This is a genomic window from Desulfobacteraceae bacterium (assembly GCA_022340425.1).
Classification (GTDB): domain Bacteria; phylum Desulfobacterota; class Desulfobacteria; order Desulfobacterales; family JAABRJ01; genus JAABRJ01.
The window spans coordinates 1-48419 of sequence record JAJDNY010000199.1; the positions used below are offsets into that span (position 1 = coordinate 1).

Consider the following 48419-nt stretch of genomic DNA (forward strand, 5'->3'; position numbering starts at 1 on the left):
TATCGGCAGCTTGGCCTGCCGGACCCGGAGACCATCGGCTACCGCTATCCCCACCAGGTCTCCGGGGGGCAGTTGCAGCGCGCCATGGTGGCCATGGCCATGGCCACCGACCCGGATATCATCATCTTCGACGAGCCCACCACGGCTCTGGACGTGACCACCCAGATCGAGGTCCTGGCCGCCATCAAGAACGTCATCCAGCAGCTCAACACGGCCGCCATCTATATCACCCACGATCTGGCGGTGGTGGCTCAGCTGGCCGACCGCATCATGGTCCTGCGCCACGGCAACCTGGTGGAAGAGGGCGCGGCCCGAGAGATGCTGGAAAACCCGCAGAAGGAATACACCCGCCGGCTGCTGTCGGTGCGAGGTCTGCGCGAGGACAAGGCTCAGGCCGCCGCAGACCGCGACGTGATCCTGGACGTTCAGAACGTCTCCGCCAGCTACGTCAAGGGCGTCAACATCGTGGAAGACATCAACCTCAGGATACGACGGCGCAAAACCGTGGCCGTCGTGGGGGAATCCGGCAGCGGCAAGACCACCGTGGCCCGGGTGATCACCGGCCTGCTGCCAGCGCACCAGGGTAAAATCGTTTTTGACGGTCAGGAGCTCTCGCCGGATCTGCAGTCGCGAAAGCGCGAAAGCCTCCAGCGCCTGCAGATGATCTACCAGATGCCGGACGTGGCGCTCAACCCGCGCCAGAAGATCCGCAAGATCATCGGGCGGCCGCTGGCCTTCTACTTCGGCATCGGCGGCCGAAAAGCCCTGGAGCGGATCCAGGAGCTGCTGCGTCTGGTGGAGCTGCCCGAAAACTATGCCGATCGCTACCCCTCGGAGCTTTCCGGGGGCGAAAAGCAGCGTATCTGCATCGCCCGGGCGCTGGCCGCCAACCCCGACCTGGTGATTTGCGACGAGATCACCTCGGCGCTGGACCAGCTGGTGGCCGAGGGCATTCTGAAACTGCTGCAGAACCTTCAGAACGATCTGGGGGTTTCCTATCTTTTCATCACCCACGACCTGGCGACGGTCAAGGCCATCGCCGACGAGATCGTGGTTATGCTAAACGGCCGTATCGTGGAGCAGGGCGCCAAGGGTGAGATCCTCAGGCCGCCTCACCACGAGTACACCGAACTGCTGCTCTCCTCGGTGCCGGAAATGGATCCCGACTGGCTGGACAACCTTCTGGAGGAACGCACCACCAACTGACCCGGCCCATCGCCCGCTGGGAAAAATTACGTCCGCTGGATGACCGGCGCGGCATCCAAATAGAAAGGAGCGGCACCCGCGGGTGCCGCTCCTTTTTCACGCTGGGCGAAGGCACGGCCGCAGACCGCGCAATAACGGTCGCCGCAGTGGACTTCGTCTGGGGCCCGAATCAGCGCAGGGCTGAGCGGGGGGCTTTGCCGGCGAGGGGGTTGTAGAGCTTCATGATCGCGAATTTCATCACATCCAGGGTTTTCATGTCCGATACAATGCCGACCAGCTTCTCCTCGGCATCCGGCGGCAGCACGCAGGCCTTGGTGGCGTCAAAGGTCAGGTCCGGAAAGCCTTTGACCAGCTTTTTCTGGTCTTTGGCGGTCATCGGCACCTGGATCGCCTGCTTGCCTCCGATCTCTACGGCCTTGTCCGCCAAACCGGCGGCCTCGATCTTCTTGAGTTTGGCATCATCCAAAAAGACATTGATAAAGAAATCCGACATGTTTTTTCCTCCCGTTGTGATTGGCTGAAATTAAAGGTAAAGGCCCCAAACCGTCCAATTCCCTATTCGAGACGGCGGGGGGTGTCAAGCCAAGAATTCCCCCGATGGCGGGAGAAATTAAAATCGTGTGCCATTGTAAACGATAGGTGTGCGCCCGCGGCCGACCGGTTGCGCCGGTTTGATGGAGGCCTGCGGGATCGTACCGGCTCCTTTCTCCAGAGCGCAGTGAAGCTTTTCCATCTTGCAATGAACGGAAAAATATTTCAAGAATAAATGACTCGTTGGCCCCGCCGCTTCAGGCCGCCGCGCCGGGGATGGGCCCGTTTGGCGGTCCTGCGAGCCTGCAGCCAGCGCTTTGGCGCCTGACCCAAAGCGCGCCAAGGGAGCGCAAAAATCGAAACGGATATCAAGATAACGGGGCCCGTGCCCGGCGCCTGTGCGCGCATCGCCGCCTTGCATGCGGACTATTACGGCCGCAACTGGGGTTTCGGCGCGGTTTTCAAAGAGACCATCACCGACGGCGTGACCGCTTTCCTGGAGCGCTTCGACCCGCGGCGGGACGGTTTTTGGACGGTCTGCGTGAAGGGGGAGGTGGTGGGGGCCATCGCCATCGATGCTATTCACGCCGAAAGCGAAGGGGCGCACCTGCGCTGGTTTATTCTCAGCGAAGACCTGCGGGGCCGCGGCCTGGGCAACCGCCTGCTCTCCCTGGCGATCGCCTTTTGCCGCGAGCGGGGCTACGGGCGCGTCTACCTGTGGACCTTCGAAGGCCTGCTGGCGGCCCGGCACCTCTATCAAAAATATGGCTTCCGCCTCGTAGAGGCGCGACCGGGCAGCCAGTGGGGCCTGGAGGTGATGGAGCAGCGGTTCGTTCTGGATCTGACGGTCAGCCCGCCCAACCCCCCATAGGCCGCCGCGCACCTCGGGCTTGGGTCGGTTTTCGTGGCCGCGAGCGGCAGCAATGAAACTTCAAAAGCCGGGGTAAAACTGTGCAAATCATCGAAGATATCTGGCAGGTGGGCGGCGAGGGCCTGACGGCGCCGGGCGATGCGGCCGTCTATCTGGTCCGCTTCGGCCCTCAGGCGGCGCTGATCGACGCCGGCTGCGGGCCGGGCCATCAGCGGCTGGTGGAAAACGTGTTCGCCTGCCTGCCGCCCGGCACGGCTGTTACCCACCTGCTGCTGACCCACTGCCACTTCGACCACAGCGGCGGCGCTGCGGTCCTTCGCGAGCACTACGGCTGCCGCATCATTGCCCACGCCAAAGACGCCGCCTTCCTGGAGGCGGGCGACGACCGGGTCACCGCCGCCGCCTGGTACGGCGCCCGCATGCGGCCGTTGACCGTCGATCACCGGATCACGGCCAGTCGGGAAACCATCGCTGTCGGCGACGGCATGCTGACCGCCCACCACTGCCCCGGCCACTCCCCCGGATCGCTGGTCTTCACCACCCGCCGCCACGGGCGGACCGTGCTCTTTGCCCAGGACGTCCACGGCCCGCTGCACCCCTCCCTGCTTTCGGATGCCGCCCAATACCGCGATTCGCTCCGGTACCTGCTGGAACTGGAAGCCGACATCCTCTGCGAGGGCCACTTCGGCGTCCACCAGGGGCGCGTGGCCGTCAAGAATTTCATTCGCCGCTATCTCCATGCGACCGACCAGGGCCTTTGAGGTTTCAAGCCGTCACTGCGGGGGAAATGCGCACGGCCCGAAACGACCGACAGCCGCCCCCTGGGGGGGTGTCCATCGGGGGGCGCCGCTGGGTGGCATGTCGCTGGCCGGTTGGACGGGTTTTGGAATCTTTGAGGGGGTTTTCAACCCTTTCGTGTCGTCGCCGGCGCGCTTTGGAGAAGCATCGTGTTCCTGATGGATTATCCTTTGCCAGCGATCGCCATATCCGCGGCCTGTTTCACCGATGCCCATCTGTCTGGCCCAGATTCGGACCGCTTTTGTGGCCAGGCCCTGGGAAATGGCCCAGGCCTCGAAGAAGTTTTCCAAGGACTTTTTTTGAAGATCGATGAAAACCCTTGCCATTAACGCCGCATCCATGGCGCACTCCTTTCGGGCAGACCTTTTTAGGGGTCCAAATTGCTCAGTTTACCGGCTATCCACCGGGATAAGATTGTTTTCTTGAAAAAGGCCACCGTCCCAAGCCAGGGCGCGGGTCCTGCCGTTACACCACGTTACCCAACAAAAAACGCACGAGCGCCGCTTGAATGCATTCCGGAAGGGTTTCCATGTGGTGGCGGCAGTCCGGGCAAAAAAGCAGCCCGCTTCCGGGATGCCGAAACAGTTCGTCGGCGCCCCTTTGTTCACAAAAATCGCAGGCCCGGCCGGCAGCGGAAACAATCGGCCCACAGGCGAAGGCCCTCCTTGGGGTGAATTCCACACCAATGCCATAACGCGGGGCTTCATCGTTCGCCACCTGATCGCACCATTTAACCCTGGCCCTGAGACCATCATCGGGGTCGGTTTCAACCCCGCTAGGGTAATGCCCCATGACTTTTATGGACAGAACCGATTGGGGGGGCAGGGGAGCGTCCGCTTCAAAATACATTCCGTCCGGACAGCTGTTGAGCATGACGCCGCGGCGATAGCCTCTGGCACCGCCGCCAGATAGAACCGGCACCCGGTCGGACTTCCGGGTGAATTTTCTTCCCGTCGGGGTGGTCATTTCGCCAACTCGCCTCCAATCCCGTTTTGCGCTTGGATGTCAAAAGTCCGCCGGCGCCTGTCTTTGCACCGCGGAAGGTATTTGAGGGCTTTTGTCCCATAAAAAGATGAAATCAAAATTAGGTTTGGGTTGGTTTTTCGTTTTGGCTGGGCTCGCGACACACTTTTTTAAAGGGCAGGCCACGGGGAATTGTCCGCGATGGGGACTCTGAACCGACCTGGGGCGGTTCGAAATCGATTAGCGCTTCAGGCGGCCCGGGGGTCACCCGTCACCCGCGGCCGCGGGGGCTCGTCGCTGGCCCCGTCACGACGAGGGCTCATGATTTCGGACAACGGTTGCCCGATCCAGCTGTAATGCGGCTGGATCCCCAGCAGATGGGCGATGGTGGGCGCCGTATCCAGGATGCTGACCGGCGCCGCGATGCGGTGCCCGGGACGCACATCGGGCCCCCAGGCGATCCATGGGATGGTCAGGTTCTCGGGGGTGGCCTCCTGGTGGTGGGTTCCGGACCCGCCGTGGTCGCTTTGCAGGATGATGTGGGTTGCGCCGGTCATGCCCGCCTCGTCCAGCGCGGCTTTCAGGGTGCCGACGGCCCGGTCGGCTGCCGAGAGGGCATCGAAATAGGCCGGCGACATCCAGCCGGCCGCGTGACCGGCCTGGTCGACGCCCTCGAGGTAGACAAAGAGAAGCGCCGGCTTGAAACTGACCAGACAGGCCGCCGCGGCCCGGGCGAGGTGGAGATCGCCATCGGCGCGCTGCAGGGTGTTGAGGTAATAAACGAAATCCAGGGCTTCGGGGGGCGCGAGGTTTCTCAGGTGCTCCCAGCTGTAGACCGCCGCGGTGAACAGGCCGTTGTACTTGGCCACCTCGAAAAGGCCGGCGGTTGCTGGCGATGGATGGGGCCGGCCGGTGTTGGTCAGCACATTGTGGCCGATGGGCTTCTGAGAGGTGAAAAGTGAGTAATGGGCCGGCAGGGTGAGCGACGGCGACACGGTTTCAGCGCTCATGGAAGCCGCGCCGGCGGCCGCCAGGGCATCGATGTTAGGCGTGGCGCCGCGCTGCAGGGCGTCCGGACGGCAGCCGTCGATGAGGATCAGAATGACGTGGGGCATCTGTTTTTTTGCTCCGCATGAATTTCAGGCGACCTTCCCGGACCCGGCAGTACTCGTAGAGCACGGCTCCGGCAACGGTCAGGGTGATAAATATCACGGCCAGGGCGTTCATGGCCGGGCTGATGAAGACCCGCAGCTTGGTGCCGATGTAAATGGGCAAGGTCTGCTGGAAGCCGATCGCAAACAGCGTGGTGTTGTAGTTCTCAAAAGACTGCATGAAGGCCAGAACCGCCGAAGATACCAAGGCCGGCCTGAGGAATGGCAGGGTGATTTTTAGAAAGACCTGCAGATGGGTCCCCCCCAAATCAAAGGCGGCCTCCTCCTGGGTGCGGTCAAACCGCTGCAACCGGGCCATAATCAGCAGCATGCAGTAGGCGCTGATGAAAGTGGCCTGTCCCATGACGGCCGTCCAGAGGCCGCCGCTGACGTGGAACCATCGGTCCCAGAAAAGAAAGGTCGAGATGCCCAGAATGATGCCCGGCGTCAGGATGGGGGAGACCAGGAGGGCGTAGCAGACGTCCCGGGCCCGGAAATGCAGGCGGGTCAGAAACAGCGCGCCCGCCAGCCCGATGGGGACTGCGATGGCGACCACGGCGCCGCCGACGACAAAGCTGTTTTGCAGGGCCGGCCACAATTGGTCGTCGGCATACAGGTGCCGAAACCATTTCAGGGTGAATCCCTCCCAGGGGGTAACCTGGGGGATGCTGCTGCGGTTGAAGGCCACGATGCCCATGAACAGCAGCGGAAGGAAAAGGTAGGTGAAGAACAGGGTAATGTAGGCGGCGCTGGTGAAGCGACGGACCGTGCGGCTGGACATCATTGGGCGAGCTCTTCCAGCCTGAGCCGAAACACCTTCAGCATCAGAAAAACGAATGCCAGGCAGAGGCCGGCCAGCACGGTGGCATAGGCCGCGCCCTGGTTCCAGTTGGCGGTTTCGAAATTGGTATAGATGATTTCGGTGAACCAGAAACTGCTCGGGCTGCCCAGGAGCTGCGGGGCGGCGATGGAGCCGGCCGCCAGCATGAAGGTCATGATGCACCCGACGGCAATGCCGGGCTTGGCATGCGGGATGACGATATCCCGGTGGATCCTCGCCCGGGACGCTCCCAGGTCCCGGGCCGCCTCCAGCTGGTGGCGATCGAGGCTCTCCATGGCGTTGTAAAGTGGAAAGATCATGAAAAGCACATAGGCATATGCCATTCCGAGGATCACGGCGCCGTTTCCGGCGCGGAAGTTTACGGGCTCGGCGATCACACCGAGCTGCATCAGCAGGTGGTTGAAGAGCCCCCGGTCGGCCAAAATCAGCTGCCAGGCGAACAGGCGCAGCAGCTCGTTGATCCAGTAGGGGATGATCAGCCCGATCATCAGCCACCTGCGCGGGGCGGCCCGGGCGACCTTGGCAAGGTGAAACGATATCGGGTAGCAGATCACCAGGGCAGCCAGGGTGACGACGATGCTCGACCAGATGGTTTTGAGGAAAATGGTTCGGTGCAGCCCGTTGGCCAAAAGTTGGCCGTAGTTCTTCAGGGTCCAGACGTCTTTGGGCCCCCCGAGCTCCCGCAAAGGCAGCAGCGGCCGGAGGGAAAAGTCGATCATAATCAGCTGCGGGACGAGAATCATGAAGAGCAGCCACACCCCGAGGGCGACCACCACATAGGCCCACCCGATGGGCCCGAAGGCCCGTAGGCCCTCTCGCCAGAGCCTAACCATCGGCGCACTCTCCGGACGGGAAGAGCAGGGCGTTTTCCGGTTTGAAGCCGATGCGGATATTTCCGCCGGCGGTCGCGGCCCACCCCTGGCCGTCGTTGTTGCAGCGCATGGTCAGGGTCTCGCCGCCGCGGGTTTTCAGGCGAATGGTGGTATACGCACCTTCGAAGCTGCGGCCGATGACGGTGCACTCCAGGGTGTTGGCGCCGTCGGGCGTCTGGTCCGCGACGAAAATGGCCTCGGGGCGCACGAAGGCGGTGCTCTTCGCCCCGTGGCCGAGGCCGGCGGGGTTTTGCCCGATGATCCGGCCCGAAGGGGTGTCGATCGAGGCTGCGCCGTTTTCAACCCCCGCGACGGTGCCGCACAGCCGGTTGGCCTCACCGACAAACGACGCCACGAAGGCGCTGCGGGGGGCGTTGTAGATCTTTTCCGGCGCGTCCACCTGCTCCAGCCGCCCCACCGACATCACCCCCACGCGGTCCGACATGGTGAAAGCCTCGCCCTGGTCGTGGGTGATATAGACAAAGGTCACGGCGGTTCGCCGCTGAATCTCCCGCAGGGCCAGACGCATATGCTTGCGCAGCTTCAGGTCCAGGGCCGAGAGCGGTTCGTCCAGGAGAAGGACGGCCGGCGCCACGGCCAGCGCCCGTGCGATGGCGACCCGCTGCTTCTGCCCGCCGGAGAGAGCGCTCACCGGGCTGTCCCCCGCGCCGGGGAGGTCGACCAGCTCCAGCAGGGCCGCCACCTTCTTTTCTCTTTCGGCTCGCCCAACCCCCCGGACTTCGAGACCGAAGCCGATATTTTGGGCCACGCTCATGAGCGGGAAAAGCGCGAGGTTCTGAAAGATCATGGCGGTGGGACGCCTGTTGGGGCCGATGCCCCGCATGTTGCGGCCGTCGATCCGGATCTCGCCCGCAGACGGCTCCATGAAGCCCGAGATGAGGCGCAGGAGCGTGGTTTTGCCGCACCCCGAAGGCCCGAGGAAACTGAAGAACTCCCCGGCCTGGATGTGGACGCGGATGTCACGGACGGCATCCACATCGCCGAAGCGCATGCTCACGTTGGCAATCTCTACATCCTGCCCCATCAACCCACCCCTGCGGGAGCGCCTTGGGCCGGCGTTCGCCGGACGGGAATCAGCTTCCCGCCGGCCGCCACGACGCTTTGGGCGGTCCCCCCTATTTCAGGCTGGATTCCCCCTGAACCGTCGCGGCCCATCAGGCCGCTTGGAACCTGTCCCGGTACTCCGTGCGCGCCGGCACGAACCATGCGGGCTCGGACACGTACCACCACAGGTTATCCAGGGCGTCTTGGGGATAAGCCTCGGCGAAGTTCTTTTTGGTCGCCTCGTCCAGGAGGTCGCTGGCCCCTTTGACCACGCTGTTGTAGCCGGTGGATTTGGCCATGATCGCGCCGGCCTCGGGGGTGTAGGCCCAGTTGATGAAGGCATAGGCCTGCTCGAGATTCTCCGCGTTCTTGACGATGCCAATGGAGTCCACCCAGGTCAGGGCCCCTTCCTTGGGTGCCATGTAGGAGACCGGTTTGCCCTCCTTTTTGAGAGTCAGGATCGGGCCGTCCCAGGTCTGGCCGATGGCGCAGGCGTTCTGGAGAAACGCCAGCTGATGGTCCTGGGCGTTGTTCCAGAACATCTTGACGTTTTGCTTGTGGGCGACGAGGAACTTCAGGATTTCATCATAGACCCGGCGCATCTTCTCCTCGGACCGATAGGTGTCGTACATCCGGTCGGAGGGCAGCCGGCCGGTGGCATCCAGATGGAGCCCCGCACCGATGAAGACCGAGTGGGGGCGGCAGGTGACCTTACCGACAAATTCAGGCGCCCACATCGTGCCGTAGGACAACTCGCCGTATTTGGGGGTGAGCAGCTCCGTGTTCCAGGCGATGGCTTCCGTTCCCCAGTCGTAGGGCAGCCCGACCCGCTTGCCACCGATCACGCCGCCGAGCTTTTTAGATTTCTCATAGAAGGCGGGTTCCAGATTGTTCAGGTTCGGTATCCGGCTCTCGTCGATTTCCCGGTACAATTCGTATTCCATGTGCAGTTCATACTCGGTCAGAGACGGCTGGGCGATATCGAACCCGCTGGCGCGGGCCGCCCGAAGCTTGTTCATGCACTCCTGATTGGTGCTGTAGTTGGTGACCTGCACCTTGATGCCGGTGGCCTTTTCAAAGGCCGCGATCACTTCGGGCTTGCTGTAGTCCGGCCATGTGAAGAGCTTCAACTCCCCTGACGAGGACCGGGCGTTGCGGATGAACCAGGGGCCCACGCCGGCCGCGGCGAAGGCGGCCGTCCCGGCCGCTGCCTGGTGGAGGAAGGTCCTTCGGGTGATGCCGGACGCTTCGGGGTGTTTTTTTTGCCTGCCGTTCATATCGCGCTCTCCTTGTTGATGTGTAAAAAGTGAAGGGGGGACAGACCGCCCCGCGGCGGTTCTGAAGCCGCGTCGGCGGCTGCTGCACCCCGTCACTTGGCTAGGGCCGGTGTGTTAGGGGATGATGAGTGGAAGAATAGAATTTGGTTGGCTGTCCAGGGCCTCCAGCGGCTGCCTGAAGCCGGCGGGCTTGCGGGGTTGGCGGGGGCATGCCGCGCCGACGTCTCGCGGCCAAGCCCCGCGGCTACCCGCCGACATGCGCCCTAAGCAGGGCGATTCCCATTTCGCGTGCCTTGAGGACCGTTTTGAGTTTGACCCCGCGCAGCTCCTCGCGGGTGTTCAGCAGGTTTTCCATGGCCGTGCGATACCGCAGATATTCTTCCTTGGCTGAGATGTGGGGCGTGACGGCCTCGGTGTGCAAAAAAGCGTCGATGGTCCGGTTCTTTCCGTTGCGGTTGCCCGCGGTCAGATCGACGCGGTCGTCGCCGCAGACCAGAAAACAGTGGATCATGGGCACGTAGGGCAGCAGAAAGGTATCCAGCAGCGCCTGGGTCCCGGTGACGAGGGCTTCGGTCATGGCGAAGATGCCGATGTGCTTGGCCACGGGCAGGCCCAGCTCCGATGCTAAAGCTGCGATGACGGCATGTTTGGTGGTGCAGCTGCCCTTTTCCTCCTTGAACAGAACCATCGGATCGTCGCGATCGGAGTTGTACCCGTAGGGCAGCCCCTGGACATAGGCGCAGGCGGCGTGAAAGCTCTGAACGCCGCGCGCCAGAAGGGCGGCCGCCATGGGGCCGGTGCCGTTGATCGATTTTTCAGGAAAGGTGTCGAAAGGGTTCATGCGCTGCGCTCCTTGAACTTCATCCCCCCCTTGCCTGCCGGTCGGCATCCCGACCGGACCGTGATCGTGCAGATCCTACCCCGGGAGTGTTAGGTCTTGATGAAGGCGCGCCGAAAAAAATGACCTTCCAGCTCCCCATCGCCGTTTCCGAAGCCGCACACAAAAAACAAACCCAGCGCTAATGCGGTTCTCACAGGCGGACCCTATGTTCACCGCCATCGCTGTTTTTGAAACCGCTTAGCCGAGGATTGCGCCATGACCGATTCGTCCCCAGCCGCCATCGAGATCGAGGCCGTGACTAAAACCTTTGGCTCCCGTCAGGCCCTGCGCAGGGTCAGCCTGCGAATCGCGGCCGGCGAAATGGTCGCTCTGATCGGACCTTCCGGGTCCGGGAAATCCACCCTGCTGCGGCATGTGTCGGGACTGCTGGCCGGCGACCGGGACTCGGGCAGCATTCGTATCTTCGGCCGCCAGGTTCAAAAAAACGGTTCGATATCCCCCGACGTCCGGCGTATCCGCTCCGAAGTCGGTTTCATCTTTCAGCAGTTCAATCTCGTGGGGCGCCTGCCGCTGTTGACCAACGTCATGGTCGGGATGCTGCCGCGGGTCGGCACCTGGCGAAGCCTGCTGGGCTGGTTCAGCCGGGAGGAAAAACGGCGCGCCATGGAGGCCCTGGACTGTGTGGGCCTGGCGGAATATGCCGCCCAGCGGGCCAGCACCCTTTCCGGCGGGCAGCAGCAGCGGGCGGCCATCGCCAGAGCGGTGGAGCAGCGCGCGCGCATCATTCTGGCCGACGAGCCGATCGCTTCGCTGGACCCCGAATCGGCCCGCATGGTGATGGAGTGCCTCACGGCCCTCAACCGCAACAACGGCGTGAGCGTCCTGGTGAGTTTGCACCAGGTTCAGTTTGCGCTTCAATACTGTCCCCGCTCCATCGCCATGAAAGAGGGGCGGATCGTGTTCGACGGGCCCAGCGAAGCGCTGACGGCCGCCGCGCTGCGCAATATTTACGGGTTGAAGTCGGCTGACTGCAACCTCGACGGCACCACACCCATAAAACTTGGTCTAACCGGTCACCGGCCGGTCTTGGCCGCCCGGGCCTGATCCCACGGCCGCGGCGCAAACCGGCCGCCACCCCTTTCCGATCCTCGGGGTTTGCCCATCAATCGCAATTTTGAAAGGAGAATAAGGAAATGAAAAGCGTTCTGCAGGCGTTGATCTTCGCTCTGATTGCCGTGCTGGCCTTTTCGGTCGGCACGCCCGCGGCGGCGGACGATCTCAAGGAAATCACCCTCGGCATCATCCCCACCGAGTCCAGCGCTTCCGCCATGACGGGCTTTGAGCCCTTCCGGGCCGATATGGAAAAGGCCCTGGGCATTCCGGTCAAGCTCTTCATGGCGCCGGATTACGCCGGCGTGATCGAGGCCATGCGCTTCAACAAGGTCCAGATCGCCTGGTTTGGCAACAAATCCGCCATCGAGGCCGTCAACCGCGCCGACGGCGAGGTGTTCGTGCAGACCGTGGACGTCACCGGCAACCCGGGCTACTGGTCGCTCATCGTGGTCCACAAGGACAGCCCCTTCCAGACCATCGAAGACATCATCCGCGACGGAAAGAACCTGACCTTCGGCAATGGCGACCCCAACAGCACATCCGGCTATCTCATTCCCACTTACTATATCTGGGGCCAGCACGGCATCGATCCGGCCAAGCACTTCAAGCTGGTGCGCAACGCCAACCATGAAACCAACCTGATGGCGGTGGCCAACAAGCAGGTGGACTTCGCCACCAACAATACCGAAAATTGGGACAAGTTCGCCAAGGCCCACCCCGACATGATCAAGAACGTGCGCATCATCTGGAAAAGCCCGCTGATTCCCAGCGATCCCATGGTGTGGCGCAAGGACCTCTCCAAAGAGTGGAAGAGCCGGATCAAGGGCTTTTTCCTGGCTTACGGCCGCATCGGCGCCGAGAAAGACAAGCAGCTGGCGGTGCTCAAGGGGATGAGCTCCGGGTGGGCCCCCTTCCCGGACTCCTCCAACCATCAGCTGCTGCCGATCATGGAGATTAACTTTGCCAAGGACAAGATGAAAATCCAGAACAGCGACGCCATGGCCGCCGAGGCGAAGACCCAGAAAATGGCCGAAATCGACCAGCACCTGGCGGAGATCCAGTCCTACAGCAAGCTCGTCGAGAAGTTCAATTAACCACCACCCCGCGGGAGCTCACCCCTTTCGGGGAGCTCCCGCAATAGCCAGGCAATAAAAATATCATGACCACTGCCAGTCACCCGTTGGAGATCCCGGAAATCACGCTGGGCCGCAAGCTGCTGCGTCTGCTGGGTTGGCTGGCCTTCGCAGCCCTGCTGATGTGGGCCTGGCAGGGGGCCGAAATGCGGCCGCTGGATCTGGTGACCTACCGCGGCAACATGGCCGCCTACCTGGCCGGGTTCCTGTCGCCGGATTTTACCGAATGGCGCCAGTACCTGCACCACACCATCGTGACAATTCAGATCGCCGTTTGGGGCAGTCTGCTGGCGGTGGCGGTCGCCGTGCCCTTGGGGCTGCTTTCGGCCGCCAACGTGGCCCCGCTGTGGGTGCACCAGCCGGTGCGGCGCTTGATGGATGCCTGCCGTTCGATCAACGAGATGATCTTTGCCATGCTCTTCATCAGCGCGGTCGGCCTTGGGCCCTTTGCCGGTGTGCTGGCTCTGTTCATGCACACCCTGGGCACGCTGGCCAAACTCTTCTCTGAAGCGGTGGAGGCCATCGACCCCCAGCCGGTTGAGGGCATCCGGGCCACCGGCGCCAGCAAGTTGCAGGAGATCGCTTACGGGATCATTCCCCAGGTGGTGCCGCTGTGGATTTCCTACTCCCTCTATCGTTTCGAATCCAACGTCCGCTCGGCCAGCGTCGTCGGCATGGTGGGCGCCGGCGGGATCGGCATGCTGCTGTGGGACGCCATTCGCAGCTTCAATTACGCGGCCACCGCCGCCATGCTCATCATTTTGGTGGTGGTGGTGAGCCTGCTGGATCTCGGGTCGGCCTATGTGCGCAAAAAATTCATCTGAAACCGCTTTAAAAACGCCCCTTTCGCCGTCTTCCGCTTCCCAACCCGCCATCCGCCCGGCCACCCTTGCCGATGCCCATGAAATCGCGGCGCTCCTCGGCGAGCTGGACTACCCCAGCCCCGCCGGCCGCGTCCGCCTGCGGCTGGAGGCCATTTTGGACCGCGATGACTACCGGGTCCTGGTGGCCGAAGGTGATCGTGGCCTGGCGGGTGTGATCAGCGTCTGTTGGGGGCTTTGTCTGGAACAGGACGGTCGCTGGGGGCAGATCCTGGCCCTGGTGGTGACCGCGCCGGAACGCGGCAAAGGGCTCGGCGCGCGGCTGCTCGCCCATGCCGAGGCCTGGCTGCGCGCGGCGCCGGTGGCGCGGATCATCGTCACCAGCAGCCAGCGGCGCACGGCGGCACATCGTTTCTATCAAAACCGCGGCTACCGCGCCGACGGCCAGCGCTTCGTCAAGACTCCAGGGGAGGCCGGCGGCGTCCCGCTTCAGATGGACAACAGCGGCCTCAGCGCGGCCAGGATTTCCGGTGCGCCGGCCAGGACCCGCCACTGATCGGGCTGGGTTTCCACGGCCTCCAGACAGCCGCCCGCCTCTTCCAGCAGGATTTTACCCGCCGCGAAATCCCACTGCTTGATACCCTCGTAGATCACGCCCCCCAAAAAGCCTGCCGCCGCATAGGCCAGTTCCGCCGCGGCCGCCCCCAGGCAGCGCCCCTTGCGCACCTGCGGCAGCAGCGCCGCGAGCCTCCGGGTCATGCAGTCCATGACTGCCGGCGTCTTGCCGAAGCTCAGCGAGACGACCGCCTCACGGGTGTCCGTCACCTGACAGGTCCGGATCGGCTGCTGATTTAAAGATGCGCCGCGGCCCGCCACTCCCACGAACATCTCATCGCTGCAGGGCATAAAAACCACCCCGGCCAGTGGTCTGCCATGGGGTCCCGCTTTTTCTGCCTCTCCTTCGGGGGCGTCATCGCCGTTGAGGAAACAAGCGATCGAAACGCAGAAAAACGGCAGCCCGTGCCAGAAGTTGACCGTGCCGTCCAGGGGGTCGATGACCCACCGGCAGGCGCCGTCGCCCGGCAACTCCCCGCGCTCTTCGGTGAGGATCGCATGGTCGGGAAAGGAGTCTCTGATGGTCTCAACGATGGCCTCTTCGCAGTCCCGGTCGGTGCGGGTCTTGACGTCATGAAGCAGGCGCGTGCACTCTACCGGGGCGTTGCGGAAATCCCGCAGCTGGATCTGGCCGGCGCGTCGGGCGGCCGCCAGCGCCGTTGCCACAACGGGTTTGGCCAAGTCGGCCGACAAGCGTGCGACGGCCGAGGACGGGGCTTTGGGGGCCATTTCGTCTCCTTTGGGTAGGTTATTTGCCGACGCCGAAGACCTCGCGGCCGGCCACGAAGGTGCGGACCACCTCGGCCACGCGGCCGTGGTCCTCGACGATGACCAGATCGGCGGCTTTGCCGGTTTCGATGGCGCCGGTCAGGTGGTCCAGGCCTGCGGCGCGGGCCGGGTTGAGGGAGATCATGCGCACGGCCGCGGGCAGATCGAGGATCTTTTCGCGGTGGAGTTGAAGGGCGGCGTGCAGCAGGGACATGGGGGCGTAGTCCGAGCACAGGATGTCCCCCAGCCCGGCGCCGATGGCCTCGCGCCCGGAAAGGTTGCCGGTCAGCGAAGCACCGCGCAGGACGTTGGGAGAGCCCAGGGAGATCAGCATGCCGTGGGCGCGGGCTGCCCGGGCGGCCTCCAGGTTGACCGGAAACTCCGCCAGCGTGACCCCCAGTCGGCCGACGGCGTCCACCTTGTGACTGGAATCGTCGTCATGGCTGGCCATGCGGATGCCGTTTTCCCGGCAGAGTCCGGCCAGCAGCTCCAGGCCGGGCCAATCGATGCGGCGACTGGCGTTCAAGCGGCGCGCGATGAGCCGATCCACGTGCTCGGCCGACAGGCCGCGGGCCTTGGCGTAGTAGGCCCGAAAATGCGCCACATCGGAGAACTGGCCCTGGCCGGGGGTGTGGTCCATGAGGGAGAAGAGGTGGATCAAGCCCTGGCGGATGAGTCGCTTCAAATGGGGCAAGCCTTCGGCGTTGGTGATCTCGTAGCGTGCATGGACGTAGGTCCGCGCGCGGAATTCTCTTTTCAGATCCTGCAGGTGGTGGACTAGAAAATCGGTCATTTCCGCATTGCGGAAGGTGGGCTGTTCATCGCTGCTCAGAAAGCAGAGGCAGTGGAAAATGGCCGTCACCCCGCAGGCCACCAGCTGCCTGTCCAACTCGTGGAGGGCGACGTCGACGGGAAAGCGGCCGCCCGGCCGGGGCTGGATGGCGTTTTCGATGACGTCGCTGTGGATGTCGATGAAACCCGGCAGCAGCAGGCGGCCCTGGCCGTCGATATCCACCGCGGCGGCCGCCGGACTGGGTCGGGTGGTGATGTCGTCGATGATGCCCCGGGACACTACGACGGTGGCCCCGGGCAGGACCTCGCCGGGCGTGACGACCCGGACGTTGCGGATGATCGTGTCCGGGGTGGCGGTCTTGTTGCGCATCATACGTGGGGCTCCTTCGCCGGCATGGCATAAACCGCGTCCATCAGGCGGTTCATAATGGATCGGTCATGGAAGATGGCGATCATGGTGGTGCCTTGGTGCTTCATCTCCATCAGCAGCTCCAGCACGACCCGCATGGCCTCGGGATCCAGGGAGGCCGTCGGCTCGTCCAGCAGCAGCAGACGCGGCGGGCGGATAACGGCCCTGGCCAGGTTGACCCGCTGCTTCTCCCCGCCGCTGAAGGTGGCCGGATAGGCATCGTGCAGGCGGGCGTCGATCTTGAGCCGCGCCAGGAGCGCGCCGGCCTGCTTGCGGGCCTCGGCCCGGGGCACCCCGGCATTCACCAGGGGCTCGGCCACCACGTCGCGCGCCGGAACCCGCGGCAGCACCGAGAGAAACTGGGTCACGTAGCCCATCTCCCCGCGCCGCAGGGTCAGTACCTGGTTCTCAGGCAGGTCGGTGAGACAAACGGGCCCAAAGGCTTCGGATTCGTAGGCGATGCTTCCTGAACAGGCCCGGTAGGTGCGGTAGATGCACTTGAGCACCGAACTTTTGCCGTATCCGCTGGGGCCGGCAAGGCCCATGGCGTTGCCGGCCGACACCGAAAATGAAACGCGCCGGAAGCCGATGATCTCTTTGCCGTTGAGGGCATGGGATACGAATCGTTTTTCCAGGTTTGCGACGTTCAGCATGGGGCCGCTCCGGGGCCTGAAAGGTGTTTCGCAGCGATTTTCAGAGCGCCGAATTCACCAGCAACTGGGTGTACGGGTGCTGGGGGTCTTCGAGGATCTGGTCCGACAGGCCGGACTCTACGATGGTGCCGAAGCGCATCACCAGGGTGCGGCTGGTCAGTAGACGGATCACCCCGAGGTCGTGGGAGACCACGATGGTGGCCACCCCCAGCTCCTGCTGCAGCGACCGGACCAGGTCCAGCACCCGGGCCTGGACCGAAACGTCCAGGCCGGTGGTCACCTCGTCCAGCAGCAGCAGCGCCGGACGGGTGGCGAGGGCCTTGGCGATTTGCACCCGCTGCTGCATGCCGCCGGAAAAATTCCGCGGCGGTTCGTTCATTCGCGCCACCGGCACCTCGGTTTGGGCCAGCAGGTTGGCGGCCCGCCGCTGCATTTTCCCCACATGGCGCCAGCCGGCCATCAGCAGCCGCTCGGCAATGTTGCCGCCGGCGCTGACCTTCAGGCGCAGGCCCATGCGGGCATTCTGGTAAACGATGCCCATGCGCTCGTTGCGGATCCGTCGCCGGTGGAAGGCGCTGAGGGCAAAGAGGTTTTGGGCGGGGTCGATTTGCAATTCGCCACCGGGAATCGGATTCCCGTTCAGGTTCAAATGAAATCGTCCTCCGGTGGGTTCGAAATCGAAATGCAGCAGGCGCACCACGGTGCTTTTGCCGGAGCCGCTTTCGCCGACGATGCCCAGCACTTCGTTAGGGTAGAGGTCGAAGGAGACCTCCCGGCAGGCCAGGACCGATCGGCAGCGGGGGCATTGGTTGACCCCCCGCACAGCCCCGGTGAGATCCAGGCACGCAGGGCATCCCGGGCCGTAGCGTTTGGTCAGATGGCGGACCTGGAGAACCGGCTTCACCCTCTTTTCTCCTCCGGCGACGGGGTTTCCCGGTCCCCCCTGCGGCGAATCTTGTCGCAAAAGGCGGTGTCCGAGCAGCTATAGACGCGCCGGCCTGTCTTATCGTCGACCACCTCGTCCAGAAAGGTTGTGGCGGCACCGCAGCGCTCGCAGCGCCGGCCGTCAAAGGCCTCGACCCGAAAAGCGAAGTCCTCGAAGGCCAAGGGTTCCACCCGGGTGTGGGGGGGGACGGCGTAAATCCGCTTTTCCCGGCCGGCGCAGAAGAGCAGCAGCGCTTCGCCCCGGTTCAGCTTGGGCACATCCCAGCGCGGAATGGGGCTGGGGTCCATGAGGTGGCGCCGGTTGACCATCACCGGGTAGCGCGCGCCCACGGTGATCGCCTTGAATTTCACGATGTCTTCGTAGAGGTAGAGCCACATGCGGCTGTAATCGGCCTCGGCATGCATCCGCCGGGTTGTGCGTTCCGACGGCTCCACCAGGCGCAGGGGCTCCGGGATGGGCACCTGAAAGACCAGCACCTGGTGGGGGCGGAGGGGCTCCTCGGGAATCCGGTGGCGGGTCTGGATCAGCGTGGCGGCGGCGGTGTCGGTGGTCAGGGCCGCGTCAGTCACGCGCTTGACAAACCTTTTGATGTTGACGGCGTTGACGCTGTCGTCGGCCCCCTGATCAATGACCTTGAGCACATCCTGCGGGCCGATGAGCGCCAGCGTCAACTGCAGACCGCCGGTTCCCCAGCCGCGGGCGATGGGCATTTCGCGCGAGCCGAAAGCCACTTGGCAACCGGGGATGGCCACGGCCTTGAGCAGCTTGCGCCGGATTTCGCGTTTGGCGCCCTCGTCCAGAAAGCCGTACGCATACCGGTCGCCCTCGGTGGGCAGGCGATCGCGCCAGTCGGCCGGCGGCGGCATCGGTTCAAGCGGCACGCTGAGGGTCATGAAAGGGGGTCCCGGGCCGATGTCTCTTCGGCCTGAATGTTTCGCAGCCGATCGAGTTCCGACTGAAAGGTGACGTAATGGGGCAGTTTGTAGTGATTGCAGAAGCCCATGGACTCGATGCCGTCCACATGGGTCAGCACAAACTCCTGGTCTTCGGACGGCGCTGCCGGCTCCGGGGCGGCGATGGCCCGGTCCAGGACGGCCATGGCGATGGCTTTGGTTTCGTTGTGGCCGAAACACAATCCGTAGCCGAGACTGAAGACCGCCGGCCCGCCGTCATCGGCGATGCGTGAGATGACCTCGGCCTCGGTCACCAGAATTTCGCCGATGGTCTCCACCACGCCGCTGACGGGGTTTTTGTAGGGCACCGGCAGGTACCCCACCCGCAGCTCACCGATCACCGGGTGGACCGACCCGTAGCCGCGCATGTTGGAGTAGGCCAGTGCCAGCATGCCGCCGGTTTCGCCCCGCGCAAGGCTTTGCAGCTGGGCGCTGCGCGCAGCCGGGAAGGTGAGGGCCTGGCGGGTGATATCCACCAGCGGCTCCTCCTTCCCGGAAGACGCCGGGCGGGGTGCCAGCAGGCCCTCGCGCCGCAGCATCTCGACCACCTTGGGAAAGCGCTCGGGAAGCGGCGCTAGCGGCGCGGTGTCTTTTAAAAGCTGCGCAACCGCCTCTCGCGTGCGGGCCGACGATTCCGCCTGCAAATCGAAATCCAGCAGCCGCAGGGTGTAGTCCGAGGTCGGGCCGAGGAGCTGCCCGCCGGGGATATCCTTGAAGGCCGCGGAAATGCGTCGGATCAGGCGCATGGCGTCGGTGGCGATGGGCTCGGCATACCCCAGGCGGGGGAGGGTGGTGCGGTAGGCGCGCAGGATGAAGGCGGCCTCCAAGGTGTCGCCGGCCGCCTGCTTGAAGGCCAGGGCCGCCAGATCCGGCGCGTAAAGCGACCCCTCGCCCATCACCCGGTCCACCGCAAAATGGAGCTGATCGCGGATCTGGGCCGGCTCCAGCAGATTGGAATCCCCGCCGGCGCGACGCACCAGGCTGAATTGCGCGGCATTTTCGATGGCGGCGGCCCCGCCTCTGACGGCCACATACCCCATTGTGTCACCCCACCTGAATGCGCGTTGAACGCGGCAGCCCCATCAACTCACCGCCCGGTCGCACAAAAAAGGCATCGACGCCCAGGGGGTAGTCGGCGTTGACGGTCATCAGCGCCTGGAACTCGGCCGGCGGGACTCCGGGCATCTCCGGCGGGATGCCGTCGGGCCGGGCGATGCCCGGCCCCCGGAGCCGCACCTGCAGGCGTTGCGAAGCGTCCGCCGCCCCGCCAGCCAGACAGTAGACCAGGGTCGCGCCCTCCTCGGGGGCTTCCAGCCGGCCATGTTTGGCGCGCGCCGCCGCCTCTTGACCGCGGGACCCGGCGATAAAAAGGTAGTCCGCCTTTTCCGGCACCTCGGGGCGCCCCTGGGTGGCCCCCACCAGGGCCGCCTGGAGGGCCCGGGCGTTGCCGCCGCCGATCACGCAAAGGCTCACCTCATGGTCCAGCAGACAGCCCCCCACGGCCAGGATCGCGGCGAAAGGCGCGGCGGCCTCGATGCCGCCCAACCGGACCAGACGGCCCGGCCGGCTCATGGCCTCCAGCAGGATGCGGAAGTTCTGCTGGTTTTTTAAGATCTCGGCATCCATCAAGGCCGCTTCTCCGGCGGGTCTCCCAGGGAGCCAAAGTCCACGGTCTCTTTTTTCATGGACGTGAAGCGCACCCGGGTGGCGGCGGCCAGCCGGGACATCCGCGCCTCCCGCTGGCCCTTGGTTTTCTCCAGGCGTTCGACCAGATCGCAGATCCATTCACGCATCGATGCCCCGCCTGCCTGCGCGGCGGCCTCAACCGCCGCCAGCAGCAGGGCGCGCTGTGGTTCCTCACCGCAGATCACGCCGCAGCCCACCTGCCCGTCGCAAACCACCTGGGCTTCGCTGACCAGCACTTCCCCCAGATGGAAGGACGTGTCGAACGGGTCGCGTGCGCTGGCCATCAGCAGGCCGGTGTGCGGCGCGCGCCGGATGCGGAAGCGCCCCGAAGCCCAGAGCCGGTCGAGGAGCGCCTCCACCTGGCCCGTCTCGGCCGCGGAGATCACCCTGAGCAGGCGCGTTTTGAGGTCCCCGGCGGCTTCGGGCATTCTGCGGCGGTCTCCGGCCCCCCCAGCTGCGGCGGGGGGATCAGGCGAAGGCTTCAAGAAATTGCTCCAGGTTCGAGAAGTGCTCAAAGCGCGCTTCCAGGGTTGCCCGGTTCCAGTCCCACCAGGCGATGCGCATCAGTTTGTCGACCACATCCTGGCTGAAACGCATCCGCAGGAAGCGGGCCGGCACCCCGGCCACCACCTGGTAGGGCGCCACATCCCGGGTCACCACCGCCCCGGCTGCCACCACCGCCCCGCTGCCGACCGTAACGCCGGCCATCACCTGGGCCCCGGCGCCGATCCAGACATCATGGCCGATGCGGCAGGATTGCCTGCGGCGCCACTGGAAAACCGCATCGTCATCGGTCCCCGCAAAGCCATACCGCCGTCGGCGGTAGGTGCAGTGATGTTGCGTCACCCGGTGCATGGGATGATTGCCAGGGTTGATGAAAACGTGGGAGGCAATCGAGCAGAACTTGCCTATTTCGGTGTAAATGACCACGCCATCGGATCCGGCCAGGTAGCTGTAATCCCCTAGCCGGGAGGCCAGCACCGTCCAGTTGGGTCCGATATCGGTATAGCCGCCGATTACGGAGCCGCGCACCTGGGCGGCGGCGTGCACCTGGGGCGCCGCATCGGCCGCCGCGACTTCGATATCCCCGAGGTCTTCTGCTGTTTCCATCATCCTTACTTCTCCTTTGAGACCACTATCCACGGCAAAGATTTGGCGGGGATTAGAATTGGGTTAGAAATTTGGTCAGGCCCGACCGATGTCGATCAAAGGCCGCTGCGGCCGAGGGTGACCACCAGCGGCCAGTCGGGTGCCGCCCGAACCTTCCGGGGCGGACCCCGCCGACTGCGGCCGCCCCTCGCCACAGGGCTTGAAAAAAAAACCGGCGGGGGCTAAAAGAGCCTACGGTAGTTGGCCGGCGCAATGGAAACGGGCCGCCGCCCCCCCTCTACCTTACATGCCGCTTTCGGAAAGGAACCTTTGCCGTGAGCATTTGGAAGGTGCCCGGCCCCATCGACCTGGCCGTGCTCAACCTCTCTTCCCGCAACACCCTGGTGGCGCACCTGGGCATCGAGATCAGCGCCGTGGGCGATGACTGGGTTCAGGCCAGCATGCCGGTGGACCACCGCACCCATCAGCCCATGGGGCTGCTGCACGGCGGGGCCTCGGTGGCCCTGGCGGAAACGGTGGGCAGCGTCGCGGCCAATCTGGCGGTGGCCCCCCCGCGGCGCTGCCTCGGCCTGGAGATCAACGCCAACCATATCCGCAGCGTCCAACGGGGGGTGGTCACGGCCGTCGCCCGGCCGATCCAGATTGGGCGCAGGATCCAGGTGTGGGACATTCGGATCGCCGACGCGGAGGACCGCACCGTCTGCGTCGCGCGTCTGACCATGGCGGTGGTCACCCCCCATTCAGCGGCCGACCCACCATCGGAACCGGTTTAGGCCCGCCGCTGGAAACCTTCAGCAGAGACCAGATCAAGGCTCGCATGGACCATTTTTCACAATTGACCCCCGATCGCTTTCTGCCGGCCCTGGAAGAGTCGCTGGGGACCCGGCTGACCGCACTTGCCCGCCCCCTCAACAGTTACGTCAACCGCGTCTATGAGGTCCAGACGCCGGACAAGACCGCCTACATCGCCAAATTCTACCGCTCCGGGCGCTGGTCCCAGGCCGCCTTGCAGGACGAGCACACCTTTATTCAGGACTGCGCCGAAATCGACATTCCGGTGGTCTGCCCGCTTCGGCTCAAAAACGGTGAAACGCTGGGGCGTTTGGGCGGGATTTTCTTTGCCGTCTTCCCCAAGCGGGGTGGGCGCGCCTTCGACATCGAGCGCGAGGAGAGCTGGGTGCGGGTGGGCACCCTGCTGGGCCGGCTGCACAACGCCGGCCAGAAAAGGCGGGCCGCCGCGCGGCTCGAGCTGACGCCGGAGGCCACCACCCGCCGTTATGCGGCCCAGCTGGTGGCAGAGGCGGTCACCGAATCCTACCGCCAGAAGTACGGCGACATTTGCGCGCGCATCATCGACGCCTTAACGCCCCGCTTCGAGGGGCTGGAATCCATCCGGCTGCACGGCGACTTTCATGCCGGCAACATCCTGCAGCGCCCCGGCGAGGGGTTGATGGTGATCGATTTCGACGACATGCTGAACGGCCCCGGCGTGCAGGACCTCTGGCTGCTCCTGCCCGACCACTATCCGGCCAGCGAACGCCACCTGCAGCTGCTGCTGACCGGCTACCGCCAGTTCCGCGCCCCGGACCACCGCTGGCCACTGCTGATCGAAGGGCTGCGGGCCATGCGCATGATCTACTTCACCGCCTGGTGCAGCCTGCAGCGCGGGGATTACCAGTTCCAAAGCAAGTTCCCCGACTGGGGCAGCGACCGCTTTTGGGCGCGGGAGGTCCAGGATTTGAGAACCCAGTACGCCTACATGCTGGAGGCGGCGGGCGGTTGAGGTCGGCAGGGAGGTGAAAGGGGGCTATGCAGCTTTTGAGAGTGCTCTTGATGCTGGCGGTTGCCGCCGCCAACGTTTCGTGTTCGGTCATTTCAAGCGGGATCCGGGCCGAGGCCGAACCCCGGGCGGCTTTTGGCGCGCTGCTGGAAAACCCCGACGCCTTCAGGGGCAAAACCGTGATCCTGGGCGGCTATATTCTCGATATCCGCGTCGACGGCGACCGCAACCTGCTGCGCGTGCTGCAGGCGCCGCTGATCATGCGCGACGAACCGGCGGTGCGCTCGGATTCCCAGGGCCGCTTCTGCCTCGTGCAGCAGGGGTTTTTGGAGCCCGAAATTTTCCAGCCGGGCCGCAAGATCACCGTCGCCGGAAGGGTGATGGGGATGGAGGCGACGCCCCACGGCCCCTGCCTGACCCTTGAAGCCCGCGAAATCCATCTGTGGCAGGTCAACCCCTACCGTGATCTGCCCTACTACCACTACGACGAGTGGGATTATCCGTTCTTCATCCGCCGCCGTTTTCGCGGCTATCATGACCGCTGAGGGCCGCGCCGCGGCGGTTCGCCTGCGCCCCCGGCGGGACCGCTGCACCCCCTGTGCGTCTGCCGGCGGCTGAAGCCCGCGGTTCTGATTCCCCTCGCCTTCGGCCGGAGCTGCCGGCCCGTCCATTTGGACTTGACATCGGCCTTCGCCTGTCGATATTGACACCGGGTGCCGGGAACCCGCCCACGGCAGGCGGGCTCCACGGCCATGTCGGGATCAATGCAAGCGAAAGGAATACGAGCGGCCTGGCCCCCGTGCGCCAAGCCCTGTTATGGAACCCACCGCATCCAAAGCAATCCAGGCGCCGCATCCGCAGGTGAAGATCCGCGAGATGGAAATCGACGACATCGCCAAAATCTTTCACCTCGGCGAGCAGCTCTTCGAAGCCGGCAGCATGCCCAATCTCTACCGGACCTGGGACGAGTTCGAGGTCACCGAACTCTACAACAGCGACACCGAAAACTGTCTGGTGGCCGAACTGGACGGTGAGCTGATCGGCTTTGCCCTGGGCACGACGATTTCCAAATCCAATTCCGCCTGGAAATACGGCCATCTGGTATGGCTGGGGGTCGATCCGCGCTGCCAGCGGCTGGGTGTCGCCGAGAAGCTCTTTTTCCGCTTCCGCAGCATCATGCGCCGGCAGGGCGTGCGGATGCTGATCGTGGACACCCAGGCCGAGAACCTCTCGGCCCTGCGTTTTTTTCGCAAAATGGGGTTCGGCAACCCCAGCCAGCACATCTACCTGTCGCTGAACATGGGGGGCAGCCAGCATGCCCGCAAGAAACCAACCGCCTGACCCGCCGGGTGCAGACCGGATGCCGCCCCCGGCGGAAGCCTTTCAACCCCGCCGGCTGCGCCGGCTGCTGGGTCGGCTGATCGACATCTACAGCCCGTCGGGCAAAGAGGGCGACATCCTGGCGTTTATCCACGGCTATCTCAAACGCCGGGGGCTGCCGGTGGAGCGCCAGGAGGTGGACGAACACCGCTGCAACCTGCTGGTGCTGCCCGTCGGGGCGGCGCCGCGACTGGTGATGCTGGGGCATGTGGACACCGTTCCGGCCTACGATCTGGACCATTTCGCCAGCGTGGAGACCGATGGCCGCATTCGCGGGCTGGGGGCCGCCGACATGAAGGGTGGTTGTGCGGCCATGATCGAGGCTTTCGTGGCCTTCCTTGAAAAAAGCGGTGGGATGCCCCCGGCCGCCCTGGCCCTGGTGGTGGGCGAGGAGGAGGACGGCGACGGGGCCGCGCGCCTCATCCGCGACCACCATTTCCCCTGGGCGGTCATCGGGGAGCCCACCGATCTCACCCCCTGCCTGAGCCACAGCGGCTATCTCGAACTCCAGGTGCGCACCCGGGGCAGGCGCCGGCATGCCTCCCTTTCCAGCCGCAACGAGAATGCCGTGGCCGCGATGCTGACCGCCATCCTGGCGATGACCCGCTATCTGGAGCAGGCCCAGCCCGATATCGTCTACAACATCCGCGACCTGTTCAGCGCCCGGGCCGGTTTCGTCGTTCCGGAGCGCTGCGAGGCCTGGCTCGATCTGCACCTGCCGCCGTCGGCGGCGATTGCCGAGGTGGCCGCCGACCTGGAGGGGATTTTCTGCCAGAGCGGGGGCAATTGCAACGGCGGCCAGCGGGATTTTCGCATCACCACCATTGATGCCGGCTACAGCCTGCCCCACAAGGGACCGGTGGCCGAGACCCTGGCGGCGATCCTCGCGGCCCGCGGCCTGCCCGCCGAGCCCAGGGTCTTTCGCAGCCATTCCGACGCCAACCAGATCTGGGCCGCCGGGATCAAACCCGTTCTCTTGGGCCCCGGCCGGCTGGAGCAGGCCCACGTCCCCGAGGAGTCGGTCTCTTTTGGGAAGGTCTGCCAGGCGGCCGCCATTTACCACGATATCCTGACCGCCGCCGCCGCCGGCCGCTGGTAGGCGCGGCCCGCAGGCTGCCGGGCGCCTTCCGCCCGCGGTGGTGAACCATTTGCCTGGAGCGCCATGACGCCTGCCGTACCCTCTATGAGGAAGACACCATGAAACCCTCCCCGATTGTGCGCCAGATCACCCTGGGCGAATATCAGGTGAACACCTACCTGGTGGGCTGTCCCCAGACCCGTGAAGCGGTGGTGATCGACCCTGCCGGCGAACCCCAGACCATCATCCGCCAGGCGGCCGCGGACGGCCTCACGATTCGCCTGATCCTCAACACCCACGGACATGCCGATCACGTTGCCGCCAACCGAGAGCTCAAGGCCCTGCTCAAAGTGCCGACGGGCCTGCATGAGGCCGACGCCCGGTTTTTTGCGGACCCCGCAATCAGGGCCCGCACGGAAGCGGAGCTGGGGCTGCCCGCGCCCGACCCGGCCGACTTCACCTTCGTCGACGGGGAGCGGCTGAAGGTGGGCACCCTCGAAATCGAGGTGCTGCACACCCCCGGCCACACCCCCGGTTCGGTCTGCTTTCGGGTGGCGGACAACCTCTTCACCGGGGACACCCTGTTCGTGGGGGACGTGGGCCGCACCGACCTGACCGGCGGCTCCCTGGAGACCCTCCTGAAATCGCTGGAAACCAAGATCATCGGCCTTCCGCCGGAAACCGTGGTGTGGCCGGGGCACCCCTACGGCGACACCCCCAGCTCCACCATCGCCCGGGAGCGGGAAGAAAACCCCTACATCACCGATTTCATCCTGGCGCCCTGAGCCGCTCCCCCACCTGGAAAGCCGGACCCTTGCCACCGATCCGCGGGTCGTTTTTGGAGCCGGCTGTTGGCGCAAGCTTCATTACCCAAAGAAAAAAAATAAAAAGGTAATATTTTTAATTCTTTTTTTATATATTGACATGAAGGCTGCGGTCATTAACTTTGGGTTCAAAAGAAACCGATATACGGGGCTGGCGCCCCACGAACAAGGAGGTATCGCATGAACCTGGTAAAATGGAATCCCTATGATGAGATGACTGGCCTTCGGCACCGCTTCAACCGGCTTTTGGAACCGCGCCTGCCGTCCCTCTGGAACCTGGAAGCGACGGCGGCCGAAAGCTGGCGCCCGGTGGTGGACGTCTATGAGCAAGACGACGCCTACATCATCAAGGCCGAACTGCCCGGCGTCGAGAAAAAGGACATCAGCGTTGAACTGAAGGGTCGCACCCTGGTGGTCAAAGGCGAACGCACCTCGGAAAACGAGGTCAAGGAGGGCCATTACTATCGTCGCGAGCGGACCTTCGGCAAATTCCAGCGGGCCTTCAGCCTTCCCGAAGCGCTGGAGACCGACAAGATCAAGGCCGAATTCAAGGACGGCGTACTCAGACTCACGGTTCCCAAGCGTGAAGAGGTCAAACCCAAGCAGGTGACGGTGCACTGATCCGCGGGGTGGCCGCCGATCAGGTTCTTTCCCGGTCCGGGGCGGTCGAAAGACCGCCCCGCATCTTTTTGGGGCTTTGGCAACCCCCAAAACCCGTCCCGACATGCCACCGCAAAAATCCAGATCCAACCGCTTGACAACCCCCCCATCGTGCTTAAAAGTTATCTCGCTCCGCGCAGGTCGGAGGATCTTGTTGCGATGCGCCTTGCTGCGTCGAAACTTGCGGGGTGCGCCCCAAGCGACCCTCAACCTTTTTCTCACTCACTTTTCACAGGAGGTTCAACACCCATGAAGATCAAACCTTTGAATGACCGCATCCTGGTTCGTAGACTCGAGGAGGAACAGAAGACCGCCGGCGGTATCATCATTCCGGACACGGCCAAGGAAAAACCCCAGCAGGGCGAGGTTGTGGCTGCCGGTCCGGGCCGGATGAACGACGACGGCAAGCGAACGCCCTCGGAGGTCAAGGTCGGTGATCGGGTTCTGTTCTCCAAGTATGCCGGCACCGAAATCAAGGTGGACGGTGTCGAGCATCTGTTCATGAAGGAAGACGACATCCTGGGAATTCTCGGGTAAGCATAGAAGGAGGGTCCAATGCCTGCAAAAATGTTAGCTTACAGCTCAAAGGCCCGTGAGCACATGCTCAAGGGCGTCAACACCCTGGCGGATGCCGTCAAGGTCACGCTGGGCCCCAAGGGCCGCAACGTGGTGCTGGAAAAGTCCTTCGGCTCGCCGCTGGTGACCAAGGACGGCGTCACCGTCGCCAAGGAGATCGAACTGGCAGAAAAGTTCGAGAACATGGGCGCCCAGATGGTCAAGGAGGTCGCCAGCAAGACCAGCGATGTCGCCGGCGACGGCACCACCACAGCCACCGTCCTGGCCCAGGCGATCTACTCCGAGGGGCAGAAGCTGGTGGCCGCCGGTGCCAACCCGATGGCCATCAAGCGGGGCATTGAAAAAGGGGTGGCCGTTGTCGTGGCGGACCTTAAAAGACTGGCCAAGCCCACCAAGGACAAATCCGAGATCGCCCAGGTGGGGTCGATTTCGGCCAACAACGACGCCATGATCGGCAACCTGATCTCCGAGGCCATGGAGAAAGTCGGCAAGGAAGGCGTGATCACCGTCGAAGAGGCCAAGGGGATGGATACTTCCCTGGAGATCGTGGAGGGCATGCAGTTCGACCGTGGCTACATCTCGCCCTATTTCGTGACCGACGCTGAAAAGATGCAGGTCTCCCTGGAGGAGCCCTACATCCTGCTCAACGAGAAGAAAATCTCCAACATGAAGGACATGCTGCCGCTGCTGGAGCAGGTGGCCAAATCCGGCAAGCCGCTCTTGATCGTGGCCGAGGATGTCGACGGCGAAGCCCTGGCCACCCTGATAGTCAACAAACTGCGCGGCACGCTGCACGTCGCGGCGGTCAAGGCCCCCGGTTTCGGCGACCGGCGCAAGGCCATGCTGCAGGATATCGCGGTGCTCTGCGGCGGCCAGGTGATCTCGGAGGACATCGGGGTCAAACTGGAAAACGTGACCCTCAACGACCTGGGGCGCTGCAAAAACGTGAAGATCGACAAGGACAACACCACCATCGTCGACGGCGCCGGCAGCCGCGCCGACCTGGAGGCCCGCATGCGCCAGATCCGGGCCCAGATCGAGGAAACCACCTCCGACTACGACCGCGAAAAGCTCCAGGAGCGCCTGGCCAAGCTGGTCGGCGGCGTGGCTGTAATCAACATCGGGGCGGCTACCGAGACCGAGATGAAAGAGAAGAAAGCACGCGTCGAGGACGCTCTCAATGCCACCCGGGCGGCCGTCGAGGAGGGGGTCGTGCCCGGCGGGGGAGTGGCCCTGGTGAGCTGCATCCCGGCCCTGGATAAGGCTGAGGCCAGCGGCGAGGAGAAAAACGGCATCGAACTGCTGCGGCGCGCCCTCCAGGAGCCCCTGCGCCAGATCGCCATCAATGCCGGCTTTGAGGGCTCGGTGGTGGTCAACCAGGTGCTGGACGGCAAGGACGATTTCGGTTTCAACGCCGAAACCGGGCAGTTTGAAAACCTCGTGGCCGCCGGCGTGATCGATCCGGCCAAGGTGGTGCGCTTCGCCCTTCAGAACGCCGCTTCGGTGACCGGCCTGATGCTGACCACCGAGGCCATGATCACCGAAAAGCCCCAAAAGAAGAAGGCCGCCCCCGCGGCCTCCGAGATGGACGAAGACATGTATTAACCGATCGCACACCGGCGGGCGGGACCCGGTTCTCGCCCGCCGGCAAGCTTCTCTGCCCCGCCTTTTCTAGTCATCCCTTTTTCGCAATGATCACCATTTGATCCACAACGCCACGGGGCGGCAGCACCTCCAGCACCTGGAATCCCGACCAATTTTGGCGAATCCAGGACTCTGGAACCACCGCTTCCCCATAGAAATCAGCCTCCAAAGGGCCGCCACCACCCGTAGGCGCATAGCAGAAGCGCCCCGCGGAATAGTCCGCAAGCGCTTTGTCCGCATCGGGAAACGCGTCGGTGGCAAGCATGGATTGGCGCAGGCCGCGGGACTTTCCCTGTTCCCGCTTTTCAGCGAGCAACCGCAAAAAATTCGCGCTGCGCGTCGTAACCACCAGCAATCCCCCTGGTCGAAGCAGCCGCCGGAACTCGGCAACCCAAGCCAAATGCGCCTTTTCGGACAAGTGCGAAAACACGGAATAGAGGTAGGTTACGTCAAAGCTATTGCTCGCATAAGCCGTTTCCGGCAACGGGGAAATTGTTCGAAACTCGCACCAGCGGTTGTCGCGTTTGGCGACCGCCACAATCTCCGCCCAGCAGTCGCAGCCACGCAGTTGGCAATGGGGGATGTCGCGCATGAAGAAGCGTAAAATGCGCCCCCAGCCACAGCCAAAATCCAACAGCTCAAGTTCCGCAAGCGGCCTCTGTATATAGCGTCCTGCCGCCCGCGCAACAATTCCTCGGAACGCCATTGCCTGGCGAAACGTCCGTTCCCCGGCATCGCCCGTCCAATTACGCCGATGGTACGGCGAAGGAATCCCAGGCACCAGCCCGCGCGCCTCCTGACCCAATTCCGCAGAATGCACCAAGGTCCAGTAGAAGAACCCGTCGTGCATGCCTCCCAGAAATGACAGGGGAGTCGCACGCTCATCGGTTTTGGCAAGCTTGTCCAGGTAGGCGGCTTCATAGAACGGGTAGCGGCACTGCCGAAACGGCGCGCTCAAAAGACGCCAATAGCCTCTTACAATCGTTTTCAACCGCATGAGAGGTTCGAATCTCCCTTTGTCCGATCAGTATCCGCTGGGTAGCTGCAAGTCGCCCCTTCCGCAAATACCCAAGGCCTGATGAAGCAGTAAAAAGTCAAAAACCAGGCGGTTTCGAAAAAAGTTCAATTTCAAGGCGCGCAAATCTCGAGGAGTGAGGGGTACTTATGTACGCCGCAGCGACTTCGAGGTGAAGCGCAACGCAGAAAGTGGACTTTTTGCGGAATCGCCAAGGCCTTATGCACAGCGGGCTAAGGCCGAGGCCCTTTCACCCGTAAGTGCAGCATACCCCAATACCACGTCAATCCAAACCCGTTCAACACCCGGAAAGCGCGGGCGCCTGCACGAGCTTGCAGCTTGCAGTTCGCAGGGTGTCCCGCTGCCTCTCATCCGCTCGCATATGATATTTCCGTCTGTGGGTGACGCGTTGTTGCCGCCTCGACCTCGAGCCGCGGAGACAAGGCCGGGGATGAAGGCCCCTGCCAAGTGCAATTTGATTGAGATTTAGATCGATAAGCGCTATCATATGACCGTCTTTTTGGCGCGGCCGCTCGGCCTCGGGTTGGGGTTGATGGGTTCGGCGGCACTTTCCACCCGGATTTGTGGAGTGAAAATGATCCCTTTCCAAAGAGGCCATTTAATCCGCTTAATGCTCTTGTGCATCACCTGCTGTTTCGGGGCGCTGGCAACTCCAGCCGCAGCCGTCAGGCCGGTACCGTCCAACCTGTTCAGCAGCGGCGACTCGATGGGTGAAGGTATCGCCGCCGACGGCGTCATCGGGTCAACCCGGCATGATATGGTGTGGTCCACCGGCTACAACCGCAACGACGTTGTTTACAGTCTGAACGAGCGCTTTGAGGATAAGGACCCGGACGGGTATTACCAGAACAATGCCGAACGGGATGCCATTTTCAACCACGCCGTAAGTGGTGCCAAAATGGACGACTTCAAGGGGCAAGCCGATGAAATTGTTGCCGCTGCCGGCGCGACGCCCTCCGGGAAGGCGGGCATGATCACCCTGCTTATGGGCAATAACGATGTTTGCGCAGACAGCCTGGCGGATATGACACCACCTGAACAATTCGAACGTTTCTACCGCGACGGCCTTGATGTGTTGGCATCATCGGAGGCTACCCGGAGGGCCTATATCCACGTCTCCAGTATTCCTGCGATCTATTGGCTCTGGTATGTCAAACGTGCAGACAACTGGTGCCGGGTCGTTGCCTGGCCTTTCGTTCCGTGCCAGAATCTTTTAAATGATCCCGACGATGACTGCGGAAGCGGGGGCTCCAGCCAGGACCCCGACACCATCCATGAGGATGACGGCCCCAACTGCCGACGGAGGAAAGAATTTCATGCGAAAATTCGGGATATTTACAACCCCATCCTCAAGAACGTCCTGCAGGAATACATCAACGACGGGCGCCTCCCCAATGCGTATTTCGTGGATATATTCGACATCCGATTCGAAGCGCTGCACGTCAACGACGGTGACTGCTTTCACCCGAGTGTCGAAGGGCAAAAGGCCTTAGCCGAAAATCAGTGGTGCGGCTCGCCCTGGCGTCTGGTGGATCCGTTTTGCGGGCCGCCGCCAGCAACCCCCTGGATACCCCTGCTGCTGCTTGACGGTGCAAGCCCTTGATCTCACCTTCCCGGGGCCTTGGGGTGTATGGCGAAGGTACAAGTGATTTTTCCGGTTGCCAGGTAGCAATGGGAGGCTGTTATGCAGAAAGTTCCTGCCATCATAACCGTATTTACGCTGTTTTGCTTTCTTGCCAGCGCTCCTTTGGCAGAGCAAGGCGTGATCGTTATGGAAAGCGGTTTGAAATACGAGGATCTGGTGGTGGGTTCCGGCCCGGAGGCAGGCGTTGGCAATATAGCCGTGATCCACCTAAAGGGATGGCTGGACGGCAATGGCCAAAGGGGAGCGGGATTTATCGACTCAAAAGAACGTGGCAAGCCGGTATCGTTTAAAATCGGCACTTCACACGTCATGAAGGCTTGGAACGAAGGCATACCCGGCATGAGAGTCGGAGGCAAGCGCCGGCTGATGGTCCCCTCCCACCTGGGGTATGGAGCTAAAGGCGCCGGCGAACATGTTCCCCCGAATGCGGACTTGATCATCGAGGTGGAGCTGTTGGAGGTCAGATAATTCAAGGATCCCGCGGGCCGCTGCGATATTTTTCATTGGAGGAGCTCATCATCCGATGTTTACCGGTCCGTCAGTTTTGTCCATCGTCAAGCAGCAGCAAGGGGACGTTGGGCAGCGGGGCCTTGAATGGCAACTTTAGGGTGACCACAACGGCGGCATGATCTGAGACCGTTGGCGATACCCCGTTGGGTGCGTTGGGATTGAAAACCACCTGGCTGTGAAGGGGAGTCCCGAAACCACGCGCAAAGATGTAATCGATCCGCCGCGCGTTGCTGCCGTTCAGGTCTGAAACGCCCACCGTACAGTGTTCGTCAGCATTTTTTTCATCCTCACACAGCGTTTCCAAGGTCTCCTTTCCGCCCGCTGCCGCGATGATGTGGTCGGCATAGGCGTCGGTAAACCCCTCGGCAAGAACTCTTTCGTAAAGGAATCTCTCATCGCCGTCGTTGTCAAAGAGATCGAAATTCATATCGCCCCCCAAAACGGTCGGTCGTGGAGCGCCGCTATTGTTTTTAAACTTATTTATGAAATTGAAAACCGTATCGAGTTGATCTTCACGGTCCGCAAGGTTGCAGCGGGCGCAAAGATGGGTATTGAACACATCGATTTCGCCGAAACCAGGTATAACCAGACGCGTCATCAACACCCTGCGGGCAAGCTTTACCTCAAAGCCCATGAACTCCTCTTCGGTTACTCCCGGGAGCCCGTGGTCGTCGCTGAATTCTATGTCAAAACGGCTCAAAATGGCGTTGGCCAGACTCAGTAAGTTTGGCACCCCGGTTTCAAAAGCGGATCGCGAAAAATACTTCAGCCTGTGCTCATCACGCAGGATGTCCCTGAGGTCTACGGCACTGTTTCTGGTATTGACCAGCTCACCGCCCACCACCTCCTGCAGCAACAGGACATCCACGTGGTTGGCGGCCACGTAGTCGGCGATTCTCCTGAGTCTTTTATTACGATCGTCAACCTCTGAAAACAGCAAGTTGAGTGTCATGAACTTCACGCTTTTAATTTTGGCGCTCCCCGTTTCCTGGGCCATACCCGTTCCGGGGTACGATCCAAAAAGGGCCAGCATCAAAAATACAAAAGCGAAAACAGACCAAGACGACCTTGTCATTTTACCCAATCGGTTCATAATCTGGCTCCTTCTGGACACCTCAACCCGCCGGCCGGCGGTTTTCAGCCGTTTTGCAGCCGCCTTTCGGCCAGCAGCAGGGCGGTGATGGTTTTGGCGTCCTGGATCTCGCCGCTTAAGACCATCTCCACGGCCCGGGGCAGGGGGGTCGGGTGGACGGAAAGCAGTTCGTCGGCATCCAGATCCTGGGCCGACGGTGTCAGGCCCGAGGCCAGAAAGAGGTGGATGCGCTCATCGGCGTAGCCCGGCAGGGGGGTGATTTCCCCGAGCTTTTCGAAATCCCGGGCGGTGTAGCCGGTTTCCTCGGTCAGCTCGCGGCGGGCGCAGGCCTCCACGCTTTCCTGGGGATCCAGGGTCCCGGCCGGTATTTCCCAGATCCAGCCGCCCACGGCATGCCGGTACTGGCGCAGCAGCAGGACGGTTTTTTCGTCCAGGAGCGCCACGATGGCCGCGGCCCCGGGGTGGCGGATGACATCGATATCCACGCGGACCCCGTTTGACAGGGTAATATTCTCGGTGACCAGCCTGAACACCCGGCCGCGGTGAACCGGGGTGATGCGGTTGACGGTGGCGTTCACAGGCGACTCCTTTCGGCTGTCGGTGGGGTGCAATCGCTATCTCGGCGGCCCGGGGAGCGACTATAGAGCCAAAGGCGGTTGTTGTCAAAAGCGGGGCCGGCGCGTTTTGGGCCCGCCGCTCGAGCCGGCGGCCCGCATCCCTCGGGGGCTGCCGGAAAGGCCGGAAAGGAGGGTTGGGTGAGTCGATTTCTGCTGGTGGATATCGGGGCCGGAACCATGGATGTGCTCTACCGTGACGATGATGCCGGCCTGACCTACAAGGCGGTGGTCAAATCGCCGGTTCTGGCGGTGGCTGAAGCGCTCCGGGCGCTGCCCGGGGATTTGCTCGTGGATGGCGTCGAGATGGGCGGCGGCAGCGTCGCCGCCGTCCTCAAAGAGCGCGCCCGCCAGGCGGTGGTGGTGATGACGGCCGCCGCCGCGGCCACCGTTCACCACGACCGGCGGCGGGTGGAGGCGGCCGGCATCCGGGTCATCGCCGACGCCGAGCTGCCCGTCGTGGCGGCCGAGGGGCGGTGGCAGCGGCTGACCCTGGGGGACCTGGACCCCGGCCGTTTGCGCCGGATCGTCACGGGCTTCGGCGTGCCCTTCGAATTCGACGTTGTGGGGGTCTGCGCCCAGGATCACGGGGTGGCGCCCGCCGGCGTTTCCCACCTGGACTACCGCCACCGCCTCTTTCGCGAGGCGCTGACCCACCAGCCCACGCCCCACAGCCTGCTCCATTCGGCGGCGGATGTGCCGCAAACGATGAACCGCCTGCGGGCCCTGGCGCACAGTGCCCAGAGGCTGCCGGCGGTCGAGGTCTACGTGATGGACAGCGGCATGGCGGCGATTCTGGGGGCCAGCCTGGACGCCCAGGCCCGTGGCCGGGACCCGATTCTGGTGCTGGACGTGGCCACCTCCCACACTGTCGGCGCCGCTCTTGAAGGGGGTGAGATCGCGGGCTTTTTCGAGTACCACACCGCGGAGCTCACCTGCGAGCGGCTGGACCGGCTGATGGTGGCGCTGGCCGAGGGCCATATGCGCCATGGCCAGGTCCTGGCCGAAGGCGGCCACGGGGCCTATACCCGCAGGGCCGTGGGGTTCGACCGGGTGGCGCTGATTCTGGCCACCGGCCCCCGGCGCAGCCTGTTGCGGGCCTCCCGCCTGCCGGTGGTCTGGGGAGCCCCCGGCGGGGACAACATGATGACCGGCACCGTGGGGCTGCTGGAGGCCATCGGGCGCCGCAAGGGGCTGCCGCCGCGGGAATATATCTGAGGGCTTCCCGGGCGCCCGGAAACGGTTCGGCGCGCCAGACAGAAGGGTCTCCGGCCGAAAATGAAACCGGCCGCCGCCGATTGAGGTCACCCGCTATTTGTGCTAAGGGTGGCCAAAACGGCACCTGCATTTCGGCGGGCTGTTGCCGCCCGAGCCCCTCGGGGACGCGGTGCCAAGGCGTCATATATTTGCCGGTGTCCCTCAACCGGTGCACAGCAGGGGGTTATGGATACGGTCCTGATCGTCCTGGGAGACGCGGAAATCCGCGACGGCCTTCAGACCAGCCTTCAGGCCCTGACCGGTTTGCGCCTGATTGCGGCCCAGGACGAAAAGACGGGGCTGGAGCGGCTTACGGGCGAAGCGGTGGACCTGCTGGTCACCGAACTGACCTTTGCCCAGGGCGACGGGCTTGCTCTGATCGCCTTTCTGAGCGTCAACCGCCCCGGCACCCCCCGGGTGGTGCTGACCGAGCGCCCGCTGCCGGGCGGCGCCCAGTGGCGCGAGGGGCTTTACTGCCTCGCCATGCCCTTCGAATCCTTCCAGCTGGCTGCAGTGGTGCGCGAGGGGCTGACGCGGCGGGGCGAGGCGGCCGGCTTGTCCCTTCGCCCGCTGCTGCCGTTGGTGGCCGAGGCCCGCAAGACCTGCCGCCTGGAGGCCAGCGCCGACGAGGGCCGCAAGGGGTATTTCTACTTCGAAAACGGCGAGCTCAACGAAGCCCATTGCGGCGCGCTGCGGGGCCAGGCGGCGGCCCTGGCGATGCTGGCCTGGGACGCGGTGCACATTCGCTTCGACAGCTTGCCGGCGCGGCGGGCCGGGCGCCGCCTGCCCCAGAGCCTGGAGAGCCTGCTGCGGCAGGTTCAGAGCCCGTCACCGCCGCCCGCCCCTGCGCGAACCGCCGAACCTCCCCCGTTGCCGGCGCCCGTGCGCCACTATCCGGCGGCCGAAAAAATGCGCCTGGGGGAAGCCCTGGCGGGGCATCTGCCGCTTTTCAGGGGGATCAAGGGCTACCAGGCGGTCGGGGTGGTGTCGGATGAGGGCCAGATCCTGGCGGCCGACGGGGTTGAAAGCGACGGCGCGACGGTTCTGCCGTATCTGGCTGCGATTCTCCACCGCATCTTCAAACCCGCCCGCGCCGCCGCCGGGAGGGCGGGCATGCAGGACTGTCACGCCCTGAGCGTCCACAGCGCAGGCGCCACCGTGCTGATTGCGGGCGGTGCGGCCAGCGCGGAAAGCGGTCTCTATCTTTTCGGAGTGGTGGAGGCCACGGGCAACTGGTTTTTTCTGAAAACCCAGCTGGCCAAGGCCGCGGCCGAGATCCTGGCGCCGGCAGGTTGAACCGAGTTCCGGCGTCTTTAAAGATGCATGACCACCGTTTTGATCTCGGTCATCTCGCGGATGGCATAGCGCGGGCCTTCCTTGCCGGTGCCGCTTTCCTTGAGGCCGCCATAGGGCATCAGATCCGCGCGCCACTGGGTGCCCCAGTTGACCATCAGGTTGCCGCTTTGCACCTGGCGCACGAATTTCATTGCCCAATCCAGATTGCGCGTAAAGATCCCGGCGCTGAGGCCGTAGCGGGAATCGTTGGCCAGCGCGATGGCCTCCTCGAGGGTGTCGAAACGGGTCAGGGCCACGGCCGGCCCGAAGAGTTCCTCGCACGACAGCCGCATGCCGGGGGCCACCTCGGCTACCAGCGAGGGGGTGAGCAGGTTGCCCTGGCGGCTGCCGCCGGTCACCAGGCGCGCGCCGCCGTCCACGGCCTCGTGGATCCAGCGCTCCACCCGGAGGGCGTCATCCCGGCGGATCATGGGGCCCATCTGGGTGGCTTCCGCCAGCGGGTCGCCCACCGTGATGGCCTCCACCCGCGGTTTGAGGGCGTCGATCAGGTTGCCGTGGATCCGGTCGCTGACCAGCACCCGTTGGGTGGAGATGCACACCTGGCCGGCATTGGCGTAGCCCGAAACGGCAACGGCGCGCGCCACCAGGTCCAGGTCGGCATCCGGCATGATGATCAGCGGCGCGTTGGCGCCCAACTCCAGGGTGACCTTTTTGATGCCGGCCACCCGGCAGATCTGCTCCCCCGCATCGCGGCTGCCGGTGAAGCTGATCTTGCGCACCCGCGGGTCGGCGCAGAGCTTCGCCCCCACGGCGGCGCCCGAGCCGGTGATGCACTGGATGCCTTCCGGGGGAAGCCCGGCTTCCAGCAGCAGGCCGGTTAAATTCAGGGCGGTCAGGGGGGTGTCCGAGGGCGGTTTGGCGATCACGGCATTACCGGCTGCCAGCGCCGGGCCGACCTTGTGGCACAGCAGGTTGAGGGGGAAGTTGAAGGGCGTGATGGCGACCACCACGCCGCAGGGCACCCGCAGGGTAAAACCGAATTTGCCCTCACCGCCGGGGGCGGCGTCCAGGGGCAGGGTTTCCCCGCTGATGCGCCCGGCTTCCTCGGCCGAGAGGGTGAGGGTTTCGGTGGCGCGCTCGACCTCCACCCGCGCCTCGCCGATGACCTTGCCGCTTTCCTGGGTGATCAGGCGGGCGAACTCCTCCTTGCGGGCGGCCAGCATTTCGGCGGCTTTGTGCAGGATGCGGGCGCGCTCGCGGGCCGTCAGGGCCGCCATGACGCCGGCCCCGCGAGCTGCCCCGGCCAGGGCGGCCTCCACCTCGACCGGACCGGCGCTGGGGACCGTGTCCACCAGGCTGCCGTCAAAGGGGTTGTGGACCGCGATGGTCTCGGCGGCCGAGACCCACTTCGTGCCGATATACATTTCCATGAGGACCTCCTTTTGTGAAACTCTGAAACCAACCTAAAATGCGAACCAAAGCCGGAGGCGTCAACCGACTGCAGGGTTGTCCGCGCCGCCGGCAGGGGAGAAGCCCAATGAACTACGAGGAGATTTTGTTCACCAGCGAGAATCCCGTGGGGATTCTGACCCTTAACCAGCCCGCCGAAGCCAAGGCCCTGGGCCTGGTCAACCGGGTGGTGCCCCGGGAGGCCCTGGAGGCCGAAACCCTCGCCCTGGCGCGCCAGATCGCCGGCGCCAGTCGTCTGGTACTGGCCATCGGCAAACAGGGGTTTTACGACCAGATTGATCAGCCCGATGACGCGGCCCTGAATTACGCCAAGCACACCATCGCCCTGAACCTGGGCGGCGAGGATGCCCAGGAGGGGATCCGCGCCTACCTTGAAAAACGGACCCCCGAATGGAAAGACCGTTGAATCGCCGCCGCTTTCTGCCCCACGGCGGCGTCAGGCCCTAATGGGATGAAGCCTTACCCTGATTCCTATTTAAATTCCCTGCGGGAAACCGCGCGCAAGATCTCCCTGGTGGGCCATTCCGCCGAGGCGCTCAAAAACAGCGTGGCGGAGCTCAGCCAGAATCTCGAGGTCCTGGAGCTCTACGGGATCGAACTGCGGATGGAGGATTACGTCGGCCGGGCGGTCCACCTCTTTTTCCTGGGCAACTACGCACCGGCCCTGCAGAGCCTCGAAAAGGCGATTTCCCTGGCCCCCGATGACCCCGCCCTCTGGACCCACAAAGGGATCCTGCTGATCCGTCTGGGGCGGCTTTACGAGGCGCTTTTGGCCGCCCAGAAGGCCGTCGGCCTGGATCCCCGCAATGCCGCCGCCCGCACCTGCCAGGCATTGGCCCTGGAGGCCGCGCGGCGCTTCGGCGAGGCCCTGGCCGCGGTGGAGGCCGGCATCGCCTGCGCCCCGGATTACGCCCCGGCCTGGGCCCTCAAAAGCGGCATCGCTTGCCGCCTGGGCCGTTATGACGAGGGGCTCGCCGCCGGCCGGCAGGCTCTTTCGCTGGATGCCGCCAACCCCACCGCCTGGTACAACCTGGCGTGCCTGTTGGCGCTCAAGGGCGAGGTGCGCCAGTCCCTTTCGCACCTGGAGCGGGCGGTCGCCATCGACCCCGCCTGCAGCGCCATCGCCCGGCGTGACGAGGACCTGGCAATTCTCAGGCAGATGCCGGAATTCCGCCGCCTCACCGCCTGAGATGGGCGCTTGACAAACGTCCGGGGTCCACATAAAAAAACCCAACCTGCGGCCGGCGAAAAGCCGGCACGCGCGGGATGGGGGAAAAAAAGCCCGCTAAAGGGGGCTTCGCAAACGCTTCAACCTGCTGTCACAGAGAGCCTGCCATGCCGATCTACGAATTTTACTGCAGCCGCTGCAACACCATCTACAATTTCTTCTCGCGGCGGATCAACACCACCAAGGTGCCGGTCTGCCCCACCTGCGGCGATGTACCATTGAACCGTCAGGTCTCGGTCTTCGCCGTCACCGGCCGCGCCCGGGAAGACGGGGAGGCCGACGATCTGCCCTTCGATGAGAGCCGCATGGAAAAGGCCATGCAGATGCTGGCCGGCGAGGCCGACAAGATCAACGAGGATGACCCCCGCCAGGCGGCCGCCATGATGCGCAAACTCTCGGATGCCACCGGCCTGGAGCTCGGGGCGGGCATGCAGGAAGCCCTGCGGCGCATGGAGCGCGGCGAGGACCCGGATGCCATCGAGGCCGAACTGGGCGATCTGCTGGAAACCGAAGACCCCTTCCAACTGCCCGAAAAAAAAGGCGCCGGCAGCCCCGGGCGCCGTGCGGCGCCGCGGCGCGACGAAACCCTCTACGACCTATAGAGCGGCGGCGTCCATCTCGATTTCACCACGGTGCTTGGGACGCGTTGCGGGTTTGGGGGCCAAACCTTGCCGCTGCAGCCAGGCGCGCCCTTCGTTGCACCTCAAATACCCTTCGCACCCCGAGTTTTGTGCGGCTGAGTTTTTGAGTGCAGCGGATGGCTACAGCAGGTGTAGCTATCCGCAACAGGTCAAGTAACCCACCTTAATTCCAACCTTTGGTTCGGTCCCGGCACCCTCTGTCCAGGGGAGTGTGGCCGTTTGAATCACCCCGGCTGCTCCGCCTTCCCCGTCCGCCCGCTTCCGATATGAATCAAAATAAGACATTATTTCATTAAGTTAGTTTCATATCCGGCAGTGGTCTGGCCGCCTGGCACCCGGCTTGCTGTTTATCGGGGGCAACCGCCGCAGACCCCATCGGTTTGCCGCCATGAAGGAGGTGAGTGCCATGACCAGACGCCGTCTGTCCCCCATTGTTGCCTGCCCGCTGGCATCCGAAGTGGGAATCCCCAGAAACTGCATGCGAAATCAGGCCTGTCAGCGCTGCGCTTTCGCCGAGTGGGTGGATGACACCTGCCCGGAGTGCGTCACGCTCCCGGCCCTTGAGGCCCCGGAAGCCCTCGCCTCTGCGGCATGAAGGTGTTTCCGGGCACCGCCTTATCGACGCCCTCCCCGTCGGGTGCCAAAAGTCGCCCCGGGGGAGGAGAGACCCGCCGCCGCACACCAGGCGTGGCCGGTGGCGAAGGAGGACCCCCATGAAAGCGTCATCCAAAACCAAAATTCAGGGATTTCAGGTCGTGGAAAAGGAATGCATCTGGATGAAGGCCGGCGTGATCAATTTCAGGATCTGTGATTCGGCTTACGACTGCAGCCGCTGCGCCTTCGACAAGGGGATGCGGCGGGCCATGGGGATCGACCCCGCGGCGCGCACCGAAAAGATCGCCCCTGAGTGGGCCGCCCATCTGCAGAAGAAATTCGCCGGCGCCGATAGGCCGTGCCGCCACAGTTTGACCGGGCGGGTGCAGGCCCCCAAAATCTGCATGCTGAATTACGAGTGCTATCACTGCGCCTACGATCAGATGCTCGACGACATGGACCTCAGTCCGTCGACCCGCCGGCCCCGGACCGTCCTGGCCGGAGGCTATCTCCTGGCCGAGGACTATTACTACCACCCGGGCCACAGTTGGGTGCGCATCGAGCACGGCGGGCGCAGCCGGGTCGGCCTGGATGACTTCGCCGCCTGCCTCTTCGGCCCTTCCCGGCAGGTCACGCTGCCGCCCCTGGGGGCCGTGGTCCAGCAGAATCAGATCGGCTGGAGCTTCCAGCGTGACGGGCGCGAAGCCGCGGTTCTGTCGCCCCTTTCGGGAACGGTCCTGGCCGTCAACCCCGACGTCCAGGCGCACCCCGAAATCCTCCATGAGGACCCGTACCATGGGGGCTGGCTCTTCATGGCGGAGCCCACACGGCCACACAAGGATTTGAAGAATCTGTTTTTCGGCGATCAGAGCCGCTGCTGGATGGAGTCCGAGTCGGAGCACCTGCTGGGCATGATGGGGCCGGAGTACGGGGGACTGGCCGCAACCGGCAGCCGCGGCATTCGGGATGTGGTGGGCGCCGTGGACCGGCTGGATTGGAATGCCCTGACCGAGCGGTTTCTGCAAACCGTGACCCGCCCCCCGGCCGGGGTGTGAAAACCGGCGGCCCGGGCGGGCCTACGGCTGGCAGAGGCGCTGGTCAAGCTGGCGCCGGCAATAGCGGCACAGGGCCAGGCGCCGCTGGTCCAGTTCGTGGACGTCGCCGGAGATATGCATCACACACAACGGGTCGGGGCAGTGGACGATGCCGAAGAGGTGACCCAACTCGTGGAGCGCCACCTTGGCGCAGCGCTCCAGAAGCGTGGGCTGGGGAGAAGCGCCCGGTCCATCTTTTTCCGCCAGGCGGCACAGCGACACCAGGGCGCATCTGCCCCCCTGGCGCGCTTCGCCCAGAACGTAGGTGAAAATCGGAACAAAAAGGTCGCCTTCCACGACCCCGATCCATTTCCGGCAGCCCGGGAAGGCCTCCCGCTCCAGGCGCTGGATGATCTTGCCGGCGTCGAACTGCATGCGACCCGCATCCAGGGCATACACCGGCGCGGGCAAGCCCGGCAGCACCTCGGCCGGCAGTCCGAAAAACGCGTGGATGTGCGCGGCCACCACCCGGGGGGCCACCGCCGGGACCCGGCCCATGGCTGCCACGCAGATTTTTTCGGTGGCTGGGCGATCGGGAGGCTGGCGAGGCGCTAGAGCTTGCCGGTTGGCGGGCGCCATATCACCTCTGCGGCCCCCGGGAGAGCTGAAGCCGCTTGATCTTGCGGTGCAGCGTCACACGGTTGATGCCCAGCACCGCGGCGGCGCGGGTGATGTTTCCGGCGCAGTCATCCAGCACCTGTCGGATGTATCCCTTCTCCATCTCCAGCAGGGACCCGCCGGGTGCCGGCTTGGTCTGAGCGGCATGCAGGAAAGCGAAGTCGTCGACCCCCAGCAGGGGCCCCGTGGACAGCACGACAGCCCGCTCGATGGCGTTTTCAAGTTCGCGGACATTGCCCCGCCAGCGATAGCCTTGCAGCATTTTCAGGGCCGCTTGGGAAATATGGTCGACCTTGCGGCCGGTTTCGTGACTGATCTTGGACAGAAAATGGCGCGCCAGCAGGGGGATGTCCTCCTTTCGCTCCCGGAGCGGGGGAATGGCGATGCGGATGACGTGGATCCGGTAGAAAAAGTCCTCCCGGAAACGGCCGGCGGCGATTTCCTTTTCCAGGTCCTTGCAGGTGGCGGTGATCAGGCGAAAGTCGACCGGGACGGTCTGGCTGCTGCCCACCCGCGAAATGCGCCGCTCCTCCAATACGCGCAGCAGGTCGATCTGCATCTTCATGCCGATCTCGCCGATCTCATCCAGAAAGAGGGTCCCGCCGCTGACCACCTCCAGAAACCCCTTGCGGGGGTGGGTCGCCCCGGTAAAGGCCCCCTTCTGGTGACCGAACAATTCGGTTTCCAGAAGGTTTTCCGGCATCGCCCCGCAGTTGAGCGCCACAAACGGGTGGTGCGCGCGGCGGCTTTTGGCATGGATCGCCTTGGCGACCAACTCTTTGCCCGTTCCGGTCTCTCCGGTCAGCAGCACCGACGTGTCCTGATCGGCCACCTGCGTGATGGTGTCGAAAACCGCCTGCATGGGGGCGGAGCGGCCGATGATGTTTTCGAAGCGGGTTTTCTTTTCCAGCTGCGCCTTCAGGTAGTTGCACTCCCGGGCCATGTCCAGCTGCTGATCGATCTTCTCCATCACCAGCGTCAAGTATTCGGGCTTGAAGGGCTTGATCAGATAATCGCTGGCCCCCTTTTTCATGGCCTCGACGGCCGATTCGATGGACCCGTAGGCGGTAATGATGACCACCACGGCGGCGGGGTATTCGGCCTTGATCCTTTCCAGCAGCTCGATCCCGTTCATCCCCGGCATCTTGACGTCCACAAAGAGCAGTTCGGCCGGACGGCCGGCCATCTTCTCCAGGGCCTCCGCGCCCGAGGCGGCGGTCGCCACGGCGTAGCCGCCGTTTTTGAACCAATGGAACAGGGATTCGCGCACGATGCGCTCGTCATCGACAACCAGGATCTCGGGTTTGCTCTTCATGGCGCGCCTTTTGGCCGGTCGTTGGCGGCATCGGTCTGGGGAAAAGTGAGCACGAAGCGGCAGCCAGCACCCGGCCGGCTGTCCACGGCGATATCGCCGCGATTCGCCTTGACCGTGTCATAGACGATGGACAACCCCAATCCCGTCCCCTGGCCGGCGGGCTTTGTGGTGAAAAACGGGGTGAAGATCTTGTCCTGGTGTTCTTCCGGGATCCCCATACCGGTGTCCGCGATCTCGATCTCAATCTGTTTCTTTTCGCGATCGCGTCGGGAGCAAACGCTCAGGGTGCCGCCATCGGGCATGGCTTCAAGGGCATTGAAGACCAGATTGAGAATGCATTGCTGCAGGCGCAGGGTGTCGCCGCTGAGGGTCAGCGGGGTTTTGGACAGGCACGTCCGGAGGGTGATCCCCTGCATCTGCATCTTGTGACGGGTCAGGGAGATCACCGAGGCGATGGTGTCGTTGACATCGATGGTCTTGGACTGCACCGGCCGTTCACGGGAAAAGGAGAGGAGGCCGGAAACGATGCGGCCGCATCGTTCCAGTTCCTCGGCCATCATGGTCAGGTATTGCCGGAATTCCGCAGCCTGGGCGGCCGGAAGCCCGTCGTCGGTGAGCATCGACTGCATCACCGAGGTGAAGGTCAACAACCCTTGAATCGGGTTGTTGATTTCATGAACGCAACCGGCCACCAACTTTCCCAGGGAAATCATGCGGTCTTCCTGGACGAGCTTTTTGAATTCCAGTTTGAGCTTCTGGTAACGGCCGTTCCAGCGGGACTCGATCTCACTGCTGATATCGCGCCAGATTTCGATCACCCGGATGATGGTGCCGTCGGGATCGATGAGCGGGTAGGTGACGATGTTTCCGAAAGATGCCTCGAAACCCGATCCGGCCATCTCGTGGATGACATGCGCGGACTTGCCCGTGCGCAGGGTCTCGATCATGGGGCACTGCAAATCGGGCCGGGCATGCGGGCAGGGCATGCTCAGCCCGTGGGAAACCTCGTAGCAGTAGGCCCCGACCACTTCCTTCTTGGCCTTGTGGACTTTTTTGAGAAACGCCTCGTTGGCTTCGACCACGGTGAAATCGGTGTTCAGAACGACAATGGCCGCATTGCTGTGCTGGATCAGGATGTCGGTGGACATCTTTTCCAGGACCACCTGGCGTTCCAGCGACTTCATGCGCTGGTCGGTCATGAACAGAGACCGCAGCAGCCGCCCGATGTTGTGTTCGATGACGCCCACCCCCTTGGGTCGGGCGGCGATCAGTTCGATGAGCAATTTGCGGCTGTTGGTCAGCTCGACGATGCTGTCGAGATGTTCGATGGCGAAAAGATCCCGATAATCGCGGGTGGTGAAAATCCCCATCTCACGGGCCAATTGAAACCCCTCGGCCCTGGGGTCGGTGTCACACACGCCGACGACGTGGATATCCAGCAGGGGGAAAGGCTCTCTTTTAAGAAGCTCCAGGAAGTACCGGCAGGCCCGCCCGCCACCGACAATGGCCAGGTTGAGGGGTATTTTCTTCAATTCCTCCCCCTCGGGGCCACGGCCGCGGTCTGACTTGGAAGAAACCACAAATTCCATGAGCTTAATTCTATGGCAAAAGGCCGATACTTTGTCAAAGGCAAAACCCGGCCTGCGCTTAAGGGCCGCGGCAAGAAATAATGCCACATCTTGCTTGTCTTTTGGCCCGTCACTGGCGTTACATCCGCCGGCACATATCCCGATATGCACCGGCGAATGTGCCTTGGTGGCGAACCAAAATCCGGCGCCATATTGTGGAATTTTTTTTTGCCGCGACCCTAAGGCCCTTGTCTTCGGGTTTTGGCGCGCCCCATCCAATATATTGCATCGCAAAAGGATCGGGCTTGTTCCGGAAGAATTGAGGGTGGTCCGCAAGAAGGCAGGGAATTGGCGGAGAAAGACAATTTGTGCAACGCAACAATTTTTACTTGACAGAGGCCGGCTGGAATTTTATCTTAAGTATGTTTCGGGAACCGCAGCCCGTTTCACGAATTTGTCCCGCATGGCAGCCAAGGCCGCAAGGCCTGGCGCCGTTGCCCCAACAAAACGGCACGTTTGGGAAAGTTTGAGAATTTTCGCTTGTCTGGGGGATATTTTACGCCGAGGCCCTGGAGGTCGATGGGTATAATTAACCCTGGCGGGCGGTGCCGGTTGCACCCATCCTGCTTTTTTTTGGGGGCAAAGCTCCTGCTTTATACCTTCCCCAGCGCCGAATTGCCGCCCGAGGAGGGTGGAATAGGGGTCAACTCCCAAATTTTATTCAATATTTGCAACTCGGAGATGGTTCAACATGAAAACTTCGGATCCAAAAACGCCGGTCGAACAGCCCAAGGACAGTCTAATCACCTCCCCTTTCCATTACCCGTCCAAGTGGCTGCAGCGGTTTGGCGACGTCCTGCTGTCGGCAACCGAACAGACCAAGGCGGCCCAGATTTACGCCAACGGCGTTTTGAAATATCTCGGAGAATTCACTGCGCCCTATTGGATCGCACTGAGTGCCTTCAACTCCACAGAGCGGAAAAAGCTGGGGCAGGTCCACCCCCTGGAGACCATGAGCGATTACATCGAACTGCTGCGGTTCAACCAGCAGGTGGCCGAAAAAGGGCTGGCCAGCACCCTGGAGTCCATGAACCTCTTTCACGCCCGCAAGGTCAGTGAAGGCTTTTTTGCGTGGCTCAACACCCTCTTGGGTCGCGAGAGCGAGGATATTGGCACCTTCACCGCCCGGCAGCGGGAGTTGATCGAAACCGTTGTCAATGGCTATCCCCAGGCCATTCGGGATATCAAACCCGAGTATGGTTTCGACTTCGAACACGGGGACTACCTGAAGGTCGCCGAAACCGAGCGCTTTTGCCTCTACCAGGTGTTTCCGCTGGCCGAAGGGGTCAATATCCGCGAAAACGGCAAACCGATTATCATCCTGCCCCCCTACGTCCTGGGAGCCAACATCCTGGCCTTTCTGCCGGGGGAAGGCAAAAGCTACGTGCACTGCTTTGCCAACCAGGGGATCCCCACCTATATCCGCATTCTGAAGGATATCGACACCACCCCGGCCGTGCAGACCATGACCGGTGAGGACGATGCGCGCGATACCCGCCATTTCTGTGAAACCCTCATGCGGCGGCACGGCCGCCAGGTCACCTTGAACGGTTTCTGTCAAGGCGGTTTTATCGCCATCCTGGATCTCCTCTCCGGCGAACTGGATGGGCTGGTGGACGCCCTGATCACCTGCGTGACCCCCATGGACGGGACCCGCAGCAAGTCCCTGATAGAATACCTGTCGCACCTGCCGCCACGCTTCCGGGACCTGGGCTATGCCGTCAAAACCCTGCCCAACGGCAACCAGGTGGTGGACGGCTCGGTGATGAGCTGGGTTTACAAGCTCAAGAGCATGGAAAGCGAAGCCCCGCTTTTCTCGCTTTATCGGGACCTGATGATGTTCGACCGGCCGGGCCGTAAAAAGGTGACCATCAGCAAGACCGCGGCCGCCATCAATCACTGGCTGATCTATGAACGCAACGATCTGCCGGTGGCCATCACCCAGCTCAGCTTCGACTCCTATACCCGTCCGGTGCAAAAGGACGGCACCCTGCCGGTGAAGCTCTTCGGCCGTTCGCTGAATTTCAAGCGGCTGGCGGAAAAAGGCATCCGCTTCCTGATGTGCTACGCGGAAAGGGACAACCTCGTGGACCCGGAGGCTGTCCTGGCGCCGCTGGACTTTGTCGATGCCGAGGTGACCGTTTTCCCCAAGGGCCATGGGGCGATCGCCACCTCCTGGTCCCTTCCCACGGACTGCGTCATTCATGACGGGAAGACGAGTCCCAACCTGCTCTGCTCCCGGGGGGCCAGCCCATCCTGCCGCATCAACCACTGCGGCGCTCAAAACTGCCGCGGGCCGGTGCGCTTCCAGCTCGACCTGGAGGAAGAGCTCCAGCCCACGGCGCCAAAAACCCGGCGGGTTGCCAAAACCAGACCCACAAGGAAGCCGAGGTGACCGCCGCCAACCGTGACCGGATCGAAGCCCGACAGGGCGATATCACCCAATTGACCGTGGATGCCATCGTCAACGCCGCCAACCAGACCCTGCTCGGCGGCGGCGGGGTGGACGGCGCCATTCACCGTGCGGCGGGGCCCGAGCTCCTGGCGGAGTGTCGCACCCTGGGCGGCTGCCCCACCGGGGAGGCGCGCTTGACCCGCGGCTACCGCCTGCCGGCGCGCTACGTGATCCACACCGTCGGGCCGGTCTACCGCGGCCACCCGCGCGACAGCCGGCTGCTGGCCGCCTGCTACCAGAACAGTCTGCAGTTGGCCGTGGACCACGGGCTGCACTCGATCGCCTTTCCGGCCATCAGCTGCGGGGTTTACGGCTACCCCATCCGCGAGGCCTGCCGGGTTGCCGTGGATACCACCCTGGCCTTCGTCGAACGGTATCCCAGCATCGAAAAAGTGATCTTCATGCTCTTCTCCCCGGGCGATCTGGCGGTCTACCAAGACTATCTCGCCCGCCGCGGCTCTATCTGATCCCCGGAGGCCCCCTGGGAAGGGCTTTCCCGCGGCCGCAAGCGGTGCTTCATTGACAAACCGAACCGATGTGGCTATCTTGCGGTCGTCTTAACAGGACG

Annotated in this window: 52 protein-coding genes; 27 read left to right on the forward strand and 25 right to left on the reverse strand. The window is 63.5% G+C overall.

The window, feature by feature from the left end; translation table 11 throughout:
- Positions 1-1206, forward strand: a 1206-nt coding sequence (locus LJE63_17105) for an ABC transporter ATP-binding protein (GenBank protein MCG6908325.1), incomplete at its 5' end; no start/stop codon positions are given.
- 169 nt (positions 1207-1375) lie between these two features.
- Here the strand turns inward: LJE63_17105 and LJE63_17110 are convergent.
- On the reverse strand, positions 1376-1699 hold the full coding sequence (locus LJE63_17110) for a hypothetical protein (GenBank protein MCG6908326.1): 324 nt from the start codon (positions 1697-1699) through the stop codon (positions 1376-1378).
- Positions 1700-2122: 423 nt separating this feature from the next.
- Here LJE63_17110 and LJE63_17115 point away from each other — a divergent pair, with 423 nt between their 5' ends.
- A complete protein-coding gene (locus tag LJE63_17115) occupies positions 2123-2608 on the forward strand; it encodes a GNAT family N-acetyltransferase (GenBank protein MCG6908327.1) in 486 nt (161 codons plus the stop codon).
- Positions 2609-2688: 80 nt separating this feature from the next.
- On the forward strand, positions 2689-3369 hold the full coding sequence (locus LJE63_17120) for an MBL fold metallo-hydrolase (GenBank protein ID MCG6908328.1): 681 nt from the start codon (positions 2689-2691) through the stop codon (positions 3367-3369).
- 12 nt (positions 3370-3381) lie between these two features.
- Here the strand turns inward: LJE63_17120 and LJE63_17125 are convergent, their stop codons facing one another.
- The 8 genes from LJE63_17125 to LJE63_17160 form a co-directional block, all read right to left on the reverse strand.
- Positions 3382-3747, reverse strand: a complete 366-nt coding sequence (locus LJE63_17125) for a hypothetical protein (GenBank protein MCG6908329.1) — start codon at positions 3745-3747, stop codon at positions 3382-3384.
- Between the two features lie 124 nt (positions 3748-3871).
- Complete coding sequence (locus LJE63_17130; protein ID MCG6908330.1) at positions 3872-4372, reverse strand: hypothetical protein; 501 nt, start codon at positions 4370-4372, stop codon at positions 3872-3874.
- A gap of 245 nt (positions 4373-4617) precedes the next feature.
- On the reverse strand, positions 4618-5484 hold the full coding sequence (locus LJE63_17135; GenBank protein ID MCG6908331.1) for an alkaline phosphatase family protein: 867 nt from the start codon (positions 5482-5484) through the stop codon (positions 4618-4620).
- Complete coding sequence (locus LJE63_17140; protein MCG6908332.1) at positions 5414-6304, reverse strand: ABC transporter permease; 891 nt, start codon at positions 6302-6304, stop codon at positions 5414-5416. Before LJE63_17140 ends, LJE63_17135 begins: the two co-directional genes overlap by 71 nt.
- Complete coding sequence (locus LJE63_17145) at positions 6301-7194, reverse strand: ABC transporter permease (protein ID MCG6908333.1); 894 nt, start codon at positions 7192-7194, stop codon at positions 6301-6303. Before LJE63_17145 ends, LJE63_17140 begins: the two co-directional genes overlap by 4 nt.
- Positions 7187-8278, reverse strand: coding sequence for an ABC transporter ATP-binding protein (locus LJE63_17150; GenBank protein ID MCG6908334.1), 1092 nt, complete (start codon positions 8276-8278; stop codon positions 7187-7189). The genes LJE63_17145 and LJE63_17150 overlap by 8 nt, the downstream gene beginning before the upstream one ends.
- A 130-nt stretch (positions 8279-8408) precedes the next feature.
- On the reverse strand, positions 8409-9575 hold the full coding sequence (locus tag LJE63_17155; protein MCG6908335.1) for an extracellular solute-binding protein: 1167 nt from the start codon (positions 9573-9575) through the stop codon (positions 8409-8411).
- A gap of 244 nt (positions 9576-9819) precedes the next feature.
- Positions 9820-10416, reverse strand: coding sequence for a hypothetical protein (locus LJE63_17160; protein ID MCG6908336.1), 597 nt, complete (start codon positions 10414-10416; stop codon positions 9820-9822).
- Positions 10417-10671: 255 nt separating this feature from the next.
- Here LJE63_17160 and phnC point away from each other — a divergent pair, with 255 nt between their 5' ends.
- From phnC to LJE63_17180, 4 genes are all read left to right on the forward strand, one after another.
- Positions 10672-11520, forward strand: coding sequence for a phosphonate ABC transporter ATP-binding protein (gene phnC / locus LJE63_17165; protein ID MCG6908337.1), 849 nt, complete (start codon positions 10672-10674; stop codon positions 11518-11520).
- A gap of 89 nt (positions 11521-11609) precedes the next feature.
- A complete protein-coding gene (phnD, locus tag LJE63_17170; GenBank protein MCG6908338.1) occupies positions 11610-12623 on the forward strand; it encodes a phosphonate ABC transporter substrate-binding protein in 1014 nt (337 codons plus the stop codon).
- Between the two features lie 65 nt (positions 12624-12688).
- A complete protein-coding gene (gene phnE / locus LJE63_17175) occupies positions 12689-13486 on the forward strand; it encodes a phosphonate ABC transporter, permease protein PhnE (protein ID MCG6908339.1) in 798 nt (265 codons plus the stop codon).
- Positions 13464-14039: a GNAT family N-acetyltransferase gene (locus LJE63_17180; protein MCG6908340.1), complete on the forward strand. Its 576-nt coding sequence runs from the start codon at positions 13464-13466 to the stop codon at positions 14037-14039. Before phnE ends, LJE63_17180 begins: the two co-directional genes overlap by 23 nt.
- Here the strand turns inward: LJE63_17180 and LJE63_17185 are convergent.
- From LJE63_17185 to LJE63_17225, 9 genes are read right to left on the reverse strand one after another with little or no spacing between them, the layout of a single operon-like run.
- Positions 13973-14827: a hypothetical protein gene (locus LJE63_17185; protein MCG6908341.1), complete on the reverse strand. Its 855-nt coding sequence runs from the start codon at positions 14825-14827 to the stop codon at positions 13973-13975. The two genes, LJE63_17180 and LJE63_17185, sit on opposite strands and share 67 nt — an antisense overlap.
- Positions 14828-14846: 19 nt before the next feature.
- Positions 14847-16031 carry a phosphonate metabolism protein PhnM gene (gene phnM / locus LJE63_17190; GenBank protein MCG6908342.1) on the reverse strand — a complete coding sequence of 395 codons (1185 nt, stop codon included), beginning with the start codon at positions 16029-16031 and terminating at the stop codon, positions 14847-14849.
- On the reverse strand, positions 16028-16720 hold the full coding sequence (gene phnL, locus LJE63_17195; protein MCG6908343.1) for a phosphonate C-P lyase system protein PhnL: 693 nt from the start codon (positions 16718-16720) through the stop codon (positions 16028-16030). The genes phnM and phnL overlap by 4 nt, the downstream gene beginning before the upstream one ends.
- A gap of 40 nt (positions 16721-16760) precedes the next feature.
- Entirely contained in the window at positions 16761-17624 is an 864-nt protein-coding gene (locus LJE63_17200) for an ATP-binding cassette domain-containing protein (protein ID MCG6908344.1), read from the reverse strand.
- On the reverse strand, positions 17621-18532 hold the full coding sequence (locus tag LJE63_17205) for an alpha-D-ribose 1-methylphosphonate 5-phosphate C-P-lyase PhnJ (protein ID MCG6908345.1): 912 nt from the start codon (positions 18530-18532) through the stop codon (positions 17621-17623). Before LJE63_17205 ends, LJE63_17200 begins: the two co-directional genes overlap by 4 nt.
- 23 nt (positions 18533-18555) lie before the next feature.
- Entirely contained in the window at positions 18556-19659 is a 1104-nt protein-coding gene (locus tag LJE63_17210; GenBank protein ID MCG6908346.1) for a carbon-phosphorus lyase complex subunit PhnI, read from the reverse strand.
- Positions 19660-19663: 4 nt separating this feature from the next.
- Positions 19664-20245 carry a phosphonate C-P lyase system protein PhnH gene (phnH, locus tag LJE63_17215; GenBank protein ID MCG6908347.1) on the reverse strand — a complete coding sequence of 194 codons (582 nt, stop codon included), beginning with the start codon at positions 20243-20245 and terminating at the stop codon, positions 19664-19666.
- Complete coding sequence (gene phnG / locus LJE63_17220; GenBank protein MCG6908348.1) at positions 20245-20733, reverse strand: phosphonate C-P lyase system protein PhnG; 489 nt, start codon at positions 20731-20733, stop codon at positions 20245-20247. The genes phnH and phnG overlap by 1 nt, the downstream gene beginning before the upstream one ends.
- A 40-nt stretch (positions 20734-20773) precedes the next feature.
- Positions 20774-21415, reverse strand: coding sequence for an acetyltransferase (locus tag LJE63_17225; GenBank protein MCG6908349.1), 642 nt, complete (start codon positions 21413-21415; stop codon positions 20774-20776).
- Positions 21416-21729: 314 nt separating this feature from the next.
- Between LJE63_17225 and LJE63_17230 the strand changes: the two genes are divergently transcribed.
- The 9 genes from LJE63_17230 to groL all read left to right on the forward strand — a co-directional run bounded on the left by LJE63_17230 (position 21730) and on the right by groL (position 29318).
- Positions 21730-22188, forward strand: coding sequence for a hotdog fold thioesterase (locus LJE63_17230; GenBank protein MCG6908350.1), 459 nt, complete (start codon positions 21730-21732; stop codon positions 22186-22188).
- Positions 22189-22232: 44 nt separating this feature from the next.
- Positions 22233-23198, forward strand: a complete 966-nt coding sequence (locus LJE63_17235) for a serine/threonine protein kinase (GenBank protein ID MCG6908351.1) — start codon at positions 22233-22235, stop codon at positions 23196-23198.
- A gap of 26 nt (positions 23199-23224) precedes the next feature.
- Positions 23225-23740: a Slp family lipoprotein gene (locus LJE63_17240; protein ID MCG6908352.1), complete on the forward strand. Its 516-nt coding sequence runs from the start codon at positions 23225-23227 to the stop codon at positions 23738-23740.
- A gap of 271 nt (positions 23741-24011) precedes the next feature.
- A complete protein-coding gene (locus tag LJE63_17245; GenBank protein ID MCG6908353.1) occupies positions 24012-24536 on the forward strand; it encodes a GNAT family N-acetyltransferase in 525 nt (174 codons plus the stop codon).
- A 19-nt stretch (positions 24537-24555) separates the two neighbouring features.
- Positions 24556-25674 (forward strand): M20/M25/M40 family metallo-hydrolase, encoded by a 1119-nt coding sequence (locus tag LJE63_17250; protein ID MCG6908354.1) that lies wholly within the window; start codon positions 24556-24558, stop codon positions 25672-25674.
- Between the two features lie 98 nt (positions 25675-25772).
- A complete protein-coding gene (locus LJE63_17255) occupies positions 25773-26438 on the forward strand; it encodes an MBL fold metallo-hydrolase (GenBank protein MCG6908355.1) in 666 nt (221 codons plus the stop codon).
- Positions 26439-26657: 219 nt separating this feature from the next.
- Positions 26658-27098 carry an Hsp20/alpha crystallin family protein gene (locus tag LJE63_17260; protein ID MCG6908356.1) on the forward strand — a complete coding sequence of 147 codons (441 nt, stop codon included), beginning with the start codon at positions 26658-26660 and terminating at the stop codon, positions 27096-27098.
- A 288-nt stretch (positions 27099-27386) separates the two neighbouring features.
- Positions 27387-27674, forward strand: a complete 288-nt coding sequence (gene groES, locus LJE63_17265; GenBank protein ID MCG6908357.1) for a co-chaperone GroES — start codon at positions 27387-27389, stop codon at positions 27672-27674.
- Between the two features lie 18 nt (positions 27675-27692).
- Positions 27693-29318: a chaperonin GroEL gene (gene groL, locus LJE63_17270; GenBank protein ID MCG6908358.1), complete on the forward strand. Its 1626-nt coding sequence runs from the start codon at positions 27693-27695 to the stop codon at positions 29316-29318.
- 70 nt (positions 29319-29388) lie between these two features.
- Here the strand turns inward: groL and LJE63_17275 are convergent, their stop codons facing one another.
- The gene (locus tag LJE63_17275) at positions 29389-30354 is read right to left on the reverse strand and encodes a class I SAM-dependent methyltransferase (GenBank protein ID MCG6908359.1); all 966 of its coding nucleotides are present in this window, start codon (positions 30352-30354) and stop codon (positions 29389-29391) included.
- A gap of 526 nt (positions 30355-30880) precedes the next feature.
- Here LJE63_17275 and LJE63_17280 point away from each other — a divergent pair.
- Entirely contained in the window at positions 30881-31996 is a 1116-nt protein-coding gene (locus tag LJE63_17280) for a hypothetical protein (GenBank protein ID MCG6908360.1), read from the forward strand.
- 81 nt (positions 31997-32077) lie between these two features.
- Complete coding sequence (locus tag LJE63_17285; GenBank protein ID MCG6908361.1) at positions 32078-32506, forward strand: FKBP-type peptidyl-prolyl cis-trans isomerase; 429 nt, start codon at positions 32078-32080, stop codon at positions 32504-32506.
- Positions 32507-32576: 70 nt separating this feature from the next.
- On the opposite strand, the gene LJE63_17290 is transcribed toward LJE63_17285, so the two are convergent.
- Positions 32577-33641 carry an endonuclease/exonuclease/phosphatase family protein gene (locus LJE63_17290; GenBank protein MCG6908362.1) on the reverse strand — a complete coding sequence of 355 codons (1065 nt, stop codon included), beginning with the start codon at positions 33639-33641 and terminating at the stop codon, positions 32577-32579.
- Between the two features lie 44 nt (positions 33642-33685).
- Positions 33686-34219 carry an NUDIX hydrolase gene (locus LJE63_17295; protein ID MCG6908363.1) on the reverse strand — a complete coding sequence of 178 codons (534 nt, stop codon included), beginning with the start codon at positions 34217-34219 and terminating at the stop codon, positions 33686-33688.
- Between the two features lie 177 nt (positions 34220-34396).
- Here LJE63_17295 and LJE63_17300 point away from each other — a divergent pair, with 177 nt between their 5' ends.
- Together LJE63_17300 and LJE63_17305 are read left to right on the forward strand one after the other, a co-directional pair.
- Entirely contained in the window at positions 34397-35473 is a 1077-nt protein-coding gene (locus LJE63_17300; GenBank protein MCG6908364.1) for a DUF1786 domain-containing protein, read from the forward strand.
- A 225-nt stretch (positions 35474-35698) separates the two neighbouring features.
- Positions 35699-36808, forward strand: coding sequence for a DUF4388 domain-containing protein (locus LJE63_17305; protein ID MCG6908365.1), 1110 nt, complete (start codon positions 35699-35701; stop codon positions 36806-36808).
- A 17-nt stretch (positions 36809-36825) separates the two neighbouring features.
- Here LJE63_17305 and LJE63_17310 read toward each other — a convergent pair whose 3' ends face one another.
- Positions 36826-38238 carry an aldehyde dehydrogenase family protein gene (locus LJE63_17310; GenBank protein ID MCG6908366.1) on the reverse strand — a complete coding sequence of 471 codons (1413 nt, stop codon included), beginning with the start codon at positions 38236-38238 and terminating at the stop codon, positions 36826-36828.
- A 107-nt stretch (positions 38239-38345) separates the two neighbouring features.
- Between LJE63_17310 and LJE63_17315 the strand changes: the two genes are divergently transcribed.
- From LJE63_17315 to LJE63_17335, 5 genes are all read left to right on the forward strand, one after another.
- A complete protein-coding gene (locus LJE63_17315; GenBank protein MCG6908367.1) occupies positions 38346-38684 on the forward strand; it encodes a hypothetical protein in 339 nt (112 codons plus the stop codon).
- A gap of 45 nt (positions 38685-38729) precedes the next feature.
- Positions 38730-39467, forward strand: coding sequence for a tetratricopeptide repeat protein (locus LJE63_17320; protein ID MCG6908368.1), 738 nt, complete (start codon positions 38730-38732; stop codon positions 39465-39467).
- Positions 39468-39613: 146 nt separating this feature from the next.
- Positions 39614-40108: a zinc ribbon domain-containing protein gene (locus tag LJE63_17325; protein MCG6908369.1), complete on the forward strand. Its 495-nt coding sequence runs from the start codon at positions 39614-39616 to the stop codon at positions 40106-40108.
- 445 nt (positions 40109-40553) lie between these two features.
- The gene (locus LJE63_17330) at positions 40554-40742 is read left to right on the forward strand and encodes a hypothetical protein (protein MCG6908370.1); all 189 of its coding nucleotides are present in this window, start codon (positions 40554-40556) and stop codon (positions 40740-40742) included.
- 118 nt (positions 40743-40860) lie between these two features.
- The gene (locus tag LJE63_17335; GenBank protein ID MCG6908371.1) at positions 40861-41796 is read left to right on the forward strand and encodes a glycine cleavage system protein H; all 936 of its coding nucleotides are present in this window, start codon (positions 40861-40863) and stop codon (positions 41794-41796) included.
- A 21-nt stretch (positions 41797-41817) separates the two neighbouring features.
- Here LJE63_17335 and LJE63_17340 read toward each other — a convergent pair whose 3' ends face one another.
- From LJE63_17340 to LJE63_17350, 3 genes are all read right to left on the reverse strand, one after another.
- Positions 41818-42333: a zinc metallopeptidase gene (locus tag LJE63_17340; protein MCG6908372.1), complete on the reverse strand. Its 516-nt coding sequence runs from the start codon at positions 42331-42333 to the stop codon at positions 41818-41820.
- 82 nt (positions 42334-42415) lie between these two features.
- A complete protein-coding gene (locus tag LJE63_17345) occupies positions 42416-43768 on the reverse strand; it encodes a sigma-54 dependent transcriptional regulator (protein MCG6908373.1) in 1353 nt (450 codons plus the stop codon).
- Positions 43765-45300, reverse strand: coding sequence for a PAS domain-containing protein (locus LJE63_17350; protein MCG6908374.1), 1536 nt, complete (start codon positions 45298-45300; stop codon positions 43765-43767). Before LJE63_17350 ends, LJE63_17345 begins: the two co-directional genes overlap by 4 nt.
- 787 nt (positions 45301-46087) lie before the next feature.
- Here LJE63_17350 and LJE63_17355 point away from each other — a divergent pair.
- Both LJE63_17355 and LJE63_17360 read left to right on the forward strand, forming a co-directional pair.
- Positions 46088-47791 carry a metal transporter gene (locus LJE63_17355; GenBank protein MCG6908375.1) on the forward strand — a complete coding sequence of 568 codons (1704 nt, stop codon included), beginning with the start codon at positions 46088-46090 and terminating at the stop codon, positions 47789-47791.
- Positions 47788-48318: an O-acetyl-ADP-ribose deacetylase gene (locus LJE63_17360; GenBank protein MCG6908376.1), complete on the forward strand. Its 531-nt coding sequence runs from the start codon at positions 47788-47790 to the stop codon at positions 48316-48318. The genes LJE63_17355 and LJE63_17360 overlap by 4 nt, the downstream gene beginning before the upstream one ends.
- Positions 48319-48419: the final 101 nt, after the last annotated feature.

What these genes read in the sequence shown, in the direction of transcription:
- LJE63_17110 (MCG6908326.1), bottom strand. Translation starts at nt 1,699, where the DNA reads ATGTCGGATTTCTTTATCAATGTCTTTTTGGATGATGCCAAACTCAAG.
- LJE63_17125 (MCG6908329.1), bottom strand. Translation starts at nt 3,747, where the DNA reads ATGGATGCGGCGTTAATGGCAAGGGTTTTCATCGATCTTCAAAAAAAG.
- LJE63_17130 (MCG6908330.1), bottom strand. Translation starts at nt 4,372, where the DNA reads ATGACCACCCCGACGGGAAGAAAATTCACCCGGAAGTCCGACCGGGTG.
- LJE63_17135 (MCG6908331.1), bottom strand. Translation starts at nt 5,484, where the DNA reads ATGCCCCACGTCATTCTGATCCTCATCGACGGCTGCCGTCCGGACGCC.
- LJE63_17140 (MCG6908332.1), bottom strand. Translation starts at nt 6,304, where the DNA reads ATGATGTCCAGCCGCACGGTCCGTCGCTTCACCAGCGCCGCCTACATT.
- LJE63_17145 (MCG6908333.1), bottom strand. Translation starts at nt 7,194, where the DNA reads ATGGTTAGGCTCTGGCGAGAGGGCCTACGGGCCTTCGGGCCCATCGGG.
- LJE63_17150 (MCG6908334.1), bottom strand. Translation starts at nt 8,278, where the DNA reads ATGGGGCAGGATGTAGAGATTGCCAACGTGAGCATGCGCTTCGGCGAT.
- LJE63_17155 (MCG6908335.1), bottom strand. Translation starts at nt 9,575, where the DNA reads ATGAACGGCAGGCAAAAAAAACACCCCGAAGCGTCCGGCATCACCCGA.
- LJE63_17160 (MCG6908336.1), bottom strand. Translation starts at nt 10,416, where the DNA reads ATGAACCCTTTCGACACCTTTCCTGAAAAATCGATCAACGGCACCGGC.
- phnC (MCG6908337.1), top strand. Translation starts at nt 10,672, where the DNA reads ATGACCGATTCGTCCCCAGCCGCCATCGAGATCGAGGCCGTGACTAAA.
- phnD (MCG6908338.1), top strand. Translation starts at nt 11,610, where the DNA reads ATGAAAAGCGTTCTGCAGGCGTTGATCTTCGCTCTGATTGCCGTGCTG.
- phnE (MCG6908339.1), top strand. Translation starts at nt 12,689, where the DNA reads ATGACCACTGCCAGTCACCCGTTGGAGATCCCGGAAATCACGCTGGGC.
- LJE63_17180 (MCG6908340.1), top strand. Translation starts at nt 13,464, where the DNA reads ATGTGCGCAAAAAATTCATCTGAAACCGCTTTAAAAACGCCCCTTTCG.
- LJE63_17185 (MCG6908341.1), bottom strand. Translation starts at nt 14,827, where the DNA reads ATGGCCCCCAAAGCCCCGTCCTCGGCCGTCGCACGCTTGTCGGCCGAC.
- phnM (MCG6908342.1), bottom strand. Translation starts at nt 16,031, where the DNA reads ATGATGCGCAACAAGACCGCCACCCCGGACACGATCATCCGCAACGTC.
- phnL (MCG6908343.1), bottom strand. Translation starts at nt 16,720, where the DNA reads ATGCTGAACGTCGCAAACCTGGAAAAACGATTCGTATCCCATGCCCTC.
- LJE63_17205 (MCG6908345.1), bottom strand. Translation starts at nt 18,532, where the DNA reads ATGCCGCCGCCGGCCGACTGGCGCGATCGCCTGCCCACCGAGGGCGAC.
- LJE63_17210 (MCG6908346.1), bottom strand. Translation starts at nt 19,659, where the DNA reads ATGGGGTATGTGGCCGTCAGAGGCGGGGCCGCCGCCATCGAAAATGCC.
- phnH (MCG6908347.1), bottom strand. Translation starts at nt 20,245, where the DNA reads ATGGATGCCGAGATCTTAAAAAACCAGCAGAACTTCCGCATCCTGCTG.
- phnG (MCG6908348.1), bottom strand. Translation starts at nt 20,733, where the DNA reads ATGCCCGAAGCCGCCGGGGACCTCAAAACGCGCCTGCTCAGGGTGATC.
- LJE63_17225 (MCG6908349.1), bottom strand. Translation starts at nt 21,415, where the DNA reads ATGGAAACAGCAGAAGACCTCGGGGATATCGAAGTCGCGGCGGCCGAT.
- LJE63_17235 (MCG6908351.1), top strand. Translation starts at nt 22,233, where the DNA reads ATGGACCATTTTTCACAATTGACCCCCGATCGCTTTCTGCCGGCCCTG.
- LJE63_17240 (MCG6908352.1), top strand. Translation starts at nt 23,225, where the DNA reads ATGCAGCTTTTGAGAGTGCTCTTGATGCTGGCGGTTGCCGCCGCCAAC.
- LJE63_17245 (MCG6908353.1), top strand. Translation starts at nt 24,012, where the DNA reads ATGGAACCCACCGCATCCAAAGCAATCCAGGCGCCGCATCCGCAGGTG.
- LJE63_17250 (MCG6908354.1), top strand. Translation starts at nt 24,556, where the DNA reads ATGCCGCCCCCGGCGGAAGCCTTTCAACCCCGCCGGCTGCGCCGGCTG.
- LJE63_17255 (MCG6908355.1), top strand. Translation starts at nt 25,773, where the DNA reads ATGAAACCCTCCCCGATTGTGCGCCAGATCACCCTGGGCGAATATCAG.
- LJE63_17260 (MCG6908356.1), top strand. Translation starts at nt 26,658, where the DNA reads ATGAACCTGGTAAAATGGAATCCCTATGATGAGATGACTGGCCTTCGG.
- groES (MCG6908357.1), top strand. Translation starts at nt 27,387, where the DNA reads ATGAAGATCAAACCTTTGAATGACCGCATCCTGGTTCGTAGACTCGAG.
- groL (MCG6908358.1), top strand. Translation starts at nt 27,693, where the DNA reads ATGCCTGCAAAAATGTTAGCTTACAGCTCAAAGGCCCGTGAGCACATG.
- LJE63_17275 (MCG6908359.1), bottom strand. Translation starts at nt 30,354, where the DNA reads ATGCGGTTGAAAACGATTGTAAGAGGCTATTGGCGTCTTTTGAGCGCG.
- LJE63_17280 (MCG6908360.1), top strand. Translation starts at nt 30,881, where the DNA reads ATGACCGTCTTTTTGGCGCGGCCGCTCGGCCTCGGGTTGGGGTTGATG.
- LJE63_17285 (MCG6908361.1), top strand. Translation starts at nt 32,078, where the DNA reads ATGCAGAAAGTTCCTGCCATCATAACCGTATTTACGCTGTTTTGCTTT.
- LJE63_17290 (MCG6908362.1), bottom strand. Translation starts at nt 33,641, where the DNA reads ATGAACCGATTGGGTAAAATGACAAGGTCGTCTTGGTCTGTTTTCGCT.
- LJE63_17305 (MCG6908365.1), top strand. Translation starts at nt 35,699, where the DNA reads ATGGATACGGTCCTGATCGTCCTGGGAGACGCGGAAATCCGCGACGGC.
- LJE63_17310 (MCG6908366.1), bottom strand. Translation starts at nt 38,238, where the DNA reads ATGGAAATGTATATCGGCACGAAGTGGGTCTCGGCCGCCGAGACCATC.
- LJE63_17315 (MCG6908367.1), top strand. Translation starts at nt 38,346, where the DNA reads ATGAACTACGAGGAGATTTTGTTCACCAGCGAGAATCCCGTGGGGATT.
- LJE63_17320 (MCG6908368.1), top strand. Translation starts at nt 38,730, where the DNA reads ATGAAGCCTTACCCTGATTCCTATTTAAATTCCCTGCGGGAAACCGCG.
- LJE63_17325 (MCG6908369.1), top strand. Translation starts at nt 39,614, where the DNA reads ATGCCGATCTACGAATTTTACTGCAGCCGCTGCAACACCATCTACAAT.
- LJE63_17330 (MCG6908370.1), top strand. Translation starts at nt 40,554, where the DNA reads ATGACCAGACGCCGTCTGTCCCCCATTGTTGCCTGCCCGCTGGCATCC.
- LJE63_17335 (MCG6908371.1), top strand. Translation starts at nt 40,861, where the DNA reads ATGAAAGCGTCATCCAAAACCAAAATTCAGGGATTTCAGGTCGTGGAA.
- LJE63_17340 (MCG6908372.1), bottom strand. Translation starts at nt 42,333, where the DNA reads ATGGGCCGGGTCCCGGCGGTGGCCCCCCGGGTGGTGGCCGCGCACATC.
- LJE63_17345 (MCG6908373.1), bottom strand. Translation starts at nt 43,768, where the DNA reads ATGAAGAGCAAACCCGAGATCCTGGTTGTCGATGACGAGCGCATCGTG.
- LJE63_17355 (MCG6908375.1), top strand. Translation starts at nt 46,088, where the DNA reads ATGAAAACTTCGGATCCAAAAACGCCGGTCGAACAGCCCAAGGACAGT.